Raw genomic sequence first — 40,949 nt, 5'->3', positions numbered from 1 at the left:
GCGATGTGGTGGAGGACGAGGGTGAGCAGGTGGGTGTCGGGGGCGGTGGTGAACAGGGCGGCGCGCAGGGGGAGTTCGGTGGTGAGGTCGAAGGGTGTGGAGGCGAGTTCGGCGATCCGGGTGCGGGCGTCGGCCTCGTCGGTGACCTCCAGGACGGTGAGCGGGATCAGGCCTGAGCTGGCCGGACGGATGAGCTGCTGGGGTTCGCCGTCGGTCTCCGGGAAGAGGGTGCGCAGCGTCTCGTGGCGTTCCACCACGTCGTCCAGCGCGGCCTGGAGCGCGATCGGGTCCACCGCACCGGGCAGGCGCAGCACCACCGGCATCGCGTAGGCGGTGGCCCCGCGCTCCATCCGGTTGAGGAACCAGAGCCGGGACTGGGCGTGGGAGAGCGGGATCCGCTCCGGGCGTTCGGCCGGGAGGAGGTCCGGCCGGGCGGTGGCGGGTGCGGCCTGCTCCAGGCGTTCGGCCAGCAGGGCGACGGTGGGGGCCTCGAAGAGGTCGCGCACGCCGAGTTCGGCGTTGAGTTCGGAGCGGACGGCGGCGACCAGGCGCATCGCCAGCAGCGAGTGCCCGCCGAGGTCGAAGAAGCTCTCGTCGATGCCCGGTTCGCGGTCGGTGCCCAGCACCTCGGCGAAGATCCGGCACAGCGCCGTCTCCCGCCCGTCGCGCGCGGTGCGGCCGGTGGCGCCCTCCTGGCGGGGCGGGGCGGGCAGCGCCCGGCGGTCGAGCTTGCCGTGCGCCGTGAGCGGGAGGGTGTCCAGCACCACCAGCGCCGACGGCACCATGTAGCCGGGCAGGGTCTTGGCCAACTCGGCGCGCAGATCGGCCGGTTCGCACGCGGTGCCGGGCGTCGGGACCAGGTAGCCGACCAGCTGGCGGTCCCCGGGGCGGTCCTCGCGGACCATGACCGCGGCCGCCGCCACCGGTGCGAGCGCGGCCAGCGCCGACTCCACCTCGCCGAGTTCGATCCGGAAGCCGCGGATCTTCACCTGGTCGTCCAGCCGGCCGAGGTACTCGATCGCGCCGTCCGGCAGCCGACGGGTCAGGTCGCCGGTGCGGTAGAGCCGGGAGCCGGGCTCGCCGTACGGGTCCGGGACGAAGCGCTCGGCGGTCAGGCCGGGGCGGCCCAGGTAGCCGCGGGTCACCTGGGCGCCGCCGATGAGCAGTTCGCCCGGCACGCCGACCGGCACCGGCTCGCCCCGGTCGTCGAGGACGTACGCCCGCACGTTGCCGAGCGGCCGGCCGATCGGCACGGTCGGGGTGGCGGCGAGCTCCTCGGCGCGCGGGTGGTGGGTGGTCACGCCGACGGTGGTCTCGGTGGGGCCGTAGTGGTTGAGGACCTCGCACTCGGCCCGGCCCAGCAGCTCGCGCACGAAGGTGCTGGTGGAGCCCTCGCCGCCGAGGATCAGGCCGCGGCGCGGGAGCACCCGGTGCTCGGCGGCGGGGCCCTCCAGGGCGGCCAGGTGCGAGGGGCTGATCTTCAGGTAGTCGATCGGGTGTTCGGCGAAGTAGGCCGCCAGCAGCCGCCCGTCCGCGGCGGTGTCGGCGTCCACCATGTGCAGCGTCCCGCCGCCGAGCAGCGCGGCCGAGAGCACCGTGACGCAGGAGTCGAAGGTGAACGGCTGCACCATCGCGTACCCGGCCCCGGCCGCCAGGCCGAGCGCGGAGACCACGGCGGTGCGGTAGTTGAGCACCTGGCGGTGCTCGACCACGACGCCCTTGGGGCGGCCGGTGGAGCCGGAGGTGAACAGCACGTAGGCGGCCTGGGCGGGGTCGACGGTGACGTCCGGGGCGGTGTCGGGCAGCGCGTCGAGGGCCGGGCCGTCGACCAGGACGGCCCGCACGCCGGCCGGCAGCCGGTCGGCCAGGGCGGCGCGGGTGATCACCACGGGCGCGGCGGTGTCGGCGAGCATCATCGCCATCCGCTCCCGCGGCTGGGCCGGGTCGATCGGCACGTAGCAGCCGCCGGCCTTGAGGACGGCGAGCAGGGCCGTCACCGTCCGGGCGCCGCGCTCCAGGCAGATGCCGACCGGGGTCTCGGGGCCGACGCCGAGGTCGCGCAGGTGGTGGGCGAGCCGGTTGGCGAGCCGGTCGAGTTCGCCGTAGCGGTGGGTGCCGTCGGCGCCGACCACGGCGACGGCCTGCGGGGTCCGGGCGGCCTGCTCGGCGAAGCGGCCGTGGAAGGTGCCGGCCGGCACGTCCAGGGCGGTGGCGTTCCAGCGGTCCAGGACCAGCCCGCGTTCGGCGGCGGTCAGCAGCGGCAGCCGGCCGACCGGGCGGTGCGGGTCGGCGCAGGCCTCGCGCAGCAGGGTGGCGTAGTGGGCGAGCAGGCGCTCGGCGGAGCGCTCCTCGTAGCGGTCGGTGCGGTAGGTCAGGGTCAGCGCGAGGGTGTCGCCGGTCTCCGAGACGGTGAAGGTGAGGTCCCGCTTGGCGTCGGCCGGTCCGGCCCCGTCCAGCGGGCGCAGCACCAGCTCGCCGGCCGCGTCCTCGGGGGCGGCGCCCGGGGCGGCGTGGTCGAGCACCAGCATCGTGCGGGCCAGCCCCTCGGGGGAGCCGGCCCGCAGCTCGGCGGCCAGCTGCTCGAAGGGCACCTCCTGGTGCCGGAGGTCCTGGCGGGTCGCCTCGGCGGCCCGGTCCAGCAGTTCGGCGAAGGTCGGCTCGCCGGTGGGGGCGTCCCCGGCGGAGCGCGGGGAGAGGTCGCCGCGCAGCAGCAGGGTGTTGACGAAGCAGCCGATCAGGCCCTCGAGTTCGGTGCGCTCGCGGCCGCCGACCGGGGTGGCGATGACCGGGTCCGGCCCGCAGCCGTAGCGGTGCAGCAGCACCTGGAGCGCGGCCAGCGCCACGGTGAAGAGGGTGGTCCGGTGCCGGGCGGCGAGGGCCCGCAGGCCCGCGGTCACCTCGGCGGGCAGCTCCAGGCCGTGCGAGCCGGCGCCCGGGCCGTCACCGGGACGGCCGGTGGCGGTGGCCGGCGGCGGGGTGTCGGTCAGGCCGGCCAGCCGCTCCCGCCAGTACGCCAGGCTCTCCTGGTACGCGGCGCCGTCCAGCCGGCCGCGCTGCCAGGCGGCGAAGTCGCCGTACTGCACCGGCAGCGGCGGGAGTTCGGCACCGGCCGGTCCGTCCGCCAGCCGGTAGGCGGCCCCGACCTCGCCCAGCAGGACGTTCACCGACCATGCGTCGACCGCGATGTGATGCACCGTCAGCAACAGGACGTGCTCCTGCTCGCCGGTGCGCAGCAGCGCCGCCCGCAGCAGCGGCCCGGTGGCCAGGTCGAACGGGGTGTGCGCCTCCGCGGCGAGCAGCGCGCGCACGCGGGCCCCGGCACCGTCGGGCGCGGACCGCAGGTCGGTCACCGGGAGGGTGAACCCGGCGCCGTCCCCCACCAGTTGGACGGGTGCGCCGTCGGCGCCGGCGGCGAAGGTGGTGCGCAGCACCTCGTGCCGGGCGATCACCGTGCGGAAGGCGCCGGCCAGCCGCTCCGGGTCCAGCGGACCGGTGCAGGCCACCGCCATCGGCACGTTGTACGCGGCCGACTCCGGGGCGAGCTGCTGGGCCAGCCAGATCTGCTCCTGGGTGAAGGAGAGCGGCGTCGGCGCCCCCGGCGTCCGGCGCGGCACGCCGGCCGGCGCGGCCGGGCGCCCGGCCAGCCGCTCGCGCAGCCGGGCCTCCAGCCGGGCCCGCTGCTCGGGCGACAGCTCGGCGATCCGCCGGGCGGTGTCGGCGGCGGTGCCGGAGGCGGCGGCCCCGGTGGTGCGGTCGGTGGACGGCGCGGCGACGGACTGGGTGGTGCTCACGGTGCTCTCCCCGGAGAAGGTCGGGCGGGCGCGAAGGCGCGGGACGGAAGGCTGGGGCGGTGCGGCGGCGGGCGGGGCCGGCGGTGTCGGCGGTGCCGCCGGGCGGCCGGGGGCGTGCTCAGAACAGGACGCGGGAGCCGGCGGCGGCCCGGGCGTCGCGGGACTTGCGCAGGTCGCGGGCGACGTTGACCCGCTTGAGCCAGCGGTCGGTGCCGTCGAAGCGCGCGGCGAAGGAGCTGCGGCCGTGCACCGCACGGTAGTTGTCGACGAAGACGATCTCGCCGGGGGCGAGCGCGGCGCCGCCGAGCTTGCGGTCGATCTGCTCGGAGAGCCGCTGGAGCGCGCCGCGGGCCTCCGGGTCCAGCCGGTCCAGGTCCATGAAGTACGGGTCCAGGCACAGGTAGGGCTCGGTCGGGGAGCCGGACAGCACCGGGACGGGCGCGGCGTCGTCGAGCATCCGCTTCAGCCGCTCGTGCGCCTGGGGGAGCAGCTCGGCGCCGCCCGCGAGCTCCCGGCCGGGGCCGCTGTCGAGCATCTGGAGGTGGGAGTTGTCGGGCAGCATGTAGAACCGCGGCTCGGCGAGCACCCGGCGGTCGTCGGCGGGGATGTCCAGCTCGTCCGCGCCGAGGAAGGTGGTCGGCACCCGGTCCGGGTTGCGCAGGCACAGCAGGCCGACGTAGTCGCCCCGGTAGGGGTGGAAGGCGTCCTCGACGTGCCAGAAGATGGTCTGGTTGCTGCCGGTGCCGATCTGCTCGTCGGCGTGCCCCGCGACCGGGAGGACGTCGTGCACCAGGTAGCCGTCCTGCTGGGTGGCCCAGGCGATCGGCTCGCCGAGCAGCGACGCGCACAGCAGCAGGAAGATCTCCTCGCGCAGCGCCGGGGAGGTCCCGGTGCGGTGCTGCCAGTGCGCGGGGGTGGCGCCGATCCGGTCCTGGTCGACGCGGTAGCCGGAGACCACGCAGACGCCGGTCGGCTCGTGCAGCCGGAAGTCGGTGAGGAAGCGGCGCAGGGCGATGGGCAGGCGGTGCGACTGGACGGTCAGGTCGTCCTGGAGGGCCCGGTCCTCCACGTCGCCGTGGCGTTCGGCGAGTTCGTCCAGGAGGGCGGCGACGGCGTCGGCGTCGGCGGGGGTCAGCGTGTGGGTGTTCATGGGGTCGACCTCGGGGAGTAGGAGGGGCGGCGGACGGGCTCAGCGGGCCGCGGGCAGCAGGGCGGCGAGCCGGTCGAGGCCGGCGGCCAGCTCGTCGGCGGCGCCGCCGAAGCCGAGCCGGATGTGCCGGGGGGCTCCGAAGCAGACGCCGGGGACGACCAGGACGCCGTGCTCGCGGTCGAGCCGGTCGGCGAAGGCGGTGACGTCCGCGACCGTGGTCAGCGCGGGGAAGGCGGTGACCCCGCCGGCCGGCAGGTCGGCGCTCACCCGGTCGCGGTGCTCGGTCAGCCAGGCGGCGAGCACCGCGCGGTTGGCGGTGGCCTGGGCCAGGCGCGGGCGCAGCAGTTCGTCGGCGTGCCGGACGGCGTGCGTGGCCACCGCCTCGACCAGCGGGGACAGCGCCAGGCTGGTGTAGTCGCGGCGGCGCACGCAGCCGGCCAGCACCTCGGGGGCGGCGAGGGCCCAGCCGACCCGCAGGCCCGGCAGGCCGTACGCCTTGGACAGGGTGCCGAAGGAGATCGCCCGGGGGTAGCCGGGGGCCGGGTCGGGCAGCGGCTCGCGGTCGTAGACCAGGTGCTGGAAGGCGTTGTCCCAGGCGAGCCAGGTGCCGTAGCGGGCGCAGGTGTCGACGATGGCGGCCTGCTGGTCGGCCGTGACGGTGGCGCCGGTCGGGTTGTGCGGGAAGTTGACCACCACCATGGCGGTGGTGGAGCCGATCAGCGCCAGCAGCTCGTCCTCGTTGGTGACGACGCCGTGCTCGGTCCGCATCGCCCACGGGACGATCCGGCAGCCCAGCGAGGCGGCCACCTCGACCAGGGCGTGGTAGGCGGGCGCCTGGACGACGACCTCGTCCCCGGGCTTCAGCAGGGCCTGCATGACCAGGTAGATCGCCTCGCTGGAGCCCTGGGTGGCGATCACCGAGCCGGGGTCGGTGCCGTGGCGCTCGGCGAGGGCGGCGCGCAGCGGCTCGCCGCCCAGCGAGTGGCTGTCGCGGAACAGGATGCCGCCGAGCGAGGAGGCGTCGGTGCCGGCCAGGGCGAGGACCTGGTCGACGGTGTAGTTCTCGACACCGCTGCTGCTGATGTCGTAGGTGGTGGTGAAGTACCGCTCGCGGAGCCAGTCTTCGAGCAGTGCCGGGGCGATGGTCACGGGTTCCTCCAGGGGCCGGATCGGCGGGGTCAGGCGGTGGTGAGGCCGTCCTCGGCCTCCAGCTCGGCGAGCAGCGCGGCCAGGTCGTCGGGGTCGGTCTCCTCGGCCTGGAGCTGCACCACCCGCAGGGCCAACTCGGCGACGGTGGGGGCCTCGTAGAAGACCCGCAGGGGCATCTCGACCCGGCAGGCCTCCCGGACCCGGGCGGCGAAGCGGGCGGCCAGCAGCGAGTGCAGGCCCAGGTCGAACAGGTTGTCGTGCACGCCGACGGCCGGCAGGTCGAGCAACTCGCCCGCCAGTGCGGCGAGTTCACGCTCGGCCGGGGTGCGCGGGGCCACCGCGGTACCGCCGGCCAGCTCGGCCCGGCCGGGCCGGGGCAGGGCGCCGCGGTCGAGCTTGCCGTTGCCGTTCAGCGGCAGCGCGGGCAGCGGCACCACGGCCGCGGGGACCAGGTACTCGGGCAGCCGCTCGCGCAGCGCGGCGCGCAGTTCGAGCACGTCCGGGGCGTGGCCGGGGGCCGCCACCACGTAGCCGACCAGCCGCTTCTCGCCGGGCTCGTCCTCGCGGACCACGACCGCCGCGGCGCCGACGCCGGGCAGTTCGGCGAGCCGGGCCTCCACCTCGCCGGGCTCGATCCGGTGGCCGCGGATCTTCACCTGCTGGTCCGCGCGGCCGATGAACTCCAGCTCGCCGTCGGCCCGGTGGCGGGCCAGGTCGCCGGTGCGGTAGAGCCGGGCGCCGGGCTCGCCGTACGGGTCCGGGACGAAGCGCTCGGCGGTCAGGCCGGGGCGGCCCAGGTAGCCGCGGGCCAGGCCGGCGCCGCCGAGGAACAGCTCCCCGGGGGAGCCGGCCGGCACCGGGCGCCCGGCCGGGTCGAGCAGGTAGGCGGTGCTGTTGGGCAGCGGGCGGCCGATCGGCAGGCCGTCGCCCCCCACCGGCTCCCCGGTCACCCGTCGGGTGGTCGAGGTGCAGGTCACCTCGGTGAGCCCGTACACGTGCACCAGCGGGACGCCGAGCCGCTGCCAGGCGGTCAGCAGGTCGCGGCGGACCCGCTCGCCGCCCATCGCGACGACCTTCAGGGACGGCGGCAACGCGGCGCCGGTGCGCTCCAGTTCGGTGGTCCAGTCGTGCCAGTAGGCGGTGGTCAGCTCCAGGGCGGTGATCCGGTGCTCGGCCAGGTAGCCGGTCAGGTCGACGCCGCGGGTCAGCAGCCGGGCGCCGGGCAGCACCACGGTGGCGCCGGCCGCGAGGGCCGGGAACAGCTCCTCCAGCAGGACGTCGAAGCCGGTGGACGCCAGTTGCAGGAAGCGGTCGCCGGGGGCGAGGCGGAACTCCTCGGCCATCGCCAGGGTGAAGTTCACCAGGCCCCGGTGGGTGAACATCGAGCCCTTGGGGGTGCCGGTGGTGCCGGAGGTGAAGAACACGCAGGCCAGCGCCTGCGGTTCGGTCGCCGGGGCGGGCCCGACCGGCGCGGCCGGCTCGTCCGGTCCGTCGATCGGGACCACCCGCAGGCCGTCGGTCAGCGCTTCGGCGTCGGGGCCGTCGGCGGGGCTGTCGGCGGGGCTGTCGGTGAGCACCAGCGCGGCGCCGGACAGCTCCAGCAGCAGGCGCAGCCGCTCCGCGGGCAGCTCCGGGTCCAGCGTGGTGAAGGCCGCCCCCGCCTTCAGCACGCCGAGCAGGGCGGTGACCAGCAGCGGGGTCGGGGCCGCGTGCACCGCGACCACGCTCCCGGCGCCGACGCCCAGCGCGCGCAGTCGGGCGGCGCAGCGCTCGGCGGCGGCCTCCAACTCGGCGTAGCCGGTGCTCCGGCCCCGGTACTCCAGCGCGGGGGCGTCCGGGGTGCGGGCCGCGGCCGCCGCGACCAGGTCGTGCAGGCCGCCGGCCGGGACCGGCCGGGCGGTGGCGTTCCACTCGGTGAGCACCGTGCGGCGCTCCGCGTCGTCGAGCAGGGGCAGCCCGGACAGCGGGGTGTCCGGCGCCTCGGCGGCGGCCGACAGCAGCACGCCGAAGCGGTGCGCCAGGCGGGCGATGCCGGCCGCGTCGAACAGGTCGGTCGCGTACTCCACCGTGAAGGCCAGCCGGCCGTCGCGCTCGACGGCGGTGAACATCAGGTCCATCAGGCAGGAGCCGGTGTCCGCGTCCAGCGGGTCCACCCGCAGCCCGGCGAAGCCGGTCCGGGGCGGGCGGGCGCTCTGCAGCGTCAGCATGGTCTGGAACACCGGGTGCCGGGCGGGGTCGCGCTCGGCCCCGACGGCGTCCAGCACCTGCTCGAACGGCACCTCCTGGGCGTCGAAGTCGGCCAGCGTGCGGTCGCGGGTGCGCTCCAGCAGTTCGGCGAAGGCCGGGTCGCCGGAGAGGTCGCCGCGCAGCGCCAGGCTGTTGACGAAGCAGCCGACCAGGCCGTCCAGTTCGCGCTGGCCGCGACCGGCCACCGGGGTGCCGACCAGGACGTCCTCGGCGCCGGAGAGCCGGCCCAGCAGGGTCTGGTAGCCGGCCAGCAGCACCATGAACAGGGTGGCGCCGTGCCGGGCGCCGAGGGCGCGCAGCCGCTCGGTCAGCTCGGCCGGCAGCTCGAACCCGTGCACCGCACCGGCCAGGCTCGGTACGGCCGGGCGGGGCCGGTCGGTGGGCAGCTCCAGCACCGGCAGCGGGCCGGCCAGCCGCTCGCGCCAGTGCGCCAGCTGCCCGGTCCAGCGGCCCTCGGCGGCCCGGTCGGCCTGCCAGCGGGCGTAGTCGGCGTACTGCACCGGCAGCGGGGGCAGCTCGCGGCCGTCGTACAGCGCGCCGAGGTCCTCGACCAGGACGCCCATCGACCAGCCGTCGAGCGCGATGTGGTGGATCACCAGGACGAGCACGTGCTCGGTCGGTGCGACCCGCAGCAGCAGGGCGCGCAGCGGCACCTCGGCGGTGAGGTCGAAGGGGCGGGCGACGAAGGCGTCGACGACCTCGCGGGCCCGCTCGCCGTCGGCGAGGTCGCGGACGGTCAGCGGGGCGTCGCCGACCGGCAGCACGCGCTGGGCCGGCACGCCGTCCACCTCCGGCAGCACGGTGCGCAGCACCTCGTGCCGGGCGGTGAGCCCGCGCAGCGCGGCGGCCAGCGCGGCCGGGTCCAGCTCGCCGCCGATCCGCACCGCGGTGGGCACGTGGTAGGCGGGGTTGCCGGGGGCGAAGCGGTCGAACAGCCACATCCGCTGCTGGGCGAAGGAGAGCGGCAGCGGCCGGCTGCGGTCGGCCGGGAGGACCGGCGGCAGGGGGGCGACGGCGTCGGCCGCCGGGCCGCCGTCGGCGCCGGAGCGCAGCCGCTCGACCAGGTCGGCCTGGGCGGCCACGGTGACCGCGCCGAACACCTCGCGCAGCCGCAGCTCCACGCCGAACTCGGCGCGCAGCGCGCCGACCAGCCGGTTGGCCAGCAGCGAGTGGCCGCCGAGGGCGAAGAAGTCGTCCAGCACGCCGACCTCGGGCAGCTCCAGCAGCCGCTGCCAGATCGCGGCGATCGCGGCCTCGGCGGCGGTGCGCGGGGCGAGCCGGTCGGCCGGCCCGGTCGGGGCGGCGGGCTCGGGCAGGGCCGCCCGGTCCACCTTGCCGTTGGGGGTGAGCGGCAGCGCCGTGAGCTCCGTCCACAGCGCGGGGACGAGGTGGCCGGGCAGCCGCTCGCGCAGCCAGGCGGCCAGCTCGGCGGCGGAGACCGGTGCGTCGGCGGTGGTGGTGGCGGCGGTGGCGGCCGTCCAGTAGGCGGCGAGCCGGCGGTCGCCCGGGGCCACCTCGCGGGCCACCACGATCGCGTCGGCCACCGCCGGGTGGCCCAGCAGCACGCCGGTGACCTCGCCCGGCTCGACCCGGAAGCCGCGGATCTTGACCTGGTGGTCGGCCCGCCCGAGCAGCTCCAGCTCGCCGTCGGCCCGGCGGCGGGCCAGGTCGCCGGTGCGGTAGAGGCGCGCGCCGGGCACCCGGCCGTGCGGGTGCGGCACGAAGCGCTCGGCGGTCAGGCCGGGGCGGCCCGCGTACCCGCGGGCCCGCCCCTCGCCGGCCACGCACAGCTCGCCGGGCACCCCGACCGGCACCGGGCGCAGCAGCCCGTCCAGCACCAGCAGTTGCTGGTTGGCCAGCGGGTGGCCGTAGGGCACCGGGGCGGCCGGGTCGGCGTCCTCGGGGACGGGGTACTCGTTGTTGCAGAAGGCGGCCTCGGCCACGCCGGCCGAGTTGACCACCCGGCAGCCGGGGGCGGCGGCCCGCAGCCGGGACGGCAGCGCCGGCGGCAGCACGTCCCCGCCGATCAGCGCGGCGCGCAGGGTGTCCAGGGCCAGGCCGTGCTCCGCGGCGGCGGCGAGCATCGCCTCCGTCCCGGCCGGGCCCATCGACCAGACGGTCACCCGGTGGCGGGCGACCAGCTCGGCCCAGTGCCGCGGGTCGCGGGCGGCGTGCGGGGCGGGGAAGACGGCGGCGGCGCCGACCACCAGCGGGGCCAGGCAGTCGTGCACGGCCGGGTCGAAGCTCGGCGAGTGCAGGGCGATCATCCGGTCGCCGGGGCCGAAGCCGTGCGAACGGGCCAGCCCGGCGAAGGTGTTGACGATCGCCCGGTGGGTGACGGCGACGCCCTTCGGGCGGCCGGTGGAGCCCGAGGTGTAGACCAGGTAGGCGAGGTTGGCCTCGCCGGTGCCGGTCCGGTCGCCCTCGGCCCGGCCGAACTCCGGTGCGTCGTCGGCGATCTCCTCCAGCAGCAGCACCTCGACACCGTCCGGCAGGGTGCCCGCGGTGGACCGGTTGGCCACCACCACGGCGGGCCGGGCGTCGTCGATCATGTAGGTCAGCCGGTCGGCCGGGTAGGACGGGTCCAGGCCGAGGAAGGCGCCGCCGGCCCGCAGCGTGCCGAGCATGGCGGCGCTGAGCCCGGCGCCGCGCTCCAGGCAGAGCGCCACCGGCACCTCCGGGCCGACGCCGTGCCGCCGCAGGCGGTGGGCGATCCGGCCCGCCCAGGCGTCCAGCGCCCGGTAGGTGCGGGGACCGGCCTCGTCGACCACCGCGACCGCCTCCGGCGTGCGGGCCGCCTGGCGGGCGAACAGCTCGTCCACCCGCAGGCCGGCCGGGAGTTCGCCGTCGGTGTCGTTCCAGCCGTGCAGCTCCTGGGCCAGTTCCCCGGCGGTGAGCAGCGGCAGTGCGGACAGCCGGGCGGCCGGGGTCCGGACGGCGGCCTCCAGCAGGGTGGTCCAGTGGCCGAGCAGCCGGGCCACCGTCGGGGCGTCGAAGAGGTCCCGGGCGAACTCGGCGAATCCGGTGAAGCAGCCGTCCTCCTCGGTCAGTTGGAGGTCGAGGTCCAGGTGGGCGCTGTCCCGGGCGACGGCGACCGGCTCGACCGCCAGGCCGGCCAGCGCGGGTGTGGTGGCCGGGGCGTTCTGCAGCACGAAGCCGACCTGGGCCAGCGGGTTGCGGGAGAGGTCCCGGCTGGGCGCCAGCTCCTCGACCAGCCGGTCGAAGGGCAGCTCCTGGTGCTCGAAGGCCTCCAGCGCGGTGCCCCGCACCCGCTCCACCAGCTCGGTGAAGCTCGGGTCGCCGGCCAGCGAGGTGCGCAGCAGCACGGTGTTGACCAGCGCGCCGACCAGCAGCTCGGTACCGGGCGCCCGGGTGGCCGGGCCGGTGGCCACCACGACCTCCGCGGCGCCCGCGTGCCGGGCCAGGACCGCCTGGAAGGCGGCCAGCAGCACCATGAACGGGGTCGCCCCGGCGGCCCGGGCGAGGTCGCGGACGGCCTGCGAGGCGGCCGGGCCCAGCCGCACCGGGACGGTCGCGCCGCGGAAGCTGCGCACCGCCGGGCGCGGCCGGTCGCCGGGCAGCTCCAGGGCCTGCGGGGCGCCGGCCAGCCGCTCCCGCCAGTGGTCGAGCAGCCGGTCGGCGAGGCCGCCGTCCAGTACGGCCTGCCGGTGGGCGACGTGGTCGGCGTAGCGCAGCGGCAGAGCGGGCAGCCGGACCGGGCGCCGCTCGGTCAACGCGGCGTAGCACTCGGAGAGTTCGGACATCAGCAGGCCGAAGGACCAGCGGTCCACCACGATGTGGTGCAGCACCACGACGAGCAGGTGCTCCTGCGGCCCGAGGGCGATCAGCTCGGCCCGCAGCAGCGGGCCCTTGGCCAGGTCGAAGGGCTGCTCGGCGAGCCGGCCGGCCAGCTCCTCGACGGCGGCCGGGTCGGCGCCGGGGGCCTCGGTCACGCCCAGGTCGAAGGCGCGGCGCGGCAGCACCAGCTGGACCGGGACGCCGTCGCGGGCCGGGAAGACGGTGCGCAGTGCCTCGTGCCGGTCGACCAGCGACTGGAAGGCCTGCCCGAGGTGGTCGGTGTCGAGCGGGCCGCTCAGCCGCAGGGCGGCGGCGGTGTTGTAGACGCCGCTGGGGCCCTCCAGCCGGTCGATCAGCCAGAACCGGCGCTGGGCGGCGGAGGCCGGCAGCACCTCGGCGGTGCGGGGGGCGGTGGCCACGGGGTGCTCCTTCGCGGGGACGGTGGTGTGCGGGACGGTGGTGCGGCGGTCGGGGGTCACCGGTCGCCGCCCATCAGCTCCGCCAGCTCCTCGGCGGACAGGTCGTCGAAGCCGGTGTCGTCGGCCGGGACGGCCTCGCGGACCGGGACCGCCGCCTCGACCGGCGCCTCGGCGGCCGGGGCGCGCCGCACCGCCTCGGCGAACTCGCCCAGCCGCGGCGCCTCGAACAGCGCCCGGACCGACAGCGCGCGGCCCAGCGACTCGCGGACGGCGGCGGTGACCTGGACGGCCAGCAGGGAGTGGCCGCCGAGGTCGAAGAAGTCGTCGGCCAGCCCGATCCGGGCCACGCCCAGGGCGGTGCTCCAGATCTCGGCGAGGGCCCGCTCGGTGGCGTCGCGGGGGGCGAGCAGCGCGGTCGAGCCGGCCGACCAGTCCGGGGCGGGCAGGGCCGCCCGGTCGAGCTTGCCGTTGCCGGTCAGCGGCAGCGCGTCCAGGGTGACGAAGGCCTCCGGGACCATGTACTCGGGCAGCCGCTCCCGCAGGTGGGAGCGGAGCTTGGGGACCAACTGGCGGGCGGCGCGGCCGCGGTGCGGGTCGTTGGCCCAGTGCGGCCAGGGCAGGCCGGCGTCGTCCCCGGCGGGCGCCGGTGCGGTGTGCGGCTCGGTGCCGGCCGGGCGGAAGGCGGCGTCGAACCGGCCCAGCGGGTCGCCGGTCGCCCAGCTCAGCTCCACGCAGTGGCCCAACTCCTCGGCCAGCTCGCACAGTTCCTGAGGGTCGAGGGCGGCGGGGCCGTCGGCCGGGGCGTTCCCGGCGGCCTGGCCGGTGGCCAGCCGGGCGGCGGTGCCGGCGTCGGTGTGCACCCGGGCGTTGGGGATGCCGGTGACCACGAGCGGGGAGCCGTCCAGCAGGGCGCCCAGCTCGCCGCCGGTCCACGCCACCGTGCGCACCTCGGCCGGGGCCGGCGCGGCGTCCAGGTGCAGGACCACGTCGTAGCGGTAGCGGGTCATCTCGTTGCGGTCGTGCCCGGGCTTGGGCCGCACCTCCACCCGGCCGATCCGCGGGATCTCCCGGCGCAGGGCGGCGAAGAAGCGCGGGTCGAGCAGCAGTTCGTCCTCCTGCCGGACGGCCTGGCGGACCTGCCGGGCCAGCTCGGCGTCGTCCGCCCCGGCGGGCAGGCCCGGCTGCAGGACGGACACCTGGAAGGCGTCCAGCAGGGCCAGGTGCCGGACGTCGCCGACCACGATCCGCCCGCCGGGCGCCAGCAGCGCGGCGGCCCCGGTGAGCACCTCGACCAGGTAGCCGGCGCTCGGCAGGTACTGGGCGACCGAGTTGAGGACGACGGTGTCGAAGCCGCCGGCCGGCAGGCCGGCCAGCTCGTGGCCGGCCCGGCGCAGCAGCCGCACGTGCGTCCAGTCCGCCGGCAGGTGGCGGCGGACGTGCGCGACCGCGCTGTCGGACAGGTCGAGGGCGGTGTACTGCTCGCAGTGGCCGGCCAGCCGGAAGAGCAGCAGGCCGGTGCCGCAGCCGATCTCCAGCACCCGGCGCGGGCCGGTGCCGCGGATCAGCGCCACGGTGTCCGTGACCCAGCGCCGCATCTCCTCGGCCGGGATCGGCTCGCCGGTGTAACTGCTGCTCCAGCCGCGGATGTTGAAGGTGGGGTCGGCGCCGCCCACCTGCTCGTACTGGTCGTAGGCGGTGTCGAAGACGGTCCGCCACTGGGCGACCTGGGCGGCGTCGCCGCTCTCCCCGGCGTCCGTCGCCCCAGCGTCCGTCGCCCCGGCGCTGTCCGTCGTTCCGGTGCCGGCCGTGGTCCGGGCGCCGTCCGTGGTCCGGGCGCCGTCCGTGGTCTCCTCGGGGACGACGTAGGCGACCAGCCCGAGGTCGCCGCCCGGCGCCTCCCGGGGCAGGACGGCGGCGTGCCGCACGCCCGGGTGGGCGCCGAGCTCGGCCTCGATCTCGCCGAGCTCGACCCGGTGGCCGCGGACCTTGACCTGCTGGTCGATCCGGCCCAGGTACTCCAGCGTGCCGTCCGGCAGCCGGCGGGCGAGGTCGCCGCTGCGGTAGAGCCGCTCGCCGTCGCCGAGCGGGGCCGGGGTGAAGCGTTCGGCGGTCAGGCCGGGGCGGCCCAGGTAGCCGCGGGCCAGGCCGGCGCCGCCGACGCACAGTTCGCCGGGCGTACCGGGCGGCACCGGCTCGCCGCGGCGGTCGAGCAGGTGCACCGCGAGGTCGGCCAGCGGGCGGCCGACGACGCTGCCGGGGGCGGCCAGGTCGGCCGGGCCGAGCGGGTGCGCGGTGACGTGCACGGTGGTCTCGGTGATCCCGTACATGTTGACCAGCCGGGGGCCGTCGGGGTGCCGGGCGGCCCAGGCCCGCAGCGCGCCCGGCTCCAGGGCCTCGCCGCCGAACACCACGTGCCGCAGCGCGAGCGGCGGGCTGCCCGCCGTCGCGTCCGCGTCGGCGAACCGGCGGAAGGCGGTGGGCGTCTGGCTGAGCACCGTGACGCCCTCCGCGCGCACCAGCGCGTGGCAGGCGGCCGGGTTCTGCCGGGCCTCCTGCGGCACCACCACGACCCGGCCGCCGTGCAGCAGGGCGCCCCAGATCTCCCAGACCGAGAAGTCGAAGGCGGCGGAGTGGTACAGCGACCAGACGTCGTCCGGGCCGAACGGCACGTCCTCGGCGGCCGCCTCGAACAGCCGCAGCACGTTGGCGTGGGTGAGCAGCGCGCCCTTGGGGCGTCCGGTGGTGCCGGAGGTGTAGATGACGTACGCGAGGTGGTCCGGGCGCAGCGGCGCGGGTTCCAGCGGCCCGTCGAGCGGGAGCTGATCGACCGTCAGGACCGGTATCCCGTCGGTGGGTCCGGTGTGGTCAGGGTCGGCGACCAGGGCCACCGCGCCGGAGTCGGCGAGGGTGTAGGCCCGCCGGTCGGCCGGGTGGCGGGGGTCGAGCGGGACGTACCCGCCGCCGCTCTTCAGGATGCCCAGGATGCCGGTGACCAGGGCCGCCGACGGTTCGACGCAGATCGCCACCCGGCTCTCCGGTCCCACCCCCAGCGCGCGCAGCCGCCCGGCGAGGGCGTCGGAGCGGCGGTCCAGCTCGGCGTAGCTGAGCTGCTCGGTGCCGCAGGTGACGGCGATCGCCTCTGGGCGCAGCCGGACCTGCTCGGCGAACGCGGCCGGCAGGCCGGTCGGCGCCGGCGCCGACCCCGGTCGGGTGGCAGCGGTGGCGGCGACGCCCCGGGCGGTGCCGGCCGTCAGCTCGGCGGCGCGGCCGGCCGGGTCGAGCAGCGGCAGGGCGTCCAGCCGGGTGTCCGGGGCGGCGACGGCGGCGGCCAGCAGGTGCAGCCACTGGTCGATGAACCGGCGCACGGTGCGCTCGTCGTACAGCTCGGTGCGGTAGTCGGCCAGCCCGGTCAGGCCCTGCGGGGTCTCGGTGACCTGGAGGTGCAGGTCGAACTTGGCCGTGCCGGTGTCCACCGCGGCCACGTCCATCCGCAGCCCGGGCAGCTCGATCCTGGTCTCCGGGGTGTTCTGCAGGACCAGCAGCAGGTTGGCGAACGGGGTGCTGCCGACGGCGTCGCGGTCCGGGCGGACCTCCTCGACGATCCGCTCGAACGGCACGTCCTGGTGGGCGTACGCGGCGAGCGCCGACTCCCGCACGCGGTCCAGGAGTTCGCGGAAGGTCGGGTTGCCGGACAGGTCGGTGCGCAGCGGCAGCATGTTGACGAAGAAGCCGATCAGGCCCTCGGTCCGGGCGTGGTTGCGGTTGGCCACCGGCGAGCCCACCACCAGGTCGTCCTGCCCGCTCCAGCGCTGGGCCACGGCGGTGAAGCCGGCCAGCAGCGCCATGTACAGCGTGGCGTCGTGGTCCCGGGCGAGCGCGGTGAGCCGGGTGGCGAGGTCGCCGTCCAGCTGCCACGGGAAGCAGGCGCCGGCGAAGCCCTGCCGGGCGGTGCGCGGGCGGTCGGTGGGCAGGTCCACCGCGCTGGGCGCGCCGGCCAGCCGCCCGCGCCAGTGCGCCAGTTGGGCGTCCAGTGCCTCGCCGGACACCCGCTCGTGCTGCCAGAGCGCGAAGTCGGCGTACTGGACGGGGAGTTCGGGCAGCTCGGCCGGTTCGCCCCGGTCGCTCCCGGCTGGCCGGTAGTAGTGCGCCAGCTCGCGCACCAGGATGTCCAGCGACCAGCCGTCCGCCACGATGTGGTGCAGCGCGAGCAGCAGGACGTGCTCCTCGTCGGCCAGTCGGGCCAGTCGGCCGCGCAGCAGCGGCCCGGCGCCCAGGTCGAACGGCCGGCGGCTCTCCTGCTCGGTCAGCTCGGCGAGCGCGGCCCGCTGCTCCTCCCCGGTCCGCGCGGACAGGTCGGTGAGCGGCAGGGCGACCTCGATCCGGGGGTGCACGACCTGCTCGGGCCGGCCGTCCTCGGCGCGGAAGGTGGTGCGCAGCGCCTCGTGCCGGGCCACCACCCGGCCCAGCGCCCGCTCCAGGGCGGGGGCGTCGAGCCGGCCGGTGAGCCGGACGGTGCAGGCGATGCTGTAGAGCGGGCTCGGGCCGGTGAACTGCTCGACGAACCAAAGTCGTTGCTGGGCGAAGGAGAGCGGCAGCCGGACGCCCTCGGGGCGGGGCGCGATCAGGCCGGCGGTGTCGGTGCGGGCGAGGCCCTGCTGCTGGAGCAGCTGGGCGAGCAGGCGGCGCTTCTCGGCGGAGAGTGCGGCGCGCTGGGGTGACTGGGTCATCTGGGGAGTCCCGGGAGGGTCGGCGAGGCTGGTCAGGAGGTGTGGTGCGGCAGCGGGAACTCCCGGCAGAGCCGGGCGACTTCGGCGCGCACCTCGGTGCGGACGGCCGGGTCGAGGGTGAACTCGGCGCCGCCGTGCGGCACCACGGCGGTGAGCACCCGGTCGACCAGGGCGGCGCAGCGGCGCAGCTCGGCCGCACCCATGCCGCGCAGCGCGAGGGTGTTGGTGCCGAAGCGGACGCCGCTGGTGACCCGCGGGCCGTGCGGGTCGCCGGGGATCCGGTTGCGGTTGACCACGATCCCGCAGCCGGCCAGCGCCGATTCGGCGATCGCGCCGGTCAGGCCGCGCCGGCCGACGTCCAGCAGCACCATGTGGTTGTCGGTGCCGCCGGTGACCAGGGTGTGGCCGAGGCCCGCGAAGGCCTCCGCCAGCTCGCGGGCGCCGGTGACCACCCGCTGTGCCAGGGCCCGGAACTCCGGCTGGGCGGCGATGTCGAAGGCGCGCGCCTTGGCGGCCACCGCGCCCAGGTCGGGGGTGCCCTGGAGGAACGGGAAGGTGCCGTGGGCGATCGCCTGGGCGAGGGTGCGCCGGGTGCCGGGCACCGGCAGGTCGGCGTCCCGGCCGAGCAGGATCAGGCCGCCCCGGGGGCCGTAGAGCTGCTTGTAGGTGCTGGTGGTGGTGGCGTGCGCGTGGTCGACCGGGCTCGGGTGCAGCCCGGCCGCGACCAGGCCGGCGATGTGCGAGATGTCGGCGAGCAGGAAGGCGCCGACCTCGTCGGCGATCCGCCGGAACCGGGCGAAGTCCACGGTGCGCGGGTAGGCGCTGGCGCCGCACACGATCACCTTGGGCCGGTGGGCGCGGGCCAGTTCGGCGACCTGCTCGTAGTCCAGCAGGCCGTCGGCGTCGGTGCCGTAGCCGACCGCGTGGAAGAACCGGCCGGACACCGAGGCCGGCGAGCCGTGGGTCAGGTGGCCGCCCGCGCTCAGCTCCATGCCGAGCAGGGTGTCGCCCGGCTTCATCAGGGTGCAGAGCACGATCTGGTTGGCGGTGCTGCCGGAGTGCGGCTGCACGTTGGCGTACCGGGCGCCGAACAGCGCGCGGGCCCGCTCCACCGCCAACCGCTCGACCTCGTCGACCAGTTCGCAGCCCGCGTGGTAGCGGGCGCCCGGGTAGCCCTCGGTGGTGACGTTGGAGATGCTGGCGCCCGCGCAGGCCAGCACCGAGGGGTCGGCGCTGCTGGAGGCGGCCACCATGGCCAGCGTCTCGTTCTGCCGGGCGTGCTCGCGCTCCAGCAGGTCGGCCAGCAGCGGGTCGGCGGCGGCCAGCCGGTGGGCGCCGAGTTCGGCGTAGCCGGCCAGGGTGCCGGCGCTCGTGGTGGTGGTGATGCTCATGCGTGGCTCTCCTCGTGCCGCTCGTGCGCGCCCTCGCGGGCGAGCAGGTCGCGGGCCTCCTCGTCGGTCATCTCCAGCAGGGCGGCGGCGATCCCGGCCACCGCCGCGACGTCGGTGCCGGTCTCGCGGCCCCGGGCGGCCAGCCGCTGCGCCTGTTCGGCGAGGGTGGGCGCCTCGAACAGCTCGCGCAGCGGCAGGTCGACGCCGAAGGTCTCCAGCACCGCCGAGGCGAGCCGGGTGGCGAGCAGCGAGTGCCCGCCGAGTGCGAAGAAGTCGTCGTCGGCGCCGACCCGTTCGACCTCCAGCAGGTCGGCCCAGAGCGCGGCCAGCACCCGTTCGGTGTCGTCCCGGGGGGCCACGTACGCGGACGCGGCCCGGTCGGCGTTCGCGTCGGGCTCGGGCAGCGCGGCGCGGTCCACCTTGCCGTTGGGCGACAGCGGCAGCGCCTCCAGCGTCACGAACACCGACGGGACCATGTACTCCGGCAGGTCGGCCCGGAGCAGGGCGCGCAGTTCGGCCGCGGCCGGGGCGGGTGCGCCGTCCCGGGCGGCCACCAGGTAGCCGATCAACCGCCGCTCGTCCCCGCTGCCGCGGGCCGCGACCACGGCCCGTTCGACGCCGGGGTGGCGGCGCAGCACCGACTCGATCTCGCCCAGCTCGATCCGCAGGCCGCGCAGCTTGACCTGGTGGTCCAGCCGGCCGATCAGCTCGATCACCCCGTCGGCCCGGGTGCGGGCCAGGTCGCCGGTGCGGTACAGCCGGGCGCCGGCCGGCACCGGACCGGCGCCGGCCCCCGGGTGCGGGCGGTAGCGGTCCGCGGTCAGGCCCGGCCGGCCGAGGTAGCCGCGGGTCAACCCGGTGCCGGCCAGGCAGAGTTCCCCCGGGACCCCGACCGGGGCCGGCTCCAGCGCCGGGGTCAGCACCACGGCCTGCTGGTTCACCATCGGGCGGCCGTACGGGATGCTGGTCCAGGCCGGGTCGACCTCGCCGACCGGGTAGGTGATCGAGTGGACGGACGCCTCGGTGGCGCCGCCGAGCGCGATGAAGGCCAGCCCCGGCGCCAGTCGGCGGAACCGCCCGGGCAGCGGGACGGGGATCCAGTCGCCGCCGAAGAAGGCGACCCGCAGCTTCGGCAGGCGGACGTTGCGCTCCTCCCCGGCCCGGACGAAGGCGTCGGCCAGCGCGGGGGCCGAGTTCCACACCGTCACCCGGTGGCGGCGCACCAGGTCCACCCAGTGGTGGGGGTCGCGGGCCCGGTCCGGGTGCGGCATGACCACCGCGCCGCCGGCCGCCAGGATGCCGAGGGTCTCGTAGACGAACATGTCGAAGCTGGGGGAGGAGAGGCCGAGCACCCGGTCGTCCGGGCCGACGCCGTAGGTGGCGTTGAGGTCCAGCAGGTTGTTGACGGCGCCGCGGTGCGGGACGGCGATGCCCTTGGGCGCGCCGGTGGAGCCGGAGGTGTAGATGACGTAGGCGAGGTGGTCCGGCGTCGGGCGGGCGGCGGTCGGCCGCTCGGCGGGCCACTGCCCGGCGTCCTCCACCTCCAGCAGCGCCGTCCCGTCGGCGGGCAGCAGTCCGGCCAGGGCGCGTTCGGTGAGCACCACCGGCGGCGCCGCGTCCCGGAGCATGAAGGCCAGCCGCTGCTCGGGGTAGGACGGGTCCAGCGGCAGGTAGGCGCCGCCGGACTTGAGCACGCCGAGCAGGGCGGCGACCAGGGCCGGGCCCTTGCCGAGGCAGACGCCGACCGTGGTGTCCGGGCCGACGCCCAGCGCGGCCAGCCGGCCGGCGATCCGCTCGGCGAGCTCGTCCAGGGCCGCGTAGCTCAGCTCGCCCTCGGCGTGCAGCACGGCCGCCGCCTGCGGGCGCTCGGCCAGCCGGGCCTCGAACAGCTGGTGCAGGCAGGCTCCGGCCTGCGGGTAGGGGTGGGCGGTGTCGTTCCACTCGACCAGGGCGCGGTGGCGCTCGGCCGCGGTCAGCATCGGCAGCGCCGACAGCGGGGTGTCGGGGGAGGCGACCGCGGCGGCCAGCAGGGTGCGCCAGTGTCCGAGCAGCCGCTCCACCGTGGCCGGGTCGAAGAGGTCGCTGGCGTACTCGACGGTGCCGGTGAACGCGCCGTCCAGCTCGCGCAGTTGGAGGTTGAGGTCGAGCTGTGCGCCGCCGCGCGGCACCTCCCGGACGGTCACCGCCAGGCCGGGCAGCTCGGGGGCGGCCAGCGGGGCGTTCTGCACCAGCAGGAGCGACTGGACGACCGGGTTGTGGCTGAGCGAGGGGCTCGCGGACCGCTCGGGGAGCATCCGCTCGAACGGCAGCCGCTGGTGCTCGAAGGCGTCCAGCGCGGACCGGCGGACCCGGGCCAGCAGTTCGGTGAAGGTGGGGTCGCCGGCCAGCGAGGTGCGGATCGGCAGGATGTTGACGAAGCAGCCGATCAGCCCCTCGGCCTCGGCCGGGCGCACGCCGGTGCCGGTGCCGACCACGATGTCCTCGCCGCCGCTGTGCCGGGCCAGCACCGCCTGGAAGGCGGCCAGCAGGGCCATGAACGGGGTCGCCCCGGCCCGGCGGCACAACGCCCGGACGGCGTCGGACAGTTCGGCCGGAAGGTCGACCGGCAGGGCGGCGCCGCGCAGCGACTGGACGGCGGGGCGCGGGCGGTCGCAGGGCAGTTCCAGCAGCTCGGGCGCGCCGGCCAGGGTCCGGTGCCAGTGGGCGAGGTCCGGGTCGTCGCCGGTGGCCCGGGACTCGGCCTCCCAGACGGCGAAGTCGCCGTACTGGACGGGGAGTTCCGGCAAGTCGGCGCCCTTCCCGGCGTAGCACTGCGCCAGCTCGGCGAGCAGCACGCCGACCGACCACATGTCGGCCACCAGGTGGTGGACGGTGACGGCCAGCACGTGCCGCTCCGGCGCCAGCCGGTGCAGCGTGGCGCGCAGCAGCGGCCCGTGGGCGAGGTCGAAGGGGCGGGCGGCGTCGGCGGCCAGCACGGCGTCCAGCCCGGCGGCCGGGGTCGCCCGGGTCTCCAGTGCGAACGGCTGCGGCTCGCCGACCAGTTGGACCAGTTCGCCGTCGACCTGGTCGAAGCAGGTGCGCAGCGACTCGTGCCGGTGGACCAGCTCGGTCAGCGCGGCGCCGAGCGCGGCGGGGTCGAGCGGGCCGTCCAGCTCCAGCGCGAACGGCAGGTGGTAGGCGCTGGTGCCGGGGGTCAGTCGCTCCACCAGCCAGATCCGGCGCTGCGCCGAGGTGGCGGGGAAGGCGAACTGCTGCATGGTCTGCTCTGCTCTCTGCCGGTCGGACGGCTCGGGCTCGTGGTCGGGGGCCGGGGTGGGGGCGTGGCCGGGAACGGGAACGGGAGGGACGGTGGCGGCGGTGGGGACGGCGGGGGCGGTCATGCGCCGGTCACCAGGTAGGCGGCGGCCTCGGGGCCCAGCCCGGCCGGGATCCGCAGGTCGGGCCGGACGGCGCCGGTCGGCGGGTGGTCGGCCGCGCGGCGGGCCCGGCCTCCGCCGGTGACGTGCAGCAGCACGGTGTCCCGGGCCCCGATCCGTCCGGCGGCGACCGCCCGGCGCAGGCCGGCCAGGGCCACCGCCGCGGCCGGGGCGATGTCGATGCCCTCGGCCCCGGCGAACAGCCGCCCGGCGGCCACCGCCTCGGCGTTGTCCGCCGCCAGCAGCTCCCCGCCGCTCGCGGTGAGGATCTCGCGCACCCCGCCGGCCACCCCGTACGGCGGCTTGCGGGTGGTCAGTTCCGGCGCGTGGGCGGCGGCGACGGCGGCCCGCACGTCCGGGCCGGAGCCCACGGCCGGCTCGGCCAGGCCCTGTTGCCAGGCCCGGACCATCGGCGCGAACGGGGTGTTCTGGCAGAGCGTCAGCCGGGGCAGTCCGCCGGAGCGCCCGGCCCGGTCCGGCGCGGCCGGGAAGCCGGCCGCCAGCAGCCGGCCGGCCGCCTGGTGCGCGGCGATCGCGCCGGCCCCGCTGCCCACCGCCTGCACGTAGTGGTCGGGCAGCCGGCCGATGGTCTCGGCGGCCGCCAGCAGCGCGGTGCCCAGGCCGTCGCGCCGGGCCACGTTGCGGGTGCCGCCCTCGGCCTGGTGGCCGGGCCGGGCGGCGATCGCGTCGGCCAGCTCGATCGCGTCGGTGTAGTCGCCGGCCACCGTCACCAGCCGGACGCAGTCGGCCCGTTCACCGGCGGTGGCGAGGGCGGGCAGCGCCGTCTCCGGCACCACCAGCACGCACGCCACCCCCTGCCGGGAGCAGGCCCGCAGGAAGGCCGCGGCGGTGTTCCCGGCGGACGCCACCACCAGGACCGGCGGCCGCTCGGGCAGCCGGGCCAGCACCGCCTGGGCCTCCAACTCCTTGAAGCTGCCGGTGGCGAGGGCCGCGCCGCGCTCGGGCCAGTAGCCGCTGAACGCGACCCACAGCTCGGCCAGGCCCAGTTCGCGGCCCAGCCGCTCGGCCCGGTAGGTGGTGCCGCCGCCGCCCTCGGGCAGGGCCCGGCCGGCGGTCGGCAGCCAGCAGCGGTAGCGGAACGGGCCCTCCCCGGCGGTGGGGGCGAACGCGGTCGCGTACTCCGTGCTCAGCAGGCCCGGCCGGTGCGCCGCGGCGCAGTCCAGGCGCAGCCCGTCGTCCTGGTAGCCCTGCCGGCAGACCGGACATCGCAGCAGGTACGGGCGGGGGGCGGCGGCCGCGGCCGGCCGGGCGGCCGGGGCCTGGGGGGCGGAGGTCATCGGCCCTCCCCGGCGACGGACCCGGCGGCGGCCGCGGCGGCGGACATGGCGGTGGACGAGGCGGCGGGCTGCGGGCGCAGCGTGCCGTCGGCGCCGCGGCTGACGGCGTACCGGGAACGGTCCACCCGGGTCAGCCCGGGCCGGGCAGGTCCGGTCGTCCGCCGGGCCCGGGCCGCGGTGTCCACCAGGGCGGCCACGGCGGCGACCGTGGGCCGCTCGAACAACCGGTGCAGCGGCAGGTCGGTGCCGAACTCGCTCCGGGCGCGCTCGGCGAAGCGGGCCAGCAGCAGGGAGTGCGCGCCCCGGTCGAACAGGTCCTCGTGGCGGCCGAGCGGGCCGGTGCCGAGCAACTCGGCCAGCAGCGCGGCGATCCGCTCCTCGGTCGGGCCGACCGGCGGCTCGACCGGCCGCCCGGCCGCGTCCGGGCCGGCCGGGGCGGCCTCCGGTGCGGGCAGGGCCCGCCGGTCCACCTTGCCGTTCGCGGTCAGCGGCAGCTCGGCCAGCGTCACCAGCAGCGCGGGGACGGCGTAGCCGGGCAGGGTGTGCCGCAGCCGCTCGCGCAGGTCGGCGGGGGCGGCCGGGGCGCCGTGCTCCCCGTCGCCGTGCTGCTCCAGGTAGCCGACCAGGCGCGCCGCGGCGCCCGCGCCGTCCACCACGACCGCCGCCCGGCGCACCGGGGGCAGCCGCTCCAGGGCGACCTCGATCTCGCCCAGCTCGATCCGGTGGCCGTGCACCTTGACCTGGGTGTCGGCGCGGCCGACGAACAGCAGCGCGCCGTCCGGCCCGCGCCGCACCAGGTCCCCGGTGCGGTAGAGGCGGGCCCCGGGCCGGCCGCCGAAGGGGTCCGGCACGAAGCGCTCCGCGGTCAGCCCGGGCCGGCCGAGGTAGCCGTGGGCCAGGCCGTCGCCGCCGATCAGCAGCTCACCGGTGATCCCCGCGGGGACCGGCTGGAGGGACGGGTCGACCAGGTGGAGGCGGGTGTTGGCGACCGGGGTGCCGAGCGGCAGCTCGCCGTCGGCGCTGGTCAGCTCGCCGCGCGCCGACCAGACGGTGGTCTCGGTCGGGCCGTAGACCTGCCACAGCCGTACGTCGCGGGCCAGCAGTGCGGCGGCCAGCTCGGCCGGCAGCCGTTCGCCGCCGCACAGCGCGGTCAGCCCGGGGGTGCCCGACCAGCCCGCGTCCAGCAGCAGTTGCCAGGTCACCGGGGTGGCCTGGAGGTGGGTGATCCCGCCGGCCTCCAGGCAGGCCCGCAGCCGGGAGCCGTCGCCGGCCGTCGCGGCGTCCGCCAGGTGCACGGTCGCGCCGGTGGCCAGCGGCAGGAAGTACTCCAGCGCGGCGATGTCGAAGGCCGGGGTGGTGACGGAGAGCCAGCCGCTCCCGGGGGCGGTCCGCAGGTCGCGCTCGAAGGAGGCCAGCAGGTTCGCCAGCGCCCGGTGCGGGACCACCACGCCCTTGGGGCGGCCGGTCGAGCCGGAGGTGTGCAGCACGTAGGCCGGGGCCTCCGGGTCGACCGGGGTGTCGGCGGTGCGGCGGGCCTCGCCGATGCCGTCGAGGGGCAGGACGGTCCAGTCGCCGGCCGGCACCCGGTCGGCGGGCAGGTCGGTGAGGACGGCGGCGGCGTCGCCGTCGGCCAGCACCAGGGCCAGCCGCTCGGCCGGGTGGCCGGGATCCAGCGGCAGGTAGGCGGCGCCGGACTTGAGCACGCCGAGCAGTGCGGCGAGCAGCCGCGGGGTGCGCGGCAGCAGGACGGCGACGGTCCGGCCGGGGCCGACGCCCAGGGCGCGCAGCCGCTCGGCGACGCCGTCGGCGAGCCGGTCCAGGGTGCCGTAGTCCAGCTGCTCGCCGCCCCCGGGGCCGGCGGCGCGGACCGCGACGGCCTCCGGGGCCCGGGCGGCCCGGGCCTCGAAGCGGCGCAGCACGCCGTCGGCGGGGTCGTAGCCGAGCGCGGTGTCGTTGCCGTCGGCGAGCAGCGCGGCCCGCTCGGCCGGGGAGACCAGCGGCAGCGTGCCGACCGGCCGGTCCGGGTCGGCGGCGAGCTCCGCCAGCAGGGTGGCGAAGCGGGCGGCGAAGCGCTCGGCCGTCACCGGCAGGTAGCGGTCGGTGTCGTAGCGGACGGAGCCGGCCAGGCCGTCGGCGGTCGCCCCCAGGGTCAGCTGGAGGTCGAACTGGCTGCCGCCGACCGGGAGCGCCAGCGTCGAGCACGCCAGCGGTCCGAGGGCGAACGGCAGGCCGTCGCGGCCGGTGGCCATCGCGACCAGCGCCTCGGCGTGCCCGCCCGGCGCCTGCTGAAGGCTGAACAGGCTGCGCACCAGCGGCCGTCCGCCCTGGTCGCGGTCCGGGCGGACCAGCTCGACCAGCGAGGGGAACGGCACCTCGGCGTCGTCCAGGGCGGTGCCCGCGGCGTCCCGCACCCGGGCCAGCAGCGCGGGGAACGCCTCGGCGGCGTCGATCCGGGCGCGCAGCGGCACGGTGTTGACCAGGCAGCCGACCGTGCCGGCGAACCCGGCGTCCGCGCGGCCGTGGGTCGGGGAGCCGACCACCACGTCGGACTCCCCGGTGCTGCGGGCCAGCAGCAGCTGGTAGGCGGCCAGCAGCACGACGTAGAGGGTGCTGCCGGAGCGCCGGGCCAGGGCGGTCAGCGCCTCGGTGGTGGCGGCGTCCACCGTCAGCGGCACGCTCGCCCCGCGCATCCGCTGGCGCTCGGGCCGCGGCAGGTCGGCGGGCAGCGAGGTGCCGGTGCGGACCCCGTCGAGGGCGGTGCGCCAGCGCTCCAGGCTGCGCCGTCCGGCGGCGGTGGCGGGCAGTTCGGCCTGTCGGCGGGCGAAGGCGGCGAAGGGGGCGGCGGTGGACGCGGTGCCGGTGTCCGCGGCGTCGGTGAGCGGCTCGCCGCGCAGCACCGCCGGGTAGTGGGCGGCCAGTTCGTCCAGCAGCAGGGAGAGCGACCACAGGTCGGCGACCAGGTGGTGGGCGGTCAGGACCAGTCGGTGGCCGTCCTCGGCGCCGGTGAAGAGCCGGGCCCGCAGCAGCGGGCCGGTCGCCGGGTCGAACGGCTGCTCGGCGGCCTCGGTTAGGCGGGCGGTCAGCTCGGCCGGGCTCCAGCCGGCGGCGTCCACCTGGTCGAAGGCGGGCGGGAGTTCGGCGTGCACCCGCTGCACCGGGTCGGCGCCGGTCCGGGGGAAGGTGCTGCGCAGCACGGCGTGCCGGCGGACCAGGCCGTCCAGCGCGGTGCGCAGGGCGGCGGGGTCGAGGTCGCCGTGCACCCGGAAGGCGGCGGAGACCAGGTGGGCGGGGCTGTCCGGGGCGACCTCGTGCAGGAGGCGCAGCGCCGCCTGGTTGGGGGAGAGCGGGTGGTCGCCGGGCTCGGTGACGGCGGCCGCCACCGGGGCGTCGGCGTCCGCTCCGTCCGTCGCGTCCGTGGCGGCGAGCCGCTCGGCGAGCAGTCCGGCCAGTCCGCCCAGGTCCAGGGCGAGGGCCTCGGTCAGTCCCAGGTCGACGCCCAGGGCGGCGCGCAGCTCGTGCCGCAGCCGCACCGCGCCGAGCGAGTCCAGGCCGAGTTCGGCGAGCCGGCGCTCCGGCGAGAGTTCCTCGGCGGTCAACCCGAGCCGGGCGGCGAGCAGTTGACCCAGTGCGGCCAGCAGCAGGGCCGGCCGTCCGGCCGGGTCGGCGGCCCGCAGCGCGGCGGCGTCCAGCGCCACCGGGCGCTCGTCCGCGGCGCCCTGCGGGCGGCCGCTGTGGGCGAGCGCGGTGAGGGCGCCCTCGCGGTAGGAGGCGGCGCACACGTGGCGCTGGACCTTGCCGCTGGAGGTGCGCGGCAGCGTCGCGGCGCGGATCAGCACCACGGCGGCCGGCCGGACCCCGTGCGCCTCGGCGACCGCCTCGCGCACCGCGAGGGCCAGGGCCGGCAGGTCGCCGTCCTGGTGGTCGCGGGCGACCTCGTGGACGATCACCAGCTCGGCCGCACCGGCCAGTTCGACCTGGACGGCGGCGCCGCAGTTGGCACGCAGCGCGGGGTGGACGGCGGCGACGGTCTGCTCGATGTCCTGCGGGTAGTGGTTGCGGCCGCGCACGATGACCAGGTCCTTGAGCCGCCCGGTGACGTACAGTTCGCCGTCGCGCAGCAGCCCGAGGTCGCCGGTGCGCAGGAACGTCGGGCCCTCGGCGTCGGTCTGCCCGTCGGCCGCGGCGAGGCGGGCGCCGAAGGTGGCCGCGGTGTGCTCGGGCCGGTTCCAGTAGCCCTGGGCCACGCTCGGCCCGGAGAGCCAGATCTCGCCGATCGCGCCGGCGGGCACCGGGTGCCGGGTGACCGGGTCGACGATCTCCAGCCGCTGGGAGTCGTCCGGCCGCCCGCTGCTGACCAGCTCGGTGCTCCCGGCGGCGGTGCCGTCGGCTCCGGCGACGCCTTCGAGCAGCGATTGGGGGGCGTCGTAACGGGCCGGGGCGGTGCCGTGCGGCTTGCAGGAGACGATCAGGGTGGCCTCGGCCAGCCCGTAGCACGGGGTGAAGGCCTCGGCCCGGAAGCCCGCTGGGGCGTAGGCCTCGGCGAAGCGGCGGAAGGTCTCGGCGCGCACCGGTTCGGCGCCGTTGAAGGCCACCTCCCAGCTGCTCAGGTCGAGCCCGGCCAGCACCTCGGGGGTGGCCAGGTCCGCGCACAGGTCGTAGGCGAAGTTGGGGCCGCCGCTGACCGTCGCCCGGGTGCGGCTGATCTCGCGCAGCCAGCGCAGCGGGTCCTGGGCGAAGGCGGTGGGCGCCATCAGCGAGCAGGAGCCGGCGTAGTACAGCGGCTGGAGCATGCCGCCGATCAGGCCCATGTCGTGGAAGAGCGGCAGCCAGGACATGCCGCGGGTGCTGCCGGTGGTGCGGAAGGCCCGCTGGATCAGGGCCGAGTTGTGCAGCAGGTTGCCGTGGGTGAGCACCACGCCGCGCGGGGCCGAGGTGGAGCCGGAGGTGTACTGGAGGAACGCCACGGTGTCGGCCCCGACCCGCGGGTGCGTCCACTCCGCCGCCTCCTCGGCGGGCACCAGGTCGGTCGCCACCAGCCGCAGGACGTCCATCACCGCGCCGTCCGGGTTCCCGGGCAGCAGCCGGTCCCGGACGGCGGCGGTGGTCAGCGCGACCGTCGCCCCGCAGTCCGCGACGATGTCGACCAGCCGCTCCAGCGAGCGCGGCCGGCGGTTGGGCGGGTACACCGGGACGGCGACGGCCCGCGCGTACAGGCAGCCGACGAAGGAGACCACGTAGTCGAGGCCCGGCGGCTGGAGCAGCAGCACCGGCCGGTCGGTCAGACCGAGCCGCTGCAGACGGGCGGCGACGGCCCGGGCCCGGCGGTCGAGCTGTCCGTAGCTCAGCCGCTCGGCCGGAGCGTCCTCCTTCCCGGAGAACTCGAAGGCCGTGCGGTCCGGATCCGCCGCCGCGGTGGCGGCGATCGCCGAGATCCAGTCCTGGTGCTCAAGTCGCGGGTCCACGCGTTCTTCCCTCACCGTTCGGTGTCCGATGCCCTGTGTCCGCCGTCGTGGTGGCGGCCGTCGTGGTGCCGGCCGGTGGTCCCGGCCGCCCCTGCTCAGCCGGCGGCCGGGACCGCCCCGGCCGTCCCGGCCTGCGCCGCCATCGCCACGCGCAGGCTCAGCGGCCGCATGTCGGTCCACACCTCGTCGATGTGGGCCAGGCACTCGGCCTTCTCGCCCCGGGGGCCCTCGGCGCGCCAGCCGGCCGGCAGCTCCCGGTCGGCGGGCCAGATCGAGTACTGCTCCTCGTGGTTGACCACGACCTGGTAGACGGTGGTGTCCTCGTTGCTCATGACTGCGCTCCGATTCGGTGGAGGTGTGCTGCTGACGGGGTGCGGCCGCCGCCCGGCGGCGGGACCGCGGGCCGGGCGACCTGGGATCGATGCTGTCGTTCCGCCCTGACCGCGCCCTGGTCACGGCCTGACCGCCGTCCTGGCCGGTTCTGGGCCCGAGCTGGGGGGTTGCGGACGCGGCTCCGGCGTCCGACCGGCGGGGCACCGGCCGCGCACCGGCGCCGCTCCGGCCGTCGACCGGCCGCCCACTGACGGCCGGCCGAAGGCCCACTGACGGCCCACTGAAGGCCGACTGAACGCCGGCCTGGGCCCTCAGCCGGCCGGTTGCGCCGGGCGGAGCGCGGGGAAGAGCCGGGCCTCGGCGGCTTCGCGGAGGTAGGCGGCGCCGGCCGTCCCGCCGGTGCCGCGCACCGAGCCGATGATCTTCATCGTGATGCCCCAGTGGGTGCGCTTCATCGCCCCCCAGGCCTCGTCCAACCCGGCCATCACGGGCCCGAGTTCGTCCTGCGGCAGGCCGCTCGCCAGGAGCGCGAGGTGCAGCGTGGGGCAGGACCGCTCGACGCCCCGGTAGGCCCGGGACTGGACGGCGCTGCGCCCGTCGGTGTTGGCCCGGATCACCGCGAAGGCGTCCTTGGGCATGGTGGTCAGCACCCGGAACACCCCGGACGTGCCGGTCACCTGACGGGTCGCCTCCACCAGGAGGTCCCGGGCCCGCCCGGCCCGGCCGTCGGCCACCGCCGCGGTCGCCCCGGCCACGGCCCGGCCGACGGCGGCGAAGACCGCCTCGAAGATCTGGATCACCCGGATGAACATCAGCTCGTCGTGGCCGCGGGTGGTCGGGGTCAGGGTCAGCTCCACCGCCCGCAGCACCCCGGCCGGCACGGCCGCCCGCGCCGCGGCGACCGCCTCCGCGCAGGCCGCGACGAGGGCCTCGGGCTCGCCGGGCGCCACGGTCGGCAGCCCGGCCGTCGCGGTGAGGGCGCGCAGCGCGGCCCGGGTGCGGGGCAGCCCGGCCGGGTTCCCGGGGAGGGCGGCGGCCTCGATCGCCACCACGTCGGCGAGCAGCGCGGTGATCACCTGGTCGGTGTCCGCCCCGGCGGCGGCGAGCGCGGCGTAGACCGGGGTGCCCAGGTAGCTGTCGTAGTCGCCCTGGCGGCCGTCCACCACCTGGGGCAGCCAGTCCGCGAGCAGGCGCGCCGCCGGGTCCCCGGCGGTGTGCGGGTCGGCTGCGGCGGTGCCGTCCGGTGCGGCGGTGTCGTCGGACGGCGCGACGGCGCGGAGGGCGGTCAGCAGCTCCGCGCCGACCGCGTTCTTGCCGACCGCCCGGTAGTGGCCGAGCACCGCCCGGTACGGGAACCGGTCGGCGGCCGCGCCGTCGTGCCGCCACCGGGTCACCTCGTCCAGCGCGCGGCGCGGGTCGAGGTCGGCCGGGTCCGGCCGGGCGGCGGCCAGGCTGGGGCCGTTGACGCCGGGTACGGGGGAGAGGGTGTCACCGTGGGTGGGTGCGGTGGGTGCGGTGGGTGCGGCCGGGGAGAGGGCGGTGGTCAACGGGGGCTCCGTTCGGTGGTCGGCCGGGCCGGGAACGGCCCGGTGCGGCGGTGCCGCCGGCGGTGGCCGCCGGTGGTCCCGCCGGGCAGGACGGCACAGCCCGGCCGGCCGCGGACCGGGCGGTCCGCAGCCGGCCAGGCTGTGGGGGTGGGACGGACGGGGTGCGGCGGGGCGGCGCTCAGCCGTGCTGCGCGGCCGGGTCGGCCAGGACGTACCCATCGCCGGCCCGGTGCGCGCGGGAGCGGCGCAGGTCGGCGAGGACGAAGGTGCGCTGGAGCCACCGGTCGGTGCCGTCGAAGTGCGGACTGAACGCGGTGCGTCCGTGCACGGTGATCCGGTTGTCGACGACGGCCAGGTCACCGGGCTCCAGCCGGACGGTCCGCGCGGTGCGCTCGAAGGCGTCCTGGAGCTCCGCCAGGGCGGCCGCGGCCCGCCCGGTCAGCGGCTCGGTGGCCGCCATGTCCACCCGCAGGTCCGGGTCCTCGGGCGCGCCGCCGAGCACCGGGTGCGGCTCGGCGGGGCCGTCGGCGGCGCCGAAGGAGGGCGGCGGCGCGGTGCGGAACTCGGGCCGCCGCAGGTCCGCCCGGGTCCGCTCGTCCAGCAGCGGCAGCGCCTCGCGCACGCAGGAGGTGCGCAGCCCGGCGAGCCCGTCCGGGTCCGCGCGCAGGCAGAGCAGCATGACGAAGTCCGGGCGGTGCGGGTGGAAGGCGTTCTCGTTGTGGAAGGTGAGCAGCACCGAGCCCGCGTTGCCCTGGAACTCCTCCTGCCCGGGCACCGGGACGACGTCCTGGACCAGCGCGCCGGTCTTCTCCGGGCGGAAGGCGGCCGGGTCGCCGAGCCCGCACGCGGCGAGCACCAGCACGGCGGCCGGGACGGTGGCGGTGCGCTGCACCGAGCCGCCGGCCAGCGGGGTCCGGCCGAGCGCGGCCGCGGCGACCGGCAGGCCGCGCACCAGCAGTGCGCCGCCCGGGCCGGGGTCGCGGCGGAAGCCGCGCAGGGTGCGGCGGAGCCGGGCGGGGAGGTCCTCCCAGCGGTCGCGGACCGCGGCCACCCAGGCCGGGTCGTCGACGAGGGCGGGCGGCGGGTCGCAGAGCAGCGCGGCGACCCGTTCGGTCGCGGTGCGCTCGGCCCCGGTCAGCACCAGGTCCGGTGCCGAGGTGGCGATGTCCGGTGGAACCGGCACGGTATCGGCCTTTCTCGAGGTCGTCGCGGGGCGGCGGTCAGCGGCGGGCGGGGTCGAGCTGCGCGGCGACCACGGCCCACAGGCTGCCCGCGGTCCCGAACGCGTCCCGGTCCAACGCGTCGTCGGGGATGGCGATCCGGTAGGCCTCCTCGAGTCGCACCAGCAGCTCGACGGTGGCCATCGAGTCCAGTCCGGCGGTCCGCAGCTCGCGGTCGGCGGTCAGCGGGAGCTCCTCGGCGAGGCGGGGCAGCAGGTCGGTCAGGACGGCTTCGTAGCGCTCGTCCCAGGGGGCGGTGGCGGTCATGGCGTTCAGCTCCTTGCGGGGCGACCCGGGGGTCGCGGTGGTGGTCGGGGTGGTCGGTGCGTTCGGTGCGGTCGTGCTCCGGCTGCCCGAGTGCCGTGGGTGGCGGGGGAGTCAGTGCAGCGGGCGGCGTCCGAGGACGAGGCGGTCGGCACTGACCACCCGGCCGTCCCGGACGGTGATCTCGGCCGGTGCCGGACGGCTGAGGAAGCCGAGCAGGCTCGCGGTGGCGCCGTAGGCGCCGACGTTGGGCACGGCCAGCAGCTCGCCGGCCCGCGGCGGGGTGGTCTCGGCGGCCCGGCTGATCACGTCGGCGGGCGTGCAGAGCGGCCCCACCAGGGCGACCCGCCGGGGCGGGGCGGCGGTCCCGGGGGAGCCGGTGGTACCGGCCGGGCGCAGCGGTTCGGCGCGCAGCGAGGGCAGTCGGCCGACCCCGGAGAGCCCGCCGAGGTGGTTGATCCCGCTGTCCAGCACGCCGTACGTGGTGCCCCGGCTCTCCTTCACCTCGGTGACGGTGCAGATCAGCCGGCCGCTGTCGCCGACCAGGTACCGGCCGGACTCGAAGGCCGGCTCCAACCGGCCCCGCCAGCCCGGCAGGTGCTCGTTCAGCGCGGCCGTCAGCGGCTCGCGCAGTCCGTCGTAGCGCGGCCGCTCGCCCGGGGCCGCGTACGGGCAGGCGAAGCCGCCGCCGAGGTCGAGCAACTGCAGCGGCACGCCCCAGTGGGCCTCCAGCGCGGCGGCGGTGCGGATCGAGGCGACCGCCTCGGCGAGCAGCCCCTGCGGGTCACTGGCGTTGGTCAGCGGGAAGAAGTGCAGGCCGCACAACTCGGTTCCGTCCACCGTGAGTTCGGCGATGTCGGGCAGGCCGTCGGTGATGTCGTGGCCGAACTGGGAGGGCCCGCCGGTCATCCGCAGGCCGACGCCCGCGCCCGCGCCGGTGCCGTTGATCCGCAGCAGGCAGCGCGCGGTCACGCCCAGCGCCCGGGCCTCGGCGCCGACCCGGCGCAGGTCGGCCGGCGACTCGACGGAGAAGGTGCGCACCCCGGCGGCCAGCGCCTCGCGCAGTTCGCCGGCGGTCTTGCCGGGGCCGCCGTAGAGGCAGTCGGCCCCGGCGAAGCCCGCCTCCAGTGCGGCGGCCAGCTCGCCGGTCGAGCAGATCTCCGGGCTGCACCCGGCCAGCCGCAGGGCACGGACCAGTTCGGGGTGCGGGTTGGCCTTCAACGAGTAGTAGAGGCGGGCGTGTTCGGGCAGTGCCGCGCGCAGGTCGGCGGCGGCCCGGGTGACCCGGTCCAGGTCGTAGACGTAGAGCGGGCTGCCGTAGCGGCCCACCAGCTCGGCCGCCAGCCCGTCCTGCTCGGCCGTCCGGTCGGGCGCGGGGGAGGGGTGGTCAGTGCGCATCGTTCTCCAGCGCCTTCCGGTCGATCTTGCCGTTGGGGGTGAGCGGCATCCGGGCCAGGACCCGGCAGCCGGCGGGCACCTTCGCGGGCTCCAACCGCTGCTCCAGGCCCTCGATCACCCGGCGCGCGGTCAGGCCGTCCTCGCCGGTGACCACCAGGCGCAGGTCGAGCCCGTCCCGGGGCGGCAGTGCGGCGGCGGCCCGCACGCCCGGCACGTCCAGGGCGGCGGCCTCGATCTCCGGCGTCCCCATCCGCACGCCGCGCCGCTTGAACTGGTCGTCGAGGCGCCCGGCGAAGTAGAGGTGGCCGTCCTCGTCCAGCCGGCCGTGGTCGCCGGTGTGCAGCCTGGTCCGCCCGGTGCGCGGGTCGGGGCGGTAGCGGTGGGCGGTGAGCCCGGGCGCGTTCCAGTAGCCGGCCATCACGTGCGGGCCGCCGACGACGATCTCGCCGACCTCGCCCGGCGGCAGCGGGCGGCCCTGCTCGTCGAGCACCTCGACCGTGGTGCCGTCCAGGGCCCGTCCCACCGAGCCGGGGCGTTCGCGGTCGACGTCCGGCTCCGCGACGGTCACCCGCTTGCACTCGGTGATCCCGTACATCGCCACCACGGCCGCGCCCGGGAAGCCGGAGCGCAGCGCCTCGATGGTCGGACCGGCCAGGGCCGCACCGGTGTTGGTGAACAGCCGGACGTGCTCCGGGGCGGCGCCGCGGGCCGCGAGCCGGCACAGCAGCTCGGCCAGCGAGGGCACCACCGGCACCACGGTGGCCCGGTGGGCGCGCAGCGCGGTCAGGGCCCGCACCGGCGCGCCCGCGTCGGTCAGCACCAGCGCGGAGCCGCCGATCGCGGCCAGCAGGAGCTGGTAGAGGCCGTAGTCGAAGGAGAGCGGCAGCGCGGTGAGCACCACGTCGTCCGGCCGGTAGCCGAGCCGGCGGGCGATCGCCCGGGCCGCGAAGACGACCTGGCGGTGGGTGCAGACCACGCCCTTGGGGGCGGAGGTGCTGCCGGAGGTGTAGATCAGCTGGGCGACGGCGTCGGCGGCCGGGCGGACGGCACCGGGTCCGTGCTCCGACACCCCTTCCTCCGCCAGCAGTTCGGCGGGCGCGGCCGCCCGGGCGCCGCAGGCGGCCACCGCCGCGCGGACCGGTTCCGCCTCGGCGGGGTCGAGCACCACCACGGCGGGCGCGGCGTCGGCCAGCACGCCGCGGAGCACGAAGGGCTTCATCTCCGGGTTCAGCGGCACCGCGACGGCGCCGGCCCGCAGCACGCCGTAGTACAGCGCGGCGAACTCCCGCCGGTTGCCCAGCCGCAGCACCACCCGGTCGCCGGGCCGGACGCCGCCGGGGCCGCGCAGCCGGGCGGCCACCGTCCGGCTGGCGGAGGCCAGTTCGGCGTAGCTCCAGGCGCCGTCGTCGTCCCGGACGGCCGGGGCGTCGGGGCGGGCGGCGGCGGTCGCGTCCAGCAGGTCGGTGACGAGGGTGCCGTCGCCGTCGGGTGCGTCGTCGGGCGGCGCGGCGGCGGTGGCCGTCGAGGTGCTCATGCGCACCAGCCCGCGGGGTCGGTGATCTCGACGACCGCGCTGGTGCAGCTGTAGCCGGTGCCCCCGCCGACCAGCAGCACCCGGTCCCCGCCGGCCAGTTCGCCGGTCTCCAGCAGCTCGTTCAGACCGGCGACGTGGTCCCCGGCGCCCAGGTGGCCCACCTCGCGGCAGAACTCCCAGGTGGAGCGCGTCTCGTCGACGCCCAGTTGCTGGGTCAGCTGCCACTGCATCCGCTGGTGCCCGGTGGCGTTGAGCACCACCCGGGCGATCCGCTCGATCGGGGTGTCGGCCTCGGCCAGGGCGGCCCGGATCGACTCCGCCGCGACCTCGGCCGTGCGCAGGGTCGCGGCCCGCAGGTTGCGGTGCTCCCGGAAGTGCTCCTCGGTCCGGGCCCCCAGGTCCACCGGCCGGTCGGCCGCGTCCGGGCCGGGCCGGAACCCGGTGCCCCTGGCCAGGCCCTCGAGGGAGTTGTCCACCCGGGTCGCGGTGGCGAGCAGCCGGGCGACGGCGTTCTCGGCGGAGGTGCTCAGCACCACCGCGGTGCCCCCGTCGCCGTAGACCATGCCGCGCTCGGCGCGCCAGCGGTCGAAGGCCGGCGGGGCGAAGCGGTCGGCGGTGGTCAGCAGGACGGCCTCGTCCCGGCCGGGCCCGCCCGCGTGGAGCTGCCGGGCCGCCAGTTCCATCCCCGACAGGCCGGCGTTGCACTGCTGCAACAGGTCGAAGGCGGGCACCGCCGAACCGACCGTGTGCTCCGCCACGTACGCGGCGGACGGCCACAACTCGGCGCCCTGGAACCACAGGTAGCTGTGGAAGACGGTGCCGACACGGGCCGCCGCGCGGCCCGCCCGGCGCAGCGCGGTGCGCGCGGCGCGGACCGCCATCTCCGGTGCGGCGAGGTCGTCCGGCCCGCCGGCGGTGGCCGCGCTGACCGAGTCGATCCGGTTGACGGCGTGTTCCGCGGCGTCGTACGCACCGGCCGCGACCGCGTCCGCCGCGTCCGCGCGGTCGGCCAGCCAGACACCCGTGCCGGCCAGGTACACCTGCTCCCAGCGCATGTCCCTCCGATCTCCGGCCCCGCGGCAGCGCTCTGCCGGGGGCGACTGTCGGTGACGATGCTTCCGTCCGCCGCCTGCCGCGCGGTTGCCCTCCACTGGCGCCCGGTTGGTGGGCGACTGGCGCCGGGCTGACCACCGGGGGCGGTGCCGCTGACGGCCCACCGGGCGCCCGCCGGTGGGCGGCTGACGTTCCACTGAACGCCCGCTGAGGTCCGGCCGCGGACCCCCGGCACGCCGGTGCCCGGCCCCGCGTGGGCGGGACCGGGCACCGGGCGGGCCCGTCGGGGGCCGGGCCTCAGGGGGTGAGGCGCAGCCGGTTGCGGGCGGCGGCGTCCACCGCCGCGCTCCCGTACGGCCAGGCGAGGCCCTCGCCGCGGGCCCACGGGCCGGTCTGGTCGGTGTAGTTGTCCGAGGTCGCGTGGCCGGAGGCGCCGGTCAGGTTGACCCAGCGGGAGCGGTCGAAGTCCGCCAGGTCCACCACCATCCGCATCGAGGGGACCCAGATCACCTCGAACCCCTTCTGCGGGTCCCAGCCGTTGGCGAGCACGGTGTCGGTGCCGCCGCCGACGCCGATCGGGTCGGCGTTCAGCAGCCACTGGAGCGGCGCCGGGCCGGCCGTGCCCAGGGTCGGGTTCTCCAGCGTGAGGGTGTGCAGGGCGCCCCAGCGCCAGGCGCCCGGGTCGTCGCCCAGCCGCTTGCGCAGATCGGTGGCGGCCTGTTCCATGGCCCGGCGCAGCATCGCGTCGCGGCCCTGGACGGACGGGTCGGCGGTGCTCGTCCACCAGAGGCTGTCCGGCTTGTCGAGCAGGCCGCGCACCACGTCGAACCAGCGGCCGCCGCCGTCCGGGTAGGCGTAGCTCTTGACCCCGGCCCGGCTCAGCCGGTCGGTGAAGGCCTCCTTGAGCAGCTCCCGCCAGACCGCGTTGAAGTAGGCGGCCGGCGCGGAGCCGGCGCCCTGGGTGAAGTCCCAGCCGCGCAGCAGGTCCTGGGCGGGCTTGGTCCCGGCGTCGACCGGGACCTGGAGCAGGTGGGGCACCAGGGTGGCGGCGTTGCCGTTCCAGGTGTCCTGGGTGATCCGCTCCATCGCCGCGACGTCCAGCTTGCCGGCCTGCTCGATCAGGTCGGCGATCCGCTTGCTGCGGTAGCCGGTGCCCCAGTCGCTGCCGATCAGGTGCGGGTAACCGGGGCCGACGACCGCGTTGTTGGCGGTGACGATGTAGCCCTGCGGCGGGTTGAAGCTGGTGGGCAGCTGGTCGAACGGCAGGTAGCCGGTCCAGTCGTAGGCCCCGGTCCAGCCGGGGACGGGGCTGCGGCTGTCGCCGGCCTTGCGGACGGGGATCCGGCCGGGCGTCTGGTAGCCGATGTTGCCGGCGGTGTCCGCGTAGATCATGTTCTGCACCGGGGAGGCGAAGACCGCGGCGGCGGCGCGGAAGTCGTTCCAGTCCTTCGCCCGGTCCAGGGCGAACAGGGCGTCCACGGTGGGGGCGGGGTCGAGCGCGGTCCACTGCATGGCGACCGCGTAGCCGTCCTGGTCGCCGTGCGGCGGCACGTCCGGCTCCCGGCCGTGGTCGGCCACCTCGCCCGCGGACTTGAGCACGTCCGAGATCAGCGGCCCGTGCAGGGTGGAGCGGACGGTCAGGTCGACCGGCCGGCCGCCCGCGACCTTGATCGTCTCCTGCCGTACGGTGAGCGGCAGTTGCCGGCCCTCGTGCTCGTACGAGGAGCCGCTGACCCGTTCCACGAACAGGTCGGAGTCGGCGGCGCCGAGGTCGGTGAAGCCCCAGGAGATGTCGGCGTTGTGGCCGATCACCACGCCCGGCATGCCGGCGAAGGTGAAGCCGCTGACGTCGTAGGCGCAGTCCGGCCCGACCTTGGTGCAGTGCAGGCCGACCTGGTACCAGACGCCCGGCAGCGAGGGGGTGAGGTGCGGGTCGTTCTCCAGCAGCGGCTTGCCGGTGGTGGTGCGGCTGCCGCTCACCACCCAGGAGTTGGAACCGATGCCGATGCCCTGCGGGCCGAGGACGGCGGCCAGCACGGTGCGCACGCGCGCGCTGTCGGCCAGCGCGGTGGAGGCCGCGGCGGGGACGGCGGGGTCCGGGACGGCGGAGTCCGGGGCGGCGGGGTCGGCCGGCGCAGCGGCCTGGGCCTGGGCCGGGGCCGATGCCGGGTCGGGGACGATCGGCGCCCAGCGCTGGAAGTCGTAGCCCGGGAAGAGGTCGTCGGAGGCGCCGTCCGGCAGGTCGGCGGGCAGCATGGCGTGCTGGAACTGGTCGATCATGCCGGTGTTCAGGTTCCAGGCCATGGTCTTCAGCCAGGAGACCGAGTCGGCCGGGGTCCACTGCTCCGGGCGGTAGTCACCGGCGACGAAGCCGAGCACCGGGTACTCCACCGACAGTTCGGCGTCGTGGTGCTCGGCGAGGTAGGCGTTGACGCCGGCGGAGAACGCCCGGAGGTACTCCTGGGTCTGCGGCGACAGCATCGTCACCTCCTGCTCGGCCACCCGGTACCAGCCGAAGGTGCGGGCCACCTTGTCGGTCTGGACCTCGCTCGGGCCGAACATCTCGGCCAACCGGCCGGCGGTGACGTGCCGTTGGACGTCCATCTGCCAGAACCGGTCCTGCGCCTGGGCGTAGCCCTCGGCGAGGAAGAGGTCGTGCGCGGTGTCGGCGTAGATCTGCGGGATCCCGGAGGCGTCCCGGACGATCCGGGCCTCGCCGTGCAGCCCGGGCACGGTGGTGCTGCCGGACAGCTGCGGCAGGGAGCGCCCGACCGTCCAGTAGGTGTATCCGGCCAGGCTGCCGGCGGCCAGCAGGACCAGGGCGGTGAGCACGATCGCGGTGCGCTTCAGGATCCGCAGCACGCGTCGGCGCCCGGACGGCGGCGGCGGGGCGGTCGCGGTCGCGTCGGCGTCGGGTGCGGGGTCGGGTGCGGGGTCGGGGGCCGTCGCCACGGCGGCGCCGGGTTCGGGCCCGGCCTCCCGGGCGGGTTCGGCGGCCGGACGCGGATCGTCCGGCGCGGCGGTGTCGGTCTGGACTGTCACGGGGTGGCGCTTCCTTGTCTCGACGGGGATTCCGGGCACGGCAAGTGCCGCCGTGCGCACGTGGGCGGGCACGGGCGCACGGCGGCGGGGGTTCGAGCGGCGGGGACGAGCGGGGAGTCCGAGCGGCGGGGGAGCACGGCGGACCGGCCGGTCGTACGGAGCGACGGGGCGGCGGAACGGCGGATCGTCCGGGGCGGTGCCCGGTCCCGGCCGCCTCAGCGCGCGAGTCGGGCGGCGCCGTCGCTCCACGGACCGGGGGCGGCCGCGCGCGGTGCCGGCACGGCGGCGGACGTCGCGCCGACCAGGGCCAGGTGCGCGCGCCGGGGAGCCGGTCCGGTGCGCGGGAGCGGGGAGTCGTGGAGCGGCGTGTCGTGGAGCGGGGAGTCGTGGGGCGGGCCGGAGTCGACCGAGGCGGCGGCGCGGGCGAGCGGGTCGGGGCGCCCGGCGAGGATCGCCTCCTCGATCCCGCGCAGTTCGGGGCCCGGCAGCAGGCCGAGGTTCTCGGTCAGGGTGTGCCGGGCCCGCTGGAAGGCGGCGAGCGCGTCGGCCTGCCGGCTGCCCCGGTAGAGCGCGACCATCAGCAGCGCCCAGAGCCGCTCGCGGTACGGGTGCTCGGCGGTGAGGACGAGCAGGTGGGGCACCAGCCGGGCGTGGCCGCCGAGTTGGAGCGCGAGTTCGGCGTGCTCCTCGACCGCGGCCAGCCGCAGCTCCGCGAGCCGGGCGCGTTCGACGTCGAGCAGCGGCCCGCTGACGCCGGTGAGGGCGGGACCGGCCCAGGAGTCGAGGGCGGCGGCCAGGGTCCGTTCGGCGGTCTCGGGCCGTCCGGCCGCCTGGAGGGCGCGGGCGTCGGCCACCGCCTGCTCGAAGCGGCCGAGGTCGTACTGCCCGGGGCCGATGGAGAGCCGGTAGGAGGCGCCGACCCGGGTGAGGACGCCACCGGCGGCGCGCGGGGCCCGGGCGGGCTCGAAGAGCCTGCGCAGCTTGGAGACGTAGGCCTGCACCAGGTTGGCGCCGTCCGCCACGGTGGCGTCGCCCCAGATCCCGTCGATCAGGTGGTCGCGGCCGACGGGCGAGCCCGCACGCAGGAGCAGGACGGCGAGCAGCGCGCGTTGGCGCGGGGCGCCGAGCGGGATTTCGATGCCGTCCCGCCAACCGCGGACCTCCCCCAGCAGTTCGAAGCTGAGGCCGTCCGTGGTGGTGGTCGGAAGGAGAGGAGTGGTCATGGCAGCCTCCGCCGAGCCGGGGTCGTGGTGTGGTGGGCTCGGACGCAGTCGAGGGAACTGTGCGGGATCAGGGGACGGGTCGGGAGGCCGGGCCCGGTCGGGGGAGTTCAGGGGGTGCGGCGGGGCCGGACGGCCCGGCGGCACCGGTTCAGAACTGCCAGCCCATGTCGTCGGTCTTGGCGTTGCCGTTGCCGCCGGCCGGCAGCGCCGACGGGGCCGCGGCCTGGCCGGCGGCGGTGACGGTGCCGTGCTCGGAGGCGGCGGCCGGGCCGGTCTCGGCGAGCCCGGCACCGGCGCCCAGGACGATGGCGGCGGCGGCGAGGACGGCGGCGAAACGGAACTTCGTGGCGGCCATGATGGCTCCTTTCGGGCATGGGAATGCCCGGTGCGGTAAGGGGGGTTCGGGTGAGGCGGCGGTTCCTGCTGCTGCTCGCCGCGCTTCGACGAGATCGATTCTGCCGGGCTGACGAGCCGGTTGTCCCAGCTC

At 77.1% G+C, this 40,949-nt stretch carries 19 protein-coding genes; all 19 read right to left on the bottom strand.

Annotation, left to right across the window (positions count from 1 at the left end):
* The coding region (locus AB0O91_RS33075; RefSeq protein ID WP_363441167.1) for an amino acid adenylation domain-containing protein at positions 1-3,791 on the bottom strand (3,791 nt) is incomplete at its 3' end.
* 118 nt (positions 3,792-3,909) lie between these two features.
* Positions 3,910-4,941 carry a guanitoxin biosynthesis L-enduracididine beta-hydroxylase GntD gene (gene gntD / locus AB0O91_RS33070; RefSeq protein ID WP_363441165.1) on the bottom strand — a complete coding sequence of 344 codons (1,032 nt, stop codon included), beginning with the start codon at positions 4,939-4,941 and terminating at the stop codon, positions 3,910-3,912.
* 39 nt (positions 4,942-4,980) lie between these two features.
* Positions 4,981-6,090: a capreomycidine synthase gene (gene vioD / locus AB0O91_RS33065; RefSeq protein WP_363441163.1), complete on the bottom strand. Its 1,110-nt coding sequence runs from the start codon at positions 6,088-6,090 to the stop codon at positions 4,981-4,983.
* A 29-nt stretch (positions 6,091-6,119) separates the two neighbouring features.
* On the bottom strand, positions 6,120-12,554 hold the full coding sequence (locus AB0O91_RS33060) for an amino acid adenylation domain-containing protein (RefSeq protein ID WP_363441161.1): 6,435 nt from the start codon (positions 12,552-12,554) through the stop codon (positions 6,120-6,122).
* A 56-nt stretch (positions 12,555-12,610) separates the two neighbouring features.
* On the bottom strand, positions 12,611-17,281 hold the full coding sequence (locus tag AB0O91_RS33055; RefSeq protein ID WP_363441159.1) for an amino acid adenylation domain-containing protein: 4,671 nt from the start codon (positions 17,279-17,281) through the stop codon (positions 12,611-12,613).
* A gap of 32 nt (positions 17,282-17,313) precedes the next feature.
* Positions 17,314-18,672 (bottom strand): serine hydroxymethyltransferase, encoded by a 1,359-nt coding sequence (gene glyA / locus AB0O91_RS33050; protein WP_363441157.1) that lies wholly within the window; start codon positions 18,670-18,672, stop codon positions 17,314-17,316.
* Positions 18,669-22,052 (bottom strand): amino acid adenylation domain-containing protein, encoded by a 3,384-nt coding sequence (locus AB0O91_RS33045; RefSeq protein WP_363441155.1) that lies wholly within the window; start codon positions 22,050-22,052, stop codon positions 18,669-18,671. The genes glyA and AB0O91_RS33045 overlap by 4 nt, the downstream gene beginning before the upstream one ends.
* The gene (locus AB0O91_RS33040) at positions 22,049-23,386 is read right to left on the bottom strand and encodes a cysteate synthase (protein ID WP_363441153.1); all 1,338 of its coding nucleotides are present in this window, start codon (positions 23,384-23,386) and stop codon (positions 22,049-22,051) included. The genes AB0O91_RS33045 and AB0O91_RS33040 overlap by 4 nt, the downstream gene beginning before the upstream one ends.
* Entirely contained in the window at positions 23,383-28,848 is a 5,466-nt protein-coding gene (locus tag AB0O91_RS33035; protein WP_363441151.1) for an amino acid adenylation domain-containing protein, read from the bottom strand. Before AB0O91_RS33035 ends, AB0O91_RS33040 begins: the two co-directional genes overlap by 4 nt.
* A 95-nt stretch (positions 28,849-28,943) precedes the next feature.
* Entirely contained in the window at positions 28,944-29,180 is a 237-nt protein-coding gene (locus tag AB0O91_RS33030) for an MbtH family NRPS accessory protein (protein WP_363441149.1), read from the bottom strand.
* Between the two features lie 312 nt (positions 29,181-29,492).
* Positions 29,493-30,728, bottom strand: a complete 1,236-nt coding sequence (locus AB0O91_RS33025) for a hypothetical protein (protein ID WP_363441148.1) — start codon at positions 30,726-30,728, stop codon at positions 29,493-29,495.
* Positions 30,729-30,906: 178 nt separating this feature from the next.
* Positions 30,907-31,911: a clavaminate synthase family protein gene (locus AB0O91_RS33020; protein WP_363441146.1), complete on the bottom strand. Its 1,005-nt coding sequence runs from the start codon at positions 31,909-31,911 to the stop codon at positions 30,907-30,909.
* 37 nt (positions 31,912-31,948) lie between these two features.
* Positions 31,949-32,215, bottom strand: coding sequence for a phosphopantetheine-binding protein (locus AB0O91_RS33015; protein WP_363441144.1), 267 nt, complete (start codon positions 32,213-32,215; stop codon positions 31,949-31,951).
* 111 nt (positions 32,216-32,326) lie between these two features.
* Positions 32,327-33,610 (bottom strand): type III PLP-dependent enzyme, encoded by a 1,284-nt coding sequence (locus tag AB0O91_RS33010; protein WP_363441142.1) that lies wholly within the window; start codon positions 33,608-33,610, stop codon positions 32,327-32,329.
* Entirely contained in the window at positions 33,600-35,144 is a 1,545-nt protein-coding gene (locus tag AB0O91_RS33005; protein ID WP_363441140.1) for an AMP-binding protein, read from the bottom strand. Before AB0O91_RS33005 ends, AB0O91_RS33010 begins: the two co-directional genes overlap by 11 nt.
* Positions 35,141-36,199 carry a ketoacyl-ACP synthase III family protein gene (locus tag AB0O91_RS33000; protein ID WP_363441138.1) on the bottom strand — a complete coding sequence of 353 codons (1,059 nt, stop codon included), beginning with the start codon at positions 36,197-36,199 and terminating at the stop codon, positions 35,141-35,143. The genes AB0O91_RS33005 and AB0O91_RS33000 overlap by 4 nt, the downstream gene beginning before the upstream one ends.
* A gap of 295 nt (positions 36,200-36,494) precedes the next feature.
* Positions 36,495-39,239, bottom strand: coding sequence for a penicillin acylase family protein (locus tag AB0O91_RS32995; protein WP_363441136.1), 2,745 nt, complete (start codon positions 39,237-39,239; stop codon positions 36,495-36,497).
* A gap of 215 nt (positions 39,240-39,454) precedes the next feature.
* Entirely contained in the window at positions 39,455-40,462 is a 1,008-nt protein-coding gene (locus AB0O91_RS32990; RefSeq protein WP_363441134.1) for an AfsR/SARP family transcriptional regulator, read from the bottom strand.
* 148 nt (positions 40,463-40,610) lie between these two features.
* Positions 40,611-40,817: a hypothetical protein gene (locus AB0O91_RS32985; protein WP_363441132.1), complete on the bottom strand. Its 207-nt coding sequence runs from the start codon at positions 40,815-40,817 to the stop codon at positions 40,611-40,613.
* Positions 40,818-40,949: the final 132 nt, after the last annotated feature.

Origin of the sequence: Kitasatospora sp. NPDC089797, from assembly GCF_040684795.1 — a bacterium.
Taxonomy (GTDB): Bacteria; Actinomycetota; Actinomycetes; order Streptomycetales; family Streptomycetaceae; genus Kitasatospora.
This window is presented reverse-complemented; position numbering and strand designations above follow the sequence as displayed.

Excerpts from the sequence above, each read along its gene's own strand:
- AB0O91_RS32990 (WP_363441134.1), bottom strand. The coding sequence starts at position 40,462 with ATGACCACTCCTCTCCTTCCGACCACCACCACGGACGGCCTCAGCTTC.
- AB0O91_RS33040 (WP_363441153.1), bottom strand. The coding sequence starts at position 23,386 with ATGACCTCCGCCCCCCAGGCCCCGGCCGCCCGGCCGGCCGCGGCCGCC.
- AB0O91_RS32985 (WP_363441132.1), bottom strand. The coding sequence starts at position 40,817 with ATGGCCGCCACGAAGTTCCGTTTCGCCGCCGTCCTCGCCGCCGCCGCC.
- glyA (WP_363441157.1), bottom strand. The coding sequence starts at position 18,672 with ATGAGCATCACCACCACCACGAGCGCCGGCACCCTGGCCGGCTACGCC.
- AB0O91_RS33055 (WP_363441159.1), bottom strand. The coding sequence starts at position 17,281 with ATGACCCAGTCACCCCAGCGCGCCGCACTCTCCGCCGAGAAGCGCCGC.
- AB0O91_RS33015 (WP_363441144.1), bottom strand. The coding sequence starts at position 32,215 with ATGACCGCCACCGCCCCCTGGGACGAGCGCTACGAAGCCGTCCTGACC.
- AB0O91_RS33005 (WP_363441140.1), bottom strand. The coding sequence starts at position 35,144 with ATGAGCACCTCGACGGCCACCGCCGCCGCGCCGCCCGACGACGCACCC.
- gntD (WP_363441165.1), bottom strand. The coding sequence starts at position 4,941 with ATGAACACCCACACGCTGACCCCCGCCGACGCCGACGCCGTCGCCGCC.
- AB0O91_RS33000 (WP_363441138.1), bottom strand. The coding sequence starts at position 36,199 with ATGCGCTGGGAGCAGGTGTACCTGGCCGGCACGGGTGTCTGGCTGGCC.
- AB0O91_RS33010 (WP_363441142.1), bottom strand. The coding sequence starts at position 33,610 with ATGCGCACTGACCACCCCTCCCCCGCGCCCGACCGGACGGCCGAGCAG.
- AB0O91_RS33030 (WP_363441149.1), bottom strand. The coding sequence starts at position 29,180 with ATGAGCAACGAGGACACCACCGTCTACCAGGTCGTGGTCAACCACGAG.
- AB0O91_RS33045 (WP_363441155.1), bottom strand. The coding sequence starts at position 22,052 with ATGACCGCCCCCGCCGTCCCCACCGCCGCCACCGTCCCTCCCGTTCCC.